Origin of the sequence: uncultured Veillonella sp. (assembly GCF_963551295.1) — a bacterium.
Classification (GTDB): Bacteria; Bacillota; Negativicutes; order Veillonellales; family Veillonellaceae; genus Veillonella.
Map to the genome: position 1 here is coordinate 57,672 of NZ_CAUVFT010000004.1, position 45,742 is coordinate 103,413.

Below are 45,742 nucleotides of genomic sequence, written 5' to 3' on the forward strand. Positions count from 1 at the left end.
TTTTGCTCGCTCTGGCGGCTGGCGCTTATGGTGGTCGTATTACTCCATCTATGATGTTAGGTAGCACTTTAGCCATCGTATTTGGCACTGTATGGTCTATTGCAGTAGCGCCGATATCTTTAGGTATGGCTGCTTTTGTAGGGGCCGTAGTATTCTTGGGCCTTGCACAAAAAATGCCTATGACATCTTGTGTATTTATGCTTGAATTATCTCGTTTCTCTGTAGAGCTGTTGTTTCCTATAGCTTTAACAATGGGGACTGCTCTTATGGTAGAGCAAATCATTCAATCAAAATTAAATAGCGCTAAGTAACGCTAAATAGTAGTTAATAAAAGTGAATATAATATATAGAAAAGAAGCGGATAGTTGAGTTAATCAACTATCCGCTTTTAATGTATATGTAATTATACAATTTTTGCGTTCTTATCGTATTCCTCGCCACCCGCATCAGGAAGCATGCCGTATTCTACAGTCCATAAGTGTTTATATTTTAGAGCTTGATTGTGAATACGTTCAATTTGCGTATCATCTGTACGAGCTATGCGAGCTGGAATTCCAACAACTAAAGAGTTAGGTGGAATCACAGTATTTTCTTTTAAGACTGCACCAGCGGCGATAATAGAGCCGGAACCGATGTGGCAGCCACTCAATACAATAGCACCCATTCCAACTAATACATTGTCTTCAATGGTACTAGCGTGTACGATTGCACCATGGCCGATTGTAACATAATCACCGAGGATGCAAGCCTTGTCATCATCAACGTGTAATACAGAGTTATCCTGTACATTAGAATAGCGACCTACTACGATTTTATTTACATCACCGCGAAGTGCACAGTTTTGCCAAATGGAAGCATATTCTTTTAGTTCAACATCACCTGCAAGTTCTGCACCAGGCATAACACAACTTTTAGGATCTAATTTGGGGTATTTTCCGTGAAATGGTAACATAAGGAACTCCTAATTTATTAATTATACGATTTCAATAAGACGTTGTGCTTTACGAATAGACATGATAGCTTCGTTCATTACTGTTTGTACTATAGTGTGAGCAGGTTCAATAGTAGTAAGTCGGTTCAAACCCTGTCCAACTTGTACGGCACCATTTACAACATCACCATCGATAGCAGCACGTTTGTTAGTGCCTTGGGACATTTTGGTGCGTTCTTCAGGAGTAGTAACACCATCTGTTTCGGCAGCTAAGTAACGCGTAGTGAATTCGTTTTTTAAGCTACGTACTCCACCGTGGCCGGAGAGCAGACCTGTTACAACAGAGTCTGTATCTGTGGCTTTGATAATTGCTTCTTTCATATTTATGTGGGCTTGACATTCTTCAGCTAACAAAAAACGGGAACCCATTTGTACACCTTCAGCTCCCATCAACAATGCTGCTGCAATACCACGACCATCTACGATAGCGCCTGCTACAACAACAGGAATAGAAATCTCAGGTAAAATATTTTCCATTAAGGACATGGTTGTTTGGCTACCGATATGTCCACCGGCTTCCATACCCTCAATAATAATTGCATCAGCACCAGCTTCTTCAATACGTTTAGCAAGTTTTAGAGATGGAACTACTGGGATAACTTTAATGCCTGCATCTTGCAATGGTTTAATATATGGTACAGGATTGCCTGCTCCAAGTGTTACAAATGCAGGCTTTTCTTCAATGATAATATCCACTAGTTCGTCTTTATTAGGAGCCATTAACATGAGGTTGACTCCGAAAGGCTTATCCGTTAAGTTTTTACAGGCACGAATTTCGTTGCGCGTCCATTCTGCATCACGACCACCAAGAGCAATTACACCTGTAGCACCTGCATTAGCTACGGCAGCAACTAGTTTGTGTTCAGATACCCAAGCCATAGCGCCTTGGATAATAGGATATTCGATTTGTAAAAGTTGTGTTAACGCTGTTCTCATAAAGCCTCCTATGATAACAATTAAATTTACTGAAACTTTATTAAACCTTTATACGAGAATTTTATATAAGAATAATTTTATTTTCTTATATAAGAAATAGAGCATTAATAAAGTCAAGAATATATCAGTATATACTTATATACTAAAGAGATTAAGCTTATTATTGTTTGGAGATTATATGTAATCATATAATCTCTTCTCTATATAATAGTATAATATAGTAATTATGTACACCTTAGATAAGGTTATTATAGCTATTTATTTAAACAATATGTTTTCAGAATTAATTTCTAATTATCAGATTAGAATAAACTGTTTAGCAGTAGTCTAAAGATAAAAAACTAAATGATAATATATTTCAAATGAGTTGAGTAGTAGAAAACCGCATAGTATCTATGATTATTAAATATTATAAAAAATGAGAAAATAAGAAAATGAGTATTGAAAAGTTTCGATGTCTTTGATATACTACATTACAGATAGAGTATCTGAATTAATTAAAGATAAACATTAAACAATAATTTTCAAGTGAAGGAGGAAATACACATGGAAAAATATGTATGCGTAGTATGTGGTTGGGTTTATGACGAAGCTGTTGAAGGCGTAAAATTCGAAGATCAACCAGCTGATTATGTTTGCCCTATTTGCGGTGTTGGTAAAGACCAATTCGAAAAAATGTAATTGACTTACCAAAAGGCTATCTTAAGTCCACTTGAGATAGTCTTTTTTATTTGACAAAGCACCATGTCATGTTTATAATATTATGAGTCGAGGTAAGATTATGAAACTGCAAGTAGAGCAAGCAAAAGAACATATAGGAAAGAAATTTCCTTATAGCTATACGATATCAGCCTCTGAGCTTGGTGACGTAACTGCTTTTCCTTGGAGCCGTCATGATATAACCATTAGTGGTGAGTTTTGGTTTGATGGTCAAAATTACATCGTTCAAGGTTCGATTCAGTCTAAAGGCAATTATGATTGTTCCCGTTGTTTAAATACAACAGAACATTATCGAAAAGATTTTTTTGAGGAAATCTTTAGTGATTGTCGGGATGCTGCGGATGATGTGAATTCTTTTGATGGAGAAGAAATTGACTTAACTGAACTAATTAGGGATACATTAATCATCAATGAGCCCTCTCAAGTGTTATGTCAGGATGATTGCAAAGGATTGTGCGTTCATTGCGGAGCAAATTTGAATGTTTCACCTTGTTCTTGTGAATCCTTTGTGGTGGATCCTCGATTTGCAGAGTTGCGTGCTTTGCTTGATGAGAAAGATGATAGATTATCCTAATGATTGTACTAAGGAGGTGCAGATAATGGCAGTACCTAAACGTAGATTGTCTAAATGCCGTCGCGATCGTCGTCGTGCTAATTGGAAATTAGAAGCTCCTGGTTATGTAGCATGCCCACAATGCCACGAACCTAAGATGCCTCATCGTGTTTGCCCTACATGTGGTCACTATAAAGGTGAACAAGTAGTAGCTAATGCTTAATATGTGAGTGGAGAAAGACGCCTACCTAGTAGGCGTCTTTTTTATATACTTTCAAATTATACACTCATAATTTTATATGTTTCGTTATCAATAGCAAGTGTGTCACTATTTTATAGTAAGATTATTCTATAAGATGGTGATACATTTTTATTTTTTATAAACAAAAATACTAAAATATAAAAAACAACTATATTTTGTATATGCTATGAAAATTTCTTACTATATGTATGAAAAGTCTTGCCAATAAGGGAATTATTGTATATACTTAGGATGTAATATTAATACTAGGTCATAAAAGGTGGTCCCATGAGTCGGTTAAAGAAGCAAGAGCGCCAGAAACAGTTACAAGAAAAACTGAATATTACGCCATTTCTTACTGATGAAGAATTGGCAACACACTTTGGTGTAAGTGTGCCAACAATTCGTCTCGATCGACTAGAATTGGGTATTCCTGAATTGCGTGAACGCATTCGTGTTATGGCTACAGGTCAATCACATGAAATGGTAGAACATGTATCATATGAAGTGGTTGGTGAATTGATTGATGTCACCGAGGGGCACCAAGCATTATCTATGTTACGTACTACGGCTGATATGGAAGATCAATTCGGATATGTAGAACCGCAGTATTTATATGCTCAAGCAAATTCCCTTGCAAAAGCGGTTATGGGGACGACTGTTTGCTCTGCGGAAGTTGGAAATATAAAATATAAGAACCCAGTAGGATCTGGTACTAATTTGGTAGCGAAAGCAGAAATTGTTCGTCGCCGAGGTAATAAGTTCTTTATTTGGGTTATAATAAGAGATAAAATAAAAGAAGTGTTTCGCGCAAAATTTATTATGGAATCCGTAGAGAATAGGGTGTAAATTATGAAAATTGCAATAGACGCCATGGGTGGCGACTTTGCTCCAATGGAGACTGTACTTGGATCCATTGAAGCCGTACGAGCAAATCAACACATTGAAGTGGTGCTCGTCGGCGATGAGCAGCAAATTTTTGATATATTAGAAGCTAATAATGAAGCTAAGAATCCACGTATTTCTGTACATCATGCTAGCCAGGTAATCGGTATGGATGAACATCCAGGTCAAGCATTGCGCAAGAAAAAAGATGCATCTGTTGTGGTCGCTACTTCGTTGGTTCGGGATAATCGTTGTGATGCTGTAATTGCTCCAGGTAGTACGGGAGCTGCTGTTGCAGCGGCTTTGTTTGGGCTTGGTCGCATTAAAGGTATTGATCGCCCTGTCATTGCAACTCCAATGCCAACGGTAAGTGGTATAACAGTTATGTTAGACTCTGGTGCAAATTCTAATTGTAAACCTAAACATCTTGTACAAGGAGCTTTAATGGGGTCCGAATACGCTAAGCTTTTATTAGGAAAAGAAAATCCTACTGTGGGATTGTTAAATATTGGTGAAGAGGCCACAAAGGGGAACGATGTCGTATTGGCGACGTATCCGATCTTGGAGGGTATGAAGACTATCAATTTTAAAGGTAATATTGAAGGTCGCGATATTCCTAAAGGTGCCGTTGATGTTGTCGTATGTGATGGATTCGTAGGCAATGTGGTACTTAAATTTGCGGAAGGTTTAGTAACAGGCCTTACGCAATTAGTAAAGGATAGCATCATGGCAGGAAGTATTTTCGCCAAGATAGGAGCTATGCTTGTAAAGCCGGCTTTGAAAAAGATGGCAAAACGTTTGGATCACACAGAAAATGGTGGTGCTCCGCTCTTAGGAGTTAATGGGGTATTTATGATTGCTCATGGCAGTTCTAAAGCAAAAGAAATAAAAACTGCTATTGAAATTGCTAGTGATTTAGTAGAGCGTAAAATTATTCAACACATAAGAGAAACGATGGATATTGAAGGAGCCTTAAAGTATGACTATGATGAATAAACCTGTAGGAATCATTGGTACTGGGAGCTTCCTTCCTGACAATGTAGTAACAAACTTTGATCTTGAAAAAATGGTTGATACCAATGATCAATGGATTAGAGAGCGTACGGGTATAGAAGAACGACGCATTGCACCGGAAGGTATGAATACATCCTATATGGCGACCGAGGCAGCAAAAAAAGCTATGCAAATGGCTAATGTCTCTGCAGAGGATATCGACATGATTATCTTTGCTACCTTAACACCAGATATGATTATTCCTTCGGCAGCTTGTGTATTGCAAGCAAACTTAGGAGCTAAAAACGCTGCAGCCTATGATTTACAAGCGGCATGCTCTGGGTTTGTATATGGATTGATTACTGCCGCTAGTTATATTAGCTCTGGTATTTATAAAAAAGTACTCGTTGTGGGGGCGGAAATTCTTTCTCGTCGAGTAAACTGGAATGATCGTGGTACATGTATCCTCTTTGGTGATGGTGCTGGGGCTGCAGTAGTATCTGAAGTACCTGAAGGCTATGGCATTAAAGGTATTGACATGGGCGCCGATGGCACTGGAGGATCAGCGCTTTGCATTCCTGCAGGTGGCACTGCTGTAGTAGCAAATGATCAACGCGTAGAAGAAGGCTTAACATTTATTCATATGGATGGCCCTGAAGTATATAAATTTGCCGTTAAAACGATGGGACGTACGGTTTTAAAATCCTTAGAACGTGCTGATATGGAGTTAAATGAATTAGATTACTTCATTCCTCATCAAGCGAATATTCGTATTATTGATTCGGCAGCCAAACGTTTACATCTGCCGATGGAAAAAGTTTTTGTTAATTTACATAAGTATGGTAATACATCTGCCGCGTCTGTAGCGATTGCACTTGATGAAGCTAATCGCGAGGGACGTTTCAAACGCGGTGATAATGTTGCGTTTGCAGGATTTGGTGCAGGCCTAACATGGGCAAGCCTGGTCTTGAAATGGTATTAAGGAGGACACATCAAGATGATTAAGACTGACATTTGTGATTTATTGCAGATTGAGTATCCAATCTTTCAAGGTGGCATGGCTTGGCTCGGTACTGCAGAATTAGCGGCAGCCGTTTCTGAAGCTGGTGGACTTGGGATTATTGGTGCTGGTCATATGCCTCCTGATATTTTCCGTAATGAAATCCATAAATTAAAAGAGCGCACTAGTAAGCCTTTTGGCTGTAATATCATGCTCATGTCTCCATTTGTAAAAGAGGTTATGGAAGTAGTCGTGGAAGAACGTGTTCCTGTTATCACTACAGGTGCAGGTAATCCTGGTGTTTATGTTCCCGCTTTGAAAGAAATTGGTACAAAAGTTATTCCTGTAGTTGCATCAGTATTACTAGCAAAGCGCTTATTACGTGGTGGTATTGATGCAATTATTGCTGAAGGTACAGAGTCTGGTGGTCACGTAGGTGATATTACAACTATGGCATTAATTCCTCAAGTAGTTGATGCTGTAGATGTACCAGTTATTGCTGCCGGAGGTATTGCAGATGGTCGTGGTATGGCTGCGGCATTTGCATTAGGTGCTAAAGCTGTACAAATGGGGACACGATTCGTATTATCCGAAGAATGTATTGCCCATGAAAATTATAAAAATGCTGTATTGAAAGCAAAAGATCGTGCTACAGTTATGACTGGTTTAACAACAGGTCATCCTGTACGTATTATAGATAATGCGTTAGCTCATAAATATAAATCCCTTGAATTCAGTGGTGGATCTAAAGAGGAATTGGAAGCATTAGGTGCTGGTACACTTCGTTTAGCTGCTATTGAGGGTAATGTAAAAGAAGGTTCTGTAATGATCGGTCAAATTTCTGGTATGTTAACAGATGTTAAACCATGTGAAACTATCATTAAAGATATTATGACTGAAGCTGAAACTGTGATTAAGAATCTTCAAGGTCTTAGTAAATAAGGAGGCCCCTAATGAAAACGGCATTTGTTTTTCCTGGTCAAGGTTCTCAAAAAGTAGGCATGTTACAAGATTTGTATAATGCGTACCCTATTGTGAAACAACGTTTTGAAGAAGCTGACGAGGCACTTGGTTATTCTATCAGTAAATTATGCTTCGAAGGTCCTGATACAGAGCTCGTTAAAACAGCAAATACACAACCAGCTATTTTGACTGCATCCGTAGCTTGTTATGAAATTCTAAAAGAACAAGGCTTTACGCCTGACATCGTAGGCGGACATAGTCTTGGTGAGTATAGTGCTCTGGTAGCAGCCGGTGTATTGAACTTTAAAGACGCAGTATATGTAGTTCATAAACGCGGTGAATATATGCAAGAAGCTGTGCCATTGGGTAAAGGCGCTATGGCAGCAATTTTGGCATTACCTCGTGAGCAAGTTGTAGAAATTTGTGAAGAAGTAAATGCTTCTGTAGGTTCTGTACAAGCAGTTAACTTCAATTGCCCTGGACAAATCGTTATTGCCGGTGAAACTGCAGCGGTGGAAACAGCAGCTGAAAAAATGAAAGAAGCAGGAGCAAAACGCGCAGTAATGCTTCCGGTAAGTGCTCCATTCCACAGCCGTTTGATGGAACCCGCAGCTCTTCGGTTAAAGGAAGAGTTGGATAAGATCCAAGTGTGTGATGCACAAATTCCTGTAGTTGCAAATGTTACTGGCAAGATTTTGACTAATGCAAATGACATTAAAGAGTCCTTAGTCACTCAAGCCGCTAACCCTGTCTTGTGGGAAGATTGTGTAGCTGAAATGGTAAACTTTGGCGTTACTCGCTTTGTTGAAGTGGGGCCTGGGAAAGTACTCACAGGTTTTACTAAAAAGATCAACAAAGATATGGAATTAGCTAATGTTGAAGACATTGCATCCTTAGAGAAAACGCTTGAATTTTTGAAGGGGGTTCGATAAAATGCATTTAGAGGGTAAAGTAGCCATTGTAACTGGCGCATCCCGTGGCATTGGTCGCGCTGTAGCTATCAATCTAGCACAATCTGGTGCTGATATTGTAGTAAACTATAGCGGTAGCGAAGGTGCAGCACAAGAAACTGTTGAAGCTGTACAAGCGTTAGGCCGAAAAGCCATTAAATTTAAAGCTAATGTAGCAAATGCTGATGAAGTTGCTTCTATGGTGGAAGAAGCTCATAAAGAATTTGGTCACATTGACATTCTCGTAAATAATGCGGGTATTACGCGTGACGGTTTGTTGATGAGAATGAAAGACGAAGATTTTGATGCTGTAATTGATATCAACCTTAAAGGTGTATACTTGGTAACTAAAGCAGTATCTAAAATCATGATGAAACAACGTTCTGGTCATATTATCAACATGACATCTGTTGTAGGTGTTATGGGGAATGCTGGTCAAACTAACTACGCTGCTTCTAAAGCGGGCGTAATTGGTTTTACTAAGTCCTGTGCTAAAGAATTGGCTAGCCGTGGTATTACAGTTAATGCTATTGCTCCAGGCTTTATCAACACAGATATGACCGATGTATTACCAGAAAAAGTTAAAGAAGCTATGGTTACTGAAATTCCATTGGGCCGTATGGCTGATGCTGAAGAAGTAGCAACAGTAGTAACATTCCTTGCTAGCGATTTTGCTAATTATATTACGGGTCAAGTCATCAATGTTGATGGTGGCATGGTAATGTAGTTGTAAAATTAGACTATATATAAATACACTTTGAAAGGAGGTGAACCACTAATGAACACTTTCGATAAAGTTAAAGCAATCGTTGTGGAACAATTAGGCGTTGATGAAGCTGAAGTTACCATTGATTCTACATTCATCGACGACTTAGGCGCTGACTCCTTAGATATCGTTGAATTGATCATGGCATTTGAAGAAGAATTCAATGTTGAAATCCCTGACGACGTTGCAGAAAAAATTAAAACCGTTAAGGATACAGTAGAATATATTGATTCTGCTAAATAAGCTGTAAAGCTAACAATTCAACCGAACGGGAGGCCGAGTGGCCTCCCAACCGGTTTTATTTACAGGAGGATTTGATAGTGAAGCTCCCTGAACTTCGCATTGGGAATCTAGTGGCCAAAGTACCTATTATTCAAGGTGGTATGGCGATTAGATTGTCTACAGCTCGCTTGGCAGCAGCCGTTGCAAATGAAGGTGGTATCGGCCTTATTGCGGCATCGGGCTTGCCTTTCGATGAATTACGATACGAAATACAATTAGCTAGAAAATTATCACCTACGGGTATTATTGGTATAAATGCGATGGTAGCAGCAACTCAATTTGCTGGTCTAGTAAAGACTGCCATCGAAGAAGGCATTGATCTTGTAGTAGCAGGTGCTGGTTTTTCAAGAGATATGTTCGCAATGGGCAAAGAGTCTGGTACTCCTATTGTACCAATTGTTTCGTCCGCAAAATTAGCTCGCATTTCTGAAGGTTTAGGTGCTGCAGCTGTAATCGTAGAAGGCTGTGAAGCTGGTGGACACCTGGGAACGGATCGTTCCGCTCGAGAAATCGTTCCCGAAGTTGTAGCAGCGGTAAAAAATATTCCAGTAATTGCTGCTGGTGGTGTTCTAGATGGCCGTGATATCGTTGAAATGTTAAAAATCGGCGCTAGTGGTGTTCAAATGGGTAGCCGTTTTGCTGCTTCTGATGAATGTAATGCATCTGATGAATTAAAAAAAATGTATGTACGAGCTACAAACCCTGAGGATATTGTATTGATTCAAAGTCCTGTTGGTTTGCCTGGTCAAGCAATAAAAAATAAATTTGCTGAATCTGTTTTAGACGGTACTGTAGCGCCTCCGACGGTGTGTGATAACTGTTTAAAACACTGTTCCCATAAATTCTGCATTATCCGTGCTCTTTCTCGTGCACAACAAGGTGATGTGGAAACGGGGTTGGTGTTCTCTGGCAATAATATGAGAAAAGTCGATAAGATTATGCCAGTTAAAGATATCTTTGCACAATTGAAACAGCAAGTAGCAGAGATTGATTAATTTAAAGGGCTGTATAGCTATAAGAGGTGGAATAATTGGAAAAACGTGTAGTAATTACTGGCTTAGGGGCAGTGACTCCTGTAGGTATCGGTAAAGAGAACTTCTACAATGCGTTATTGGCAGGTCAATCTGGTATTGGGCCGATTACACGCTTTGACGCATCTGACTATGCAACACGCATTGCGGGTGAAGTAAAAGATTTTGATATTACAAACTATGGGGTAGACAAAAAAGAAGCTCGTCGTATGGACCGTTCTGTAGAATTTGCTATCGGTGCAGCTGTTCTTGCTTGTGAAGATGCTGATCTTGATTTAGATAAAGCAGATTTAGATCGCTGTGGTACTGTAGTTGGTACAGGTATAGGCGGCATTGACTCTATCCATGAGGTGTATGAAACATTATTCGAGAAAGGTCCTGGCCGCGTAAGTCCATTTGCAGTACCTATGATGATTGCAAATATGACATCTGCACGCGTATCTATTCGCCTTGGTCTTAAAGGTCCAGTTATTACCGACGTAACTGCTTGTACTTCTGGTACAAATGCGATTGGTGATGCATTCCGTATCATCCAACGTGGTGATGCTGACGTGATGTTTGCTGGTGGTACTGAAGCTGCGGTATCTCCGGCTGCTGTAGCTGGTTTTGCGGCTATGAAAGCTATGTCTACACGCAATGACGAGCCAACAAAAGCGTCCCGTCCATTTGACCGTGACCGTGATGGTTTCGTAATGGGTGAAGGTTCTGGTATCGTAGTTCTTGAAGAATTAGAACACGCAAAAGCACGCGGTGCACATATCTATGCTGAAGTTGTGGGTTATGGTAGTAATGGTGATGCTTACCATATCACTGCACCAGCTCCAGGTGGTGTTCAAGCTCGTAAATGTATGGAATTAGCAATTAAAGATGCAGGTATCGACCCTAAAGACGTTAACTACATCAATGCTCATGGTACATCTACTGGCCTTAATGACCAAAATGAAACATTAGCTATTAAAGAATTGTTCGGCGATCATGCTAAAAATATCGCTGTTAACTCTACTAAATCCATGACAGGTCACTTATTGGGTGCTGCTGGTGCTATTGAAACTATCGTAATGGCAATGGCGATTGAAACTGGTAAAGTTCACCCTACAATTAACTGTGACAATCCTGATGAAGGTTTGGATCTGGACTATGTTCGTGAAGGCGCACGTGAACTCCAAGTAAAATGTGCACTTTCTAACTCTTTCGGTTTTGGTGGTCATAACGGTACACTTTGCATTCGCCGTTATGAAGCTTAATGGTTACTATCGAAACGCATAAGAGTAAGATAACACAAGCTCGTGAAGAATCTCTTCATGAGCTTGTTGCTCGTTTAGACATACCTGTGTCAGATATATCCATTATAGATTGTGCTTTTACACATACTTCTTATGCGAATGAACATAAATCAAAGCATATTCATCACAATCAGCGATTAGAGTTTTTAGGCGATGCTGTTTTGGATCTTATTATTGGGGAATACCTATTTAAGACATATCCAGATATGGCTGAAGGTAATTTAACGAAAATTAAGGCCGCTACAGTGTGTGAAGATTCTTTAGCATCTGTGAGCCGTTCTTTGAAACTAGGACAATATTTATTGCTCGGTCATGGAGAACGCGCTTCCGGTGGTAATGATCGAAACTCTATATTAGCGGATACCTTTGAGTCTCTCATCGGTGCTATTTATATTTCTACAGATTATCAAACGGCTATGGTCTTCGTTTTAAAACATTTAACTACTTATATCATGCAAGCCTTAGAAGGTAAGCGGGGCAAAGATTATAAGACATTATTACAAGAATATGTGCAAAGAGATGGGGATAAACATATTGTCTATCATTTGCTCAGTGAAAGTGGTCCCGACCATGCTAAAACCTTCCATATGGAGGTTGAAATCAATGGTGTTACTTACGAGGCCGGCTCTGGTAAAAGTAAAAAAATTGCAGAACAACATGCGGCTCAATTGACTTTAGAAAAGTTGATGGCTGATAAATAGAAAAGCGCCGAATGGCGCTTTTTTCTGTATAATAGTATGTGAGTAATAATCTATATAATAGTAGATGAGTAATAATCTATATAATAGTAGATGAGTAATAATTTTTACATAAGAAGAGGAGGTGTCTATGAAACCATTTGGTATGATTCCCTTTTTTATACCTCACGTAGGTTGTCCCTATGTGTGTACATTTTGTAATCAATCTCGTATTACGGGCCAATCTGGTATTAGTCACCTAACTCCAGATTATATACAACAAACAATTAAAGACTATGTAGGCACAAAACGGTGCGAGAAGTTTTGGGAGGTTGCCTTTTATGGGGGATCATTTACGGCTATTCCTAAAGATTTACAACATAAATTATTAATGCCTGCCTATGAAATACTTCAACGGGGAATCATTGATGGCATACGTTGCTCTACAAGACCTGATGCTGTAGGTGATGAAGCGATTACATTATTACAGTCTTATGGAGTAAAAACTGTAGAACTTGGCGTGCAGTCTATGAATGATGGTATTTTATTCAATGCTAAGAGGGGGCACACGGCACAAGAGGTAGTAGAGGCTGTTACACGATTAAAACAGCATGATATGATCGTTGGGGTTCAACTTTTACCAGGACTAAAAGGAGAGACTTGGCAAACCATAATAGAAACGGCCATTACGGTAGCTGCATTACAACCTGATTTTATACGTATCTACCCTGTACTAGTTATAGAGAATACAGAACTAGCCGACCAGTATAGAGCTGGAGAATATGAACCACTAAGTACTGAGCTAGCTATACAGTATTGTGCATTTTTAAAAGATTGGTTTGAACAGCATGGTATTGAAGTCATTCGCACGGGATTACAAAGTACAGAAGAATTAGATTCCGGTAATAGCTTAGTGGCAGGTCCATATGAGCCAGCTATGGGGGAGCTAGTTGTGAATGAACAATATAAGCAGCGAATTGAACGTTGTATTGATGAGCATGTATCTCAGTATAAGTATTCACTAAGTAACGATTGTTTTAATCTAACTGAATACGCTACTTATGAAAATCTAGGATTTAGTAGAGTTAATGCTGATAATACTGGATGTAAAGATAAGACTAATAATGATAAAACAAATTATATTGGGAATAATAGTATTGCAATAAAACATAATATTATTATTTCTTATCCTAGAAGCTTAACATCTAAGGTGAGAGGGCTTAAAAATAGAAATGTATTATATTTCGCTGAATTATATCCACAATATAGTATAAGTTGGTGTGAAGAAAGTAGGAGAAATACCGTTCGGTGCTGTATTGATGGCCTACAATATGTGTTATAATATAAAAGATATGATTATTTAGGGTGGTTAGTAGAAAGGAGGCAGTCATGCAATTACTTCGGTTGGAATTAAAGGGCTTTAAATCGTTTGCAGATAAGACGGTTGTAAAATTCTCACCAGGAATGACTGCCGTTATTGGACCTAACGGAAGCGGTAAAAGTAATATTACGGATGCCATGAAATGGGTTTTAGGGGAATCCAATGTTCGTAATTTACGTGGTCAAAAAGCAGAGGATATCATTTTCTCTGGTACGGAAAAGCGCAAACCTATGAGCGCTGCTGAGGTTACTCTTGTATTTGACAATAGTGATCAACAATTAGATTTAGATATGGCAGAGGTGGCTATAACACGCCGTATCTATCGTACTGGTGAAAGTGAGTTCCTCATCAATAAGCGCTCTTGTCGTTTAAAGGACATACATCTTTTACTGGCAGATACCGGTCTTGGTAGAGATTCCATGGCCATTATTGGACAGAACCGAATTGATGCTATTTTAAATTCTAAACCTGAAGAACGTCGTCTTATCTTTGAAGATGTAGCTGGGATTTCTCGCTTTAAAATTAATAAAGAAGATGCTTTACGTCGTATTGCTAGTACAGACCGTAATATGGAGCGCGTACGGGACGTAATGGCTACCATTGAAGAGCAACTAGGACCTTTGTCTGAAAAAGCGGAAAAGACTAAAAAGTATATGACCTTAAGCCGTGCAAAGCGCGATTATGATGGGGCATTAGGCTTTCACAATTATAAGACCTCTGATCGCCTTTTAACACGTTTTGAAAACGATAATATTGCCTTTAAAGATGAAGAAATTGAGCTTCAAACTGAATTGTCTAAATTAGAGGCTCGTCGTCACGAATTGCAATCGTCCTCGTCAAAAGAGCAGGAACAGCTTAAGTTGTGGGAGGCTCAATATACTGAAAAGCAACGTGATGAAGAACGCTTATCTGGTCACTTACGTCTCTTAGAAGAGCAACTAAAAACAGCGCGCCGTGAATTAGATGAAACGTCTATGCGCATTAGCGAGCTAGAGGCTACGCAAAAGGGCGAGGAGCAACAATTGCGCATCTTAAATCAATTGATTCAAGATGAAAGTGCTCAATTAGTAGAAAAAGAGTCTAATATAGAAGAATTAGAAGCGAGTTACAAAAAGGCTGTTGAAGATGTAGAGGCAGAACAAGCTAAGTTTCAATCCTTGCAATCGAATCGAGAGGCTTTTGAGCAACGTCAATTAGAAGTTGTGAGTGCTATTGAAACGGCTAAGGCTAGTATTCGAAGCTTAGAAGCTCGCAAGGTGGAAAGTAAAAATCAATGTGCTATTCTAGAATCTGAAATAGCACAGGTAGATAGTGAACTACAAGTCGCTCGTTCTGAATTTGAAACGTTAGGTCAAAAGTTTAATGTCTTAGCTGCTAAACGACAAGCCCTCGTTGATGATGCTAAGGATGCGGCTATGAAAGTGCGTGAAGAGCGTAAGGAATTACAAAAGCTGCGCACTCAAGAACAACGTGCAAAAGGTCGATTAGAACTTTTAGCACAGTGGGAGGAACAGCACGAAGGTTACTTAGAAGGCACAAAGAATATCCTCAATGGTAAAGGTTCTTGGCACGAACAAATCACGGGCGCTGTTGGCGATCTCTTTACGGTAGAGGACAAATATACTACGGCTATCGAAACGGCCTTAGGAGGAAGTGTTAACCATGTTGTGACTACTACAGCTCGCGCTGCTGCGGAGGGTGTCAATTATTTGAAATCTATCCAAGGTGGTCGTGTAACCTTCTTGCCGATGGATTCTGTTAAAGGTAAACCATATGATACATCGGCTTTACATGAAAGCTGTGTATTAGGCACTGCTGTTGATTGTATTTCCTTTGATAATAAGTATGCCCATATTTTCCAATACTTATTGGGGCGCACCTTGGTAGTATCTTCCATGGATGATGCCATTGGATTACAGAAAAAATACAATCAGCAATTGCGCATCGTAACTCTTACGGGGGAACAATTTCAACCTGGTGGCTCTTTAACCGGTGGTGCAACAAAGCGCAAGCGTGCTTCTGTATTGAGCCGTAAGGAAGAGGCTACTAGTCTTGAACAAGAACTTGTACAAATTGAAGAACAAATTCGCTCCTTAACAGCTAACTTAGAACGCCTTGAAAAACGGGTTGAAGAGGCAGAAAAGGAACAAGCTACCCTTGATGAAAGCTATCAACATACGAACTTACTCTATGTGGCTAGCGAAACAAAGGTACAAAATATACAAAATCAATTGGATCGTAAAAAACGTGTTCTCCATGAAGAAGAGCAACGTTTAGTACAAATCGATATTGATTTGGCTACTACAACAGCTAACTTGAAAGAGCAAGAAACAGCATTGGGTTCCTTGCAAGAGGATCATGGTGTGGATGGTAATCAAGGGGCGTTGATGGATCGATTAACTATGTTGCAAAAGGTGCAACAAGAGGCGTATGAAGCTTTCACGGAAGCTCGCCTTACTTGTGATACCTTGCGACATACCATTCAGGAACGGGAAACACAACGTGAACAGCGTAATCAGTCTATTTCTAGTATTATTGAGCGTTTAACACCACTTCATAATTTGTTAGTTAGTACTACACAACGCTATGAAAAGGAAATACCTAAGGCTCAGGAAGTGGCAGAACAAGAGTTGACCTCTGCTACGGCTGAGGTTGAACGATTACGTGCTCTTCGTGATGAAGCCTATGATAAAACATCTACAGGTCGCGAAGAAATGGAATCTATTCTAAGTGAGCAAGACCGATTGAATCAACGCTATAAAGTGGTGCAAGGTCGCCTTGTTGATATGGAAGGCAAAATTACACGTCATCGCATGGACTGTGAGCGCTTTGTAGAAGAATTACAAGAGCTAGGCTTTACTTTGGAAGATGCTCAAGCCCTTCGCATTGAAGGCTCCGTTAACGATTGGAAGGATGAGCAAGCTCGTTTGATGGCCGAAATTGCCGAATTGGGTCCAGTCAATCCAAATGCCGTTGAGGAATACGAAGAGACTAAAGAACGCTATGATTTCTTAAGCACACAATTAGCTGATTTAGATACGGCAAAGGCGCAATTACAGGCGGTTATTGCCGAAATGGATAAGGCGATGAGTACACAGCTATACGATGTATTGGATGTGGTAGGCCGTAGATTCCAAGAAGTATTCAGCCAATTGTTTGGTGGCGGTACTGCGCAAATTGTACTTACTGATCCAGATAATATTTTGACGGGTGGTATCGACTTCTACATTCAACCACCAGGGAAAAAGCGTCAACAATTGACACTCTTATCGGGTGGTGAGCGTGCTCTTACGGTTATCGCTTTATTGTTCTCATTCCTTGATTATCGTCCAGCTCCGTTCTGTGTGCTTGACGAAGTTGACGCGGCGCTTGATGAAGCTAATGTTGAACGATTTAGCTCTTACTTAAATCGAATAAATAAAGAAACACAATTTATCGTTGTATCTCACCGTAAAAAGACGATGGAAGCCGCCGAAGTACTTCAAGGGGTAACCATGGTGGAACGCGGTGTATCGCGATTATTAACAGTAGCATTTGAAGATGTGAAGGAGGATCTAGCATAATGGCATTTGGATTCTTTGATAGAATTAAAGACGGTTTAGAGAAAACTCGTAAGTCTTTTGTAAAAAATGTAGAAAGCATCGTTATTGGTTATGCGCAAATCGATGATGATTTCTTAGATGATTTAGAAGCAGTTATGCTTACTAGTGATCTAGGCCCTAAGACGACAGAATACTTGATGAAAGAAATTCGTCGTGGTGTAACAGAAGGTATCATCAATCATACAGGCGATGTAATGCCGTTTATGGAAGACCGCATCACGGAAATGCTCATCGATCAAGAAGATGAAATTACTTTGCACCATCCTGAGGTCATCCTTGTAGTTGGTGTAAATGGTGTTGGTAAAACAACGACAATCGCTAAATTGGCTAACTATTATACTAAAGAAGGTAAAAAGGTTATCATTGCTGCAGGTGATACATTCCGTGCCGCTGCAGCTGACCAATTATCCATTTGGGCTGATCGCGTTGGTGTACCAATTGTTAAACATAAAGAAGGTGCAGATCCTGCTGCCGTTGTATATGATGCAATGGAAGCTGCGAAAGCTCGTAATGCAGACCTTGTTATCGTAGATACAGCTGGTCGGCTACATACTAAGGTTAACCTTATGGAAGAGCTTAAAAAGATGGGGCGTGTTGCGAATAACCACGTAGAAGGTGCGCCGCATCAAACATTGCTCGTTTTAGATGGTACCACGGGTCAAAATGCAGTAAGCCAAGCTAAATTATTTGGTCAAGCTGTACCAGTAAATGGTATTGTAGTAACTAAGCTAGATGGTACGGCAAAAGGCGGCGTAGTTATCTCTATTAAAGAGGAACTAGGTGTACCCGTACGCTGGATTGGCGTTGGCGAAGGTATGGATGACTTGCGTCCATTTAATGCAAAAGAATTTGCTAATGCACTATTTAATAAAGGAATGATTCAAGGTGACAAATAAATATAACCGGGAATTCTTACTTGAATATGTAGAATCTGAAAATAAAAAAAATGAATGTAATGTTAGCCTAGAAAATATGAATAAGATAGTTAGCTTAATCGAGTACTTCGGAATTGAACTATATCGCCCCATTACGAGATTGCTACTTTCAAACTGGGAAGAGATTACAGATCGTATTAATAACTATACTGAATCAGATTGGATGATGGCTGATGAAATTCAGAAGACCACACCTACACTAGATCGTTTTTCTATTGCTATGCTCATCGAAGTCTTAGAAGGTGAGGATACGTTGAATCAAGCGGAAAATGGAGGTCGTCGTTTGACGGATGAAGAAATGAAAGCCATCCGTAAACATCAGGATGAACAGTAATGAAGCATAGTACATATAATTACGAGGGGGGCCAACTATTTAAAGTGGAGGCGCCCTTTGCGCCTACAGGTGACCAACCTACCGCGATTCAATCTTTAACAGAAGGTATTGAACGCGGTGAATGGGCTCAAGTTTTGCTCGGTGCCACTGGTACTGGTAAGACCTTTACAATGGCTAAGGTTATTGAAGCAGTTCAAAAGCCGACCTTGATCATTGCTCATAATAAAACCTTGGCGGCTCAATTATGTAGTGAATTTAAAAGTTTTTTCCCTAATAATGCGGTAGAATACTTTGTATCTTACTACGATTTTTATCAACCGGAAGCCTATATCCCTTCTAGTGATACATATATCGAGAAGGATGCATCTATTAATGATGAAATCGATAAACTGCGACATAGTGCTACGATGAGTCTGTTTGAGCGCCGCGATGTCATTATTGTTGCCTCTGTTAGCTGTATTTATGGCTTAGGTGACCCTGAGGACTATTCTGATCTCGTATTGTCCTTGCGCTTGGGTCAAACGAAATCGCGCGATGAAATCTTATCTAAACTCGTAGATATTCAATATACGAGAAATGATATGAACTTTATCCGCGGCACATTCCGTGTGCAAGGGGATACGATTGATATTTTCCCTGCCGCTTATAGTGAAAGAGCCATTCGTGTGGAGCTCTTTGGTGATGAAATCGACCGCCTCGTAGAGGTAGATTCCTTGACCGGTGAAGTTATTGCGGAACGTAAACACGTAGCTGTCTATCCAGCATCTCACTACGTAACGACGAAAGAGAAGATGAATATTGCCGTAGAGCGTATTGAAGCCGAATTGGATGAGCAGTTGGCAAAGTTAAAAGCTGCTGACCGCCTATTGGAGGCTCAGCGCTTAGAACAGCGTACACGTTATGATATAGAAATGATGCAGGAGATGGGCTATTGCTCGGGCATCGAAAATTATTCCCGTCATATGTCTGAACGCAAGGCTGGGGAAGCACCGTTTACATTGATTGATTATTTCCCAGATGATTTCCTCATCATGGTGGACGAGTCTCATGTGACGATGCCTCAAATTCGCGCTATGTATAATGGTGACCGTGCCCGTAAAGAATCTCTTATCGAATACGGCTTCCGTCTTCCTTCTGCATTAGATAATAGACCGCTTCAATTCGATGAATTTGTAGAGCGTATCAATCAAATTGTATACGTATCGGCTACACCTGGCCCATACGAAATGGAAGTAGAAACGAATATTGCAGAGCAAATCATTCGTCCTACGGGCCTATTAGATCCATCTATAGAAATTCGTCCTATTAAGGGGCAAATGGATGACTTGCTTGGAGAAATTCACAAACGATCTGCCAAGAATGAACGGGTTCTTGTTACGACATTGACGAAGAAGATGGCTGAGGACTTAACGGAATTTTTGAAGGAAATGGGCGTACGAGTTCGTTACCTTCATTCCGATATTGTTACTATTGAGCGGGCTGAAATCATTCGTGATTTGCGGGCTGGCGTATTCGATGTATTAGTTGGTATTAACTTGCTTCGTGAAGGTCTCGATATGCCAGAGGTTTCCTTGGTTGCTATCTTAGATGCGGATAAGGAAGGTTTTTTGCGCTCCGATACGGCTATGATTCAAACTATAGGTCGTGCGGCCCGTAATGTGAATGGTCATGTTATCATGTACGCAGATCGTGTAACAGGTTCTATGCAACGGGCTATCGATGAAACCGATCGTCGTCGTGCCGTGCAAGAGGCTTATAATATTGAACATAATATCACGCCTAAGTCTGTGTCTAAAGATGTAAAAGAGCTTATCGAATTAACGAAAATCGAAGAAGATATGGTTACCGATGGAAAGGGACTTTCACCAAAAAAAGGAAAGCAAAAAAAATCCTCAGAGGGCATGGACCATGGACACGAACCATATGTTCAAGATACATCAGCACCTAAGGTGGCAGATATAACACCGGAAGAATTGTACAATAAGATTGAAGAGCTAGATCGTCAAATGAAGGCCGCCGCCAAGCAGCTTGAATTTGAAACCGCAGCTAAGTTACGTGATCAATTGGGCGTATTACGTCAACAATGGTCCGATATGCATAGTGCAGGAGATAGCAAGTTGAAGAAGCCAGTTTCTACCAAATCTAGAAAGCGGATAAGTCCAAAAAGTAAATCTTAGGAGCAATTTTAAAAGATTGTAAGAAAACACATAGATTATATAGACTATATGTGCGATAATATACATATGTTATTTCATGTTAGTAATCAGAGAGATGATGCCGTTTGGTATCATCTCTTTAAATAGGAAAGATAATGAAAGATCAATTGATTGTAAAAGGTGCGCGTCAGCATAACCTAAAAAATATTGATATATCCTTACCACGGGATCAGTTTATCGTCTTAACTGGCCTCAGTGGTTCGGGTAAATCATCCCTAGCATTTGATACGATTTACGCAGAAGGGCAACGACGTTATGTTGAGTCCCTGTCTGCGTATGCACGTCAATTTTTGGGACAAATGGATAAACCCGATGTCGATTATATTGAAGGTTTATCTCCAGCCATTTCTATCGACCAAAAGACGACGAGTCGCAACCCTCGTTCTACGGTTGGTACTGTAACGGAGATTTACGACTATTTACGTCTCTTATTTGCACGCGTAGGTCATGCACATTGCCCAGAGTGTGGTAAGCCTATTACCCAGCAAACAATACAACAAATGACCGATGATGTAATGAGCTTTCCAGAAGGTACTAAGGTTTTAGTGCTAGCCCCTATGATTCAAGGTAAAAAGGGGGAACATAAATCGGTATTTGAACAACTTCGCAAAGAAGGCTTTGTTCGTGCTCGAGTAGACGGTGTAGTGCGCACCTTGGACGAAGAAATTGTATTAGAGAAAAATAAGAAGCATTCCATCGATATCGTTGTGGACCGTCTCGTTGTAAAAGAAGGCATTGAATCTCGGTTGGCTGACTCTATGGAGACCGCTTCAAAATGGGCAGAAGGCATCGTTGTGATTCAAGAGGTAGACGGACCTGAACACATGTATAGCCAACATTTTGCGTGCCCAGATTGTCATATTTCATTACCTAAAATTGAACCGCGTATGTTCTCTTTTAATAGTCCGTTTGGTGCGTGCCCATCTTGTTTAGGGATTGGTTCTACTATGGAGGTTGATGAGGAGCGCGTTATTCCAGATGGATCTATTAGCTTTGCCGATGGTTGCGTGCAAGCCTTGAGCTCCAATCCTAATGCTTGGTTTATGCGTCAAGTAGAAGGTCTATTAAAAGCTAATGGATATTCCTTAGACTCCACCTATGATGAATTGCCGAAAGCATTACAGAAAAAGGTGATGTACGGTACGACGGATAAGGTAAGCTTCACCTATGAAAATATGAGAGGTGAGATAAAGGAATTCTTTACTGAGTACGAAGGTATTTTACCGATGGTTAAGCGCCGTCATAGTGAAGCCTCTACAGACTCTATGCGTGAAGAATTTGAAAAGTTTATGTCTATTAAGCCTTGTACTACATGTCATGGGGCTCGTCTTAAACCTGAAGTATTAGCCATTACTGTAGGGGATAAGAATATTAATGAGGTGACACAATTAACTATAAAAGAAGCATTAGATTTCTTTGGTCATCTGCAATTAACTGAGCGTGAACAAGTGATTGGTGCTCAAATTTTGAAGGAAATCAATGCTCGTCTTGGGTTCCTTAATAATGTAGGTTTAGATTACCTCACTATGAACCGTAGTGCAGGTACTTTATCTGGTGGTGAGGCGCAACGTATTAGATTAGCAACTCAGATTGGTTCCGGCCTCGTAGGCGTATTATACATCTTAGACGAACCATCTATTGGTCTACATCAACGAGATAATGATCGCCTTATTGATACATTAAAAGGGTTACGTGACTTAGGCAATACCTTGCTCGTTGTAGAGCATGATGAAGATACGATGCGTGCTGCCGATTATTTAGTAGATATTGGTCCAGGTGCTGGTGAGCATGGGGGTCAAATCATTGCGTCTGGTACGGTAGAGGAAGTGATGAACGTAGAAGATTCTATCACTGGACAATACTTGAGTGGTCGTAAGTTTATTGCGCTACCAGAAGAGCGACGTAAACCAGGTAAGAATTGTATTGAGATTCGCGGTGCGAAGGAAAATAATTTACAAAATATTAATGTAAAATTTCCGATAGGAATATTTACTGTCGTTACGGGGGTCAGTGGTTCTGGTAAGTCTACCTTGATTAATGAAATTCTCTACAAAGGTTTAGCTAATCAATTATATCGCTCTAACCACAAAGTAGGAGCTCATAAAGAAATCCGTGGTCTTGAACATATCGATAAAATCATCAATATTGATCAAAGTCCGATTGGCCGTACACCTCGTTCCAATCCAGCTACTTATACAGGTGTATTCGATGCCATACGCGAGCTCTATAGTCAAACACCGGAAGCAAAGATGCGCGGCTATAAACAAGGTCGTTTTAGCTTTAACGTAAAAGGCGGTCGATGTGAGGCTTGTCGTGGTGATGGTATTATCAAGATTGAAATGCATTTTCTTCCAGATGTATATGTGCCTTGTGAAGTCTGCAAAGGAGCGCGATATAATCGTGAAACCTTGGAGGTTAAATATAAAGGTAAATCCATTGCTGACGTATTAGATATGACAGTTGATGATGCGGTAGAATTCTTTAGTGCCATCCCTAAAATTAACCGTAAGATGGTTACCCTCCAAGAGGTTGGCCTTGGGTATATCCGTTTAGGTCAGGCGGCTACTACATTATCTGGTGGTGAGGCTCAACGGGTTAAATTAGCTACAGAACTAGCGCGTCGTAGCACCGGTAAAACGCTATACATCCTCGATGAGCCTACTACAGGTCTTCATGCTGAAGATATTCGTAAGTTGTTACATGTATTGCAACAACTTGTAGAGGGCGGAGATACTGTTGTTGTTATCGAACATAACTTAGATGTTATTAAGATGGCTGACCATATCATCGACCTCGGTCCTGAAGGTGGTAATCGCGGAGGCACTATCGTGGCAACTGGTACGCCTGAGGAAATTGTTAAGGTGAAAGAAAGCTATACCGGCAAGTTCTTAGGGCCTGTATTGGAACAGACTAAGAAATTTATGAAAGCAGCGAAGCATAAGAAATAAAATAGTACATATAATTAAGTTTCTATAAAAGAAAAATCATAAAGAGAATAGACTACATTCTTCAACTCATAAAGGGCATTATTTAAAGAAGTGTGTAAGCTATTCTCTTGTAATCTACAAGGAAAGGAGGAAACATGCCGTCTGAAGAATTACTGGAAAAGGTCAGTCATCTGCCAACGACGCCAGGTGTCTATTTATGGCGCGATCAATATAACCGCATCATCTATGTAGGTAAAGCTATTAATCTGCGCAACCGTGTGCGTTCCTATGTACGTAACGATGCGAACCGCGCACCAAAGGTTACGGCCATGATGAAACGAGCCGTCGATGTGGAAGTCATTCAAACAAAAACGGAGATGGAAGCGCTCATCTTGGAGAATACACTTATCAAGGAGCATGAACCGAAATATAATATTAGGCTTCGTGATGATAAGACGTATCCCTATGTTAAAATATCAGTGCAAGAGGACTATCCTCGAGTATATATGACGCGTCGCCTAGAGCGTGATGGAGCTAAGTACTTTGGCCCTTTTACAGATGTCACATCTGTTCATGTGGTACTGAAATTAATACGACAGTACTATCCATTGCGGACCTGTAAATCTATGAAGGTAGAACGCCCATGCTTACAGTATCATATGCATTACTGCGAGGCACCGTGTTTTAATAAAATATCGGTACCCGATTATCGGAAGTATATTGACGAAATCATAGAACTTTTTGAAGGTAAACCTATACCATTGCTAAAGGAAATTAAATCAAAGATGGAGGCTGCTGCAGAAGATTTGCGCTTTGAAGATGCTGCACGTTATCGTGATCAATTGTCTAGCATTGAAAAGATACAAGAAAAACAACGCATGGTTACCCAACGTGGCGACTTAGACGTCTTAGGATTGGCTGTAGATACATCGATGGCCTGTGTACAGTTGCTATTCATCCGCGGTGGTCGTCTGTTAGGCCGTGAGAATTACTTTGTGCAACATGATGGCGATAGTTCAGAAACCATTATGACGGACTTTATCAAGCAATACTATGGAGATACAAACTTTATTCCTAAAGAGTTACTACTACCTATGGAGAGTACAGATAGGGACTTATTAACGGAATGGTTTACACAGTTAAAAGGTCAACACGTAGATGTATCTGTGCCACAACGTGGCTATAAGATGGATATGATCAAGATGGCTCATGAAAATGCAGAAACTTTCCTTGAAGAACGTCGTCGTCAGTGGCAGCACCAAATCGATAAGACTGGCGGGGCGGTTAAGAAGCTAGCCGAGATTCTCGACTTACCACGTTTACCCGAACGTATGGAGTGTTTTGATATATCTCATACACAAGGAACTGAAACGGTGGCTTCTATGGTTGTTTTTGAAGGTGGCAAGCCTGCGAAGAAAGAATATCGCCGCTTTAAACTGAAAACCACACAAGGTAAACCTGATGATTTTAAATCGATGGCTGAAATCATGGAACGTCGTTACGGGAATGAAACAGACTGGCCTATGCCAGATCTTATTATCATCGATGGTGGTAAAGGTCAGCTCAATGCGGCTTTGCCGTTAATCCGTGCCGTTGGTGTTACAGATGTGCCAGTTATCTCCTTGGCTAAGCGTATTGAAGAGGTCTTTGTAGAGGGACAATCTGAAAGTATCATTTTGAGTCATCACACGCCGGAGCTTCAATTACTTCAACAAATTCGTGATGAAGCGCATCGCTTTGCCATTACCTATCACCGTAAGTTGCGGGGTAAGCGAAATCTTGAATCTATTCTTGACCATATTGAAGGTATTGGGCCTAAACGCCGTAAGGCCTTATGGGCTCACTTTAATAGTTTAGAGGCCATGAAAGAGGCATCTATTGATGAACTTGCAAATATAGAATCTATGAATTATAAAACGGCAGAAGCGCTATATAATTTTTTCCGTATGTCCAAAGTAGAGAAACAAGAGGCTCTAAAATAAAAAAATCACCTATTGATTACTTACACTTGAGCGTAATCAATAGGTGATTTTATTATTTTACAATAGTTCTAGGTTTGTAATGTTGTATGTAGTATGTGCGAAGTGTAAATAATATACCCGCAACTACTACGCTAGCCAACAAACCAATCCATACGCCAAATGGTCCATAATTAGGATTTTTAGCAAGGGTATAAGCTGTTGGGAAACATACGCCCCAATAGGATATGAGCGAGATGTAAAGCACTACTTTTACATCCTTATAGGCTCTTAGAATACCTTGTAATGGAGTACCTATGGCATCGATGGCAGCAAAGAATACGCCATATCCGAGGAAGTTATAAATAAGCTCATATACTTCATCATCATTGGTGAATAGATCAGCAATATTATCCATATGGGTGAACGTAAAGGCGCATATAAGAACAGCTATAATGATAGCTAATACACGAGAAATATAAGAGTATTGGATAGCTTCTATTTTTCGTCCTGCACCGAGTTCATAGGCAACGGCAATGGTAGAGGACATGGCGATACTTAATGGTAAGCAGTAGAATACATTAGTAAAAGAAATGACAGATTGATGAGCTGCTACTACAGCAGATCCAAAGTGAACCATTAAGAGCCCAGCAATGCTAAAGATACTAGCTTCAAAAAAGATAGAAAAACCTATGGGAATACCAACTTGTAATTGTTCACGGATATAGTGAAAATTCGGGCTATGGAAATCTTTATAGATGCGATAGCCTTTTAACTTAGGATGCAATAGAATGACTAAGCTAAATAGAACTAAGTTAGTCCAACAGGCACCAGCAATACCGTAGCCAGCACCAACACCACCAATTTCAGGAAAACCGTAATGACCAAAGATGAGTGCATAATTTAAGAATACGTTAATCACAAAGCTTGTAAAGACGATGGCCATGGAGTAATGCGTTAATCCGTGAGAATCGACAGTGTTACGCAAGGTATTTACCCAGAGTAATGGGAATAAACCAAGTGCAAAGGCTTTCAGATAACTAATACATACCTCGGTGGCAGCCGGCTCAAGATTTAAATATGTCAATAAAGGGCGTAAGCCGAATATACCGATTAGTAAAATTAAAAATGCTAGTCCTGTACCGATGAAAAGGCCTTGATGAAAGATTATTGGAATATCATCTGTTTTATTAGCTCCTAATAGTTGAGAAATAATTGGTGTGATACCCATTAATGTACCTTGTGCAAAGATATAGAAGAGGAGCCATAAATTATATCCCGTAGCAACACCAGCTAAATCAGTCGTACTATATTGCCCCGTTAAAAAGATGGCGATAAAGGTCGCCCCAATCAGGGAAAATTGAGTGATGCACATTGGAGTAAATAGTTTTATGAACAACCATAATTTTTGCGGTATAGAATATGTTTGATACATACTAACCTCCCTAGTAACGATATACTATACCATACCATAAAGTAGCTTAATTTAATAGCCAAAACCTAAGGGGAAAAGGAATTAAATTTATAAAAAATAGAGCCCATATTGTGATTATGTAAGGGGAGAAATGACCTTATATAAACTATCTTATTTAATAAGAAAGAATTATGATAAAAACGTATATATATGTTGATAATTGAATTTTACACTACTTTACTATATCGATTATAATATATATACTATTGTTTTATTCTAAGGAGGATACATTGGACATCTTAACTGTACAAGGCTTATTAGCGATGCTTCAAATCATCGTTATTGATATTTTATTAGCTGGTGATAATGCCATCGTTATTGGTATGGCGGCTCGCAACCTACCCGCACATTTACAGAAGAAGGCGATTTTCTGGGGCACAGCTGGTGCTATTATTTTACGTCTTGTTATGGCATTCCTATTTGTAGAGGCATTGAACAATATTCCTGCTCTTCGTTTAGTTGGTGGTATCCTTCTTTTATGGATCGGTTACAAGCTTGTTGTTGATGATGATAGCGAGCACAATATCGAGGCTAAAGATAACTTGCGCGCTGCTATCATGACCATTGTTATTGCAGATGGAATTATGGGTATTGATAATGTTATTGGTGTAGTTGGTGCCGCTAGTGGTAATATGACATTAGTTGCTGTCGGTATGCTTATTACAGTACCTATTATCATTTATGGTAGTACTTTATTTGTAAAAGTTATCGAACGCTTTCCAATCATCCTTTACGTTGGTGGCGGTATACTTGCCTGGGTGGGTGCAGCGATGAGTGTGGAAGATAAATTAATTTCACATACCGTAGAACCGTATGCATTACTCATTAAAATTGGTGCTGTTATCCTCGTAGTAGGGGCATCTTTGTTAGTAAAGAAACTTAAAAAATAATGTAATATATCTCTTCTTCTAGTCATAGGAGGAGAGATATTTTTTTGTAAAAGTATAGTCTTATAAAGAACCTTATAGGCTAATCTTAAGAATAACAGTGGTAGTCTAAGAGTTTTCTTTTAGATGAGAAAATAGAGAATTTGTGGTATAGTTAAGGGATAGTTATAGAATTAGCAGAGTGAATTGAGGTAAGTATAGAATGGAATTTTTAGAAGTTGCAACGTGGATAACGATTAGCAAAATTATTTTGATCGATATATTATTGGCCGGGGATAATGCCGTTGTTATTGGGATGGCAGCGGGTAAATTGGCACCAGAATTACAAAAGAAAGCTGTTATCTGGGGTACAGTGGGGGCTATTGGAATGCGCCTTGTATTTGCCACTCTTTTAGTAGAAGCACTTACTTTAATTCCTCTTATTCACTTAGGTGGTGGACTTGTACTTGTATGGATTGCCATTCAACTCTTAAAAGGTGGAGATGAAGATGCACATATCGAAGCTAAGAATTCCTTAATGGGAGCCATTTGGACAATCATTGTGGCTGATGCGATGATGAGTATCGATAATGTAATTGGCGTAGTTGGTGCCGCTAAAGGACATTTAGAGCTCGTTATTGTTGGTATGTTAATCACTGTTCCAATCATTGTGTTCTGCTCTACACTATTTGCTCGTATCATTAATAAGTTTCCTGTCATCCTTTGGGCTGGTGGTGCTTTATTAGGTTGGGTTGCTGGTGAAATGATTGTAGAAGATCCACTCCTTGTTCCCTATATTCAAGGGGAAGAGTTATTGGTGAAATTTGGAACTGTATTCTTTGTACTCATTGTAACTGGTATGATTAAAATTTGGAAGAAAAGAGACTCGTAATGAATGGTACAAGTCGTACATCTCGTAAGAATAAATCGAAATTTAAACAACAGAATAAAAATCGATCTAATGGGAAACAGAATTCCAATCATTATAATGGACAACAAAATACCAATACTTCTGTATCTAAAAAACAACAAGCTCTTTTGAATGCCCCTGTTAAACTTGGGGACGAAGTATTAGTTACCATTCACGGTATTGGCAGTAGTGGCGAAGGGGTAGGTCGCGTAGAGGACTTTACAGTGTTTGTTCCCTTTGCCTTACCTGGGGAAACAGTGAAAGTATCTATTACTATGGTGAAAAAAACGTATGCTACAGGTAGACTCTTGAAAATCGTTACTATGGCACCGAATCGGATCGATGCTAGTTGTGATCTTTACGGATTCTGTGGTGGTTGCCAATTACAACATATTACCTATGAAGGGCAGCTTTCACTAAAAACACAAAAGGTGAAGGATGTTATAGAACGCATTGGTCATCAAAACCCAGATTTAGTTAAACCTGCATTGGGACCTAAAGAGCCTTGGGCTTATCGTAATAAGATGCAAATGCCTGTAGGTGGTACTAAAGGTAATATTCTAATGGGATTCTATGCCATGGGCTCTCACGATATCGTGCAAGGCACGAATTGTCCCATACAAGATGAAGGCAACAATATCATTGCGCAAGCATGTTATCAAATTGCTAAAGAGCTTGATGTTGAACCATATGATGAACATACAGGAAAAGGGGTGTTGCGTCATATCATTGGACGTATTGGGCAATCTGGATGGATGGTTATTCTTGTAACCGCAACAGATAACTTATCGCATCAAGAAAAGTGGGTTAAAAACCTGACTGAACGTGTGCCTCAAGTGGAAACAATCATTCATAACGTGAATGGTAAACGTACAAATGTTATTCTTGGGCCTAAAAATCGTATCCTTTATGGAGATGGGACTATTACAGACCATATTAAAGACTTGCGGTTTACCTTATCACCTCACTCTTTTTTCCAAGTGAATCCAGAACAAACTACAGTGCTTTACGATCAAGCACTAAAATATGCGGATCTAAAAGGCAATGAAACAGTTATCGATGCGTATTGTGGAACAGGTACCATTTCACTGTTCCTGGCCCATAAGGCAAAACATGTTATCGGTATAGAAATCGTAGAACCAGCCATTATCAATGCTCGAGAAAACGCGCACCGCAATGGCTATGATAATACAGAATTTATCGTCGCTGATGCGGTCGTAGAAATGCCAAAACTCTATAAAGCTGGCGTACGACCAGACGTGATTGTATTCGATCCAATCCGGGCAGGCTGTAAAGAAGAAGTACTAACCTCTGCAGCAGGTATGGAACCAAAACGTATTGTGTACGTATCCTGTAATCCGGCCACCATGGCGCGAGACATTGAAATTCTCACACATTACGGCTATGAACTACAAGAAGTTCAACCTGTGGACATGTTCCCAATGACTGCTCACGTTGAGGCAGTGGCTTTGCTCACTAGGATCGAAGTGACGCAGTAAGTATTAGTACTGGTTATGTAAGAGCGGGAGAGAAATTCAATTATAGTAAATTTTATAGGAAATATAATAATGGGATTAGTAAGTTGGTTAATTATAAATGGAGATGATTCTTTGGCTAACCATGCATATAGAGATAAAGAAAGACGAGATATAATACTAGCAAGTGAGGCTCTTGAAGAAAATAGGGATAAGTCTTTTTATTGTCCAAATCCGCTATGTAATAGTAAATTATTTGTATGTGCTGGTGATGGCTCTCGGAAAGCATATTTTAGAGCAACTAAATCTGCGTATAAACATATTGCTAATTGTCCTTATGCAAATAGTTCAGTCGTTTTTGATGACAATGAATTTAATGAGTTAAATTTTTCTTTTGAAAGTGTAATGCAAAATCTTTTAGTTAAGAAAAATTCGAAACCTTCACCGAAGGATTCTAAACGGCCTTCATATGGAGATCATGATAATCATACACTTAGAACAATAAAGCAGATATATTCTATGTGTAAACAATTTCCTCCTAATTACTCATATGGAGATGAGAAGATTGGAAGAATGATTTTAGATGATAGAACTGCATACTGGTATCCTAAAGGTGTTTTCGGCTTTAAAATAATTGAGTCTTGTGTAAAAGGTCGCTTTTACGATAATGATAAAAATGAGATTTATTTAGTAGCTCCTATAGCAAATCCTAATTATCATTTTATATTATCTATTCCTGATATAAACCTTTATAGAAAAATAAGAAATATGGTATTTGAAAATAAAGATAAATTTATTATAGTTGCTGGAGACTGGAATGCGTCAAATATAGGCTATGATTACTTTGAAACAAAAATATATAGTGATAGACAAATATCTATTTTAAATTGATATTTTATAAACTATTATGGGATTATATCTTTTTGTGGATAAATAATATAAGTTGTATCTTTTATAGGAGTAATAAAATGGAGCTTCGATCACTAACTAGGATATCTTTACCTAAGGACGACTATGTTTACTTGTTGGGGATGGCTATTTCAGTATTTATCTCTAATAATGGTTTTATTATAGAGAACATTATTAATACAGATAGTGATTATTCTTGGTACGACTTGATTGATAGAGAATCCGGCCAACTTAAAGCGCCTATTGCTCAAACAATTACGAAAAATGCTGGTGCAGAAATAGCCGAGTTATTTTCAGATATTGTTTATAAGAGAAATCGCATCATTCCTAGTTTCAGATGTACGTCATCTAAAGAAGAGCAAATTTTAGCTACAAAAGATAGAATTACCAATCAACAATTTTATATAGATGAGCATTATTTGATAAATTTTATAGAGTTGAATAATAAACTATCTCACTTATTGCATGAATATCGTGGATATTAAAATAATCAATAATGATATTTTGTTGTCTAGACTAAAAGCCCTTCACTTATCTGAAGGCTTTTACTATACATTCATACTTATAAATGTAATATAATTAGAATAAATAGATGTATTGTATTCGATGAGGTATGTGTTATGGAATCAATCTTAGATATTCATGAGATAATGCACCTATTGAGTATGTGGCGACCAATATTTCATTCTGAAGCAGACTTTCAGTTTAGCTTAGCTTGGCTCATAAAAAAGAAATACCCTGATTGTGAAATTCGATTAGAATTTGTGCCTGAATTTAATCCTAGCTTACATCTTGATATTCTTGTTATATTAGATGGCAAATGGATTCCTATTGAGCTTAAATATACGACAAAAAGATGCATTAAAACTATAAATGGGGAAGTGTATGTGTTGAAGGAGCAAGGCGCTAAGGATCAAGGTTGTTATAACTATTTAAAAGATATAATGCGTATAGAGGAGTTCAAGGATAAGACTAGTAAATTTATTGAAGGTTATACTATTAAGATAACTAGTGAGATGTCTTATCTAAAGCCTCCGACAAAAGTAAATTGTACATATGCTGAATTCTCTATTGAGGAGGGTTCTATTAAAACTGGATGCATGAATTGGTCCGCTAATACAGGAAAAGGAACAATGCGTGGAATGGAAGCACCTATAGTATTAAGTGGTATGTATCCCATAAATTGGAAAGAATATTCTAAAGTTGATGATACTAATAGTGGTACTTTTATGTATCTTGTAAACACGATTAATAAATAAAATTAGGAGATATATTATGTTTAAACCAGTTCGTAAGAAGATAAATGAAATAGACCATAGTGCTGTAGAAGCTTTATTACAATCTAATCGTCGAGGCATTTTAGCCATGAATGGAGATAATGGCTACCCTTATGCTATTCCTATTAATTACTTTTATGATTGTGCTGGTAAGAAGATTTACTTTCATGGAGCTAAAGCTGGTCATAAAGTAGATGCATTGAAAGCTTCAGATAAGGTATGTTTTACCGTATATGGTAATGAGCATATTGATGAATCTGAATCCTGGGCACCATATGTACAAAGTGTAGTTGTATTTGGAAAATGTCGATTGTTAGAGGCAGGTCCAGAATCTATAGATCGATTAAAAGAATTTGCTATGAAGTATTATCCTGATGAAACGTTAGCTGATGAACAAATTACTCGTAATGGGCGAGCAACACAAATGTTTGAAATTACCATTGAACATATGAGTGGTAAACAAGTACAAGAGAAATAATAGATTAGCCCTTCGCATAAGCGAAGGGCTTTTACTATACAATCATACTAGTAGATGTAATATAATTAAAATAAACAAATTATAAGATATTTAAGGAGTATTAGTATGACATTGAAGCCTAGAGAAGTATGTGAAAAAGCGTGGCAGGATATAGCGAGTCATTTTCCAGATTTTAAGGTGACCGGCAAAGGTCAGAAGTTAAAGAAAATCTCTAAAAATAAAGATCTTACATTTGAAATCCGTTTTCAGGCTGATAGAAATAATTATGCGTGTAGTATAGAATTTGTTCCACATATTTTTATTTATTCAAAAGATATGAAGAAGGCTAATTATCATAATGGATTTGTTTATGGCGGAGAACTTGGAAGTTTATTAAATAGAAAAGCTTGGCAGTGGTGGCAATTAGCAGGAGCAAGCTATCAGTATACTGTAGATGAAGTTAGCAAATTACTTGAGGAACATATCATACCAATATTTGATGATTTTGAAGATACAGAAAGTAATATTGAAAAGTTTATAGATGGAGATATAATTAATCATAATTTACTGTATTATATTTATCACTTTGGTGGAAAAGCTAAGGCTCAGCAGTATTTTAATAAGATAATAGAAAAAGATAAGTTAAGAAGTAAATATATTGGCTTTTATAATCATTTGAAAGACTTGCCGAAGGAAAGTATCTTATTAGATGAAGGAGGGTTTTATGGAGCTGATATGATTAAGTTTGCTTTTATCAATGGACTCGAAATAGACAAATAATAGAGAAGCCCTTCGCATAGTGATATGTACCCCCTTTACTGGTTGTCCAGTAAAGGGGGTACATATCATATATGAAGGGCTTTTACTATAATTTGACCAATGATTACTAGAATTTAAACTTCATACTTGCGGAGTATGTACGACCGGCTGTTGCTTCATCATTAAAGAATATGCGGTTAAATACATTTTGAATACCAAACTGCAATGTCGCCTCTTTAGAGAACTTATAATTCATAGCTATATTAGAAATAAAGTAACTATCCTCAGAACCATATTGACCAGTAATGTCATCTACAGATTGACGACGACTTACATATTGAGTATCCCAAAGTGCATTCCATTTGCCACTAGTATATTCAAGCCCTGCATGGAATATATGTTTAGGAATATCATAATTTACTTCCGTATATTCGTTAGTATTTGTATTAGGAAGTTCTTTGTGTTTAATACGGCCCATTTGCCAAGTATAATTTCCAAATACAGACCATTTTGATGATAATTTATGTCGAACTTCTAGTTCTACACCACGGCGAGTTTCTAGGTCCACATTATTATACATTTTATAATCTACATCACCATTACGATCATAATAGGTTACATATTTTATTTTGTCTTTTGTTTTTACATAGAATCCAGATACATTTAATGTTGTTTTTGTATTCCATTCTTTTTTTAGACCAATTTCAAATGAGTCAGACCGTTCTGGATCTAAGTTAGGATTGGCTTTTACAATATCACTATATCGATACACTTGGCTCAATGGAGGTGGGTTAAAGGAGTGTCCGTAAGAAGCATACACGTTCAAAGAGTCATTCAAATAATGTTCAATAGCCAATCTAGGACTCAATTCTGTATATGTGCCTTCTCCATGATTTACGGTGTCATATTTTTTATTAACCTTATCATATGTAACGTGTTGTCCATGGTACTTTTTAAATCGGTCTATACGAAGCCCTGTATAAATTGCCCAATCATTATTAGGTCGATAAGTATCTTGTATGAATAATGCTAGATTGTTAGTAGCGCCTTTGTTAATTTCATACAATCCACCTGGATATGTTGTAGAATCAAAAGAGGAATGATTTCTCCAATTTGTTAGTTCTCTTCGTTTTTGATCAAAGTTTTCTTTTTTCCAGTTTAATCCAGCAACAAGAGTATGTTTACCCATACGGTCCCAGATTTTTTGTACATCTAAGTTAATTGTTTTTCCAGGGTAGAAGGAGTCATCGCCAGGTCCATTATAGTTTGGTGTGTTTGGACTATTAGGACTAGAGAATCCGTCTTTCTTGCGATCCAATACATTAAAAATAACTTGTAATTTGCTCTTGTCATTTTTATATTGTAAATTATGAGCGTGATATTCTTTCAATCCATCATAGCCTAAATATCTACTTGTTCTAAGAGCCACATATTTTTGATCATTTATTTTGATGTTTCCTGAGAAAACTGGTTTACCATTTACTGTAATCGTACTCATAGGATTTTCATAGGCATATCTATTTTTTGTGTATAGATATGAATATGTTAAAGCTTCCTTGTCACGTAGATTCATCGTTATATAGGTTGAAAGACTTTTATTATTATATGACTTATTACCTCGACTACCTAATAGATAGGCACCATCTTTGGTTTGTGGTACAGGATTATCAGGTGTCACTGTTTTTGTATTAGGTTTAATTTTTGCTGCTTTGCCAGTAATGAAGAAACCTGGATATCCATCGGTACGTCTTTGTTCAAAAGACATACCAACAGCAACACGATCTGATACACGAGCGTCAAAGCCTAACTCGTCATTCAGTGTTCCATGAGAGCCATATCCAACTTGACCATGCCAATGAATGTCTTTTACGGATTGTTTTGGTTCTGCTTGTTTCGTTTGTATGCTGATAACACCTGCCACACCTCTACCACCATATAAAGAAGAGCTAGGGCCACGTACTAGCTCAATTCGTTCAATTGAATGTACCGGTATAGCTTCCCAATCAACACTATTATTAAATGTATTATTCATTGGTACACCATTAAGTAGTACTAATGTATTTGTAGAGTCAAATCCACGGATTTGTAAGCCGCCATTGGCTTTTTGGCTTTTATAAACACCAGGCAACATTTGTAGAGCATCTGCTACCGTATCAGCTCTTCGCGCTTCAATATCTTCCGTTGTTACAACAGAAACAGAACTAGGTGTTTTTACAATGTCTTCCATTGTTCTTGTAGCTGTCACAGTCACATTATAAGTTGGTAATGTTACAGGTTCATCTGTTACATTCTTGTCAATCGCATTTACAATTTGACCACTCATAGCCGTTAAAATCATGGAAAATAATAGAGCTTTCGATGTAATGGTCTGATTGCAACCACTTGCTTTTTTCTTACATTTACTTTTTCTCATACACACAACCCTTTAATAAATAAAAATACACTATTTTAAGTATATCATTGGAATATGTTTCTGAATATTATCATGTTATGAATACTACTTATATTAATATGAATATTATTGATGGGTTTGTAGAGAAATGTAAGTAGATTAAAGAGTTTAATCCATCTTTTATTGATTATGTGTATTTTTAATATATTTGAGGTGATTACTATGGCAGTTTCTAATTTAAAAGCTACATTAATATGTCCAATAGAAATAGTATGGGATACAGTGACAAATCTGAATGATTATTCATGGAGAAGTGATTTAAAAGATGTAAGAATTATAGATGAGCATAGCTTTATAGAGATTACAAAGGATGGTATTGAAACTTATTTTAAAATTACAGAATGTATTAAATACCAGTCATGGATATTTGAGATAGAAAATAAAAATATTAAGGGTACTTGGATTGGAAAATTTTATGTGGAGGGAGATAAAACGATTCTAGATTTTACAGAAAATATTGTCTCTAAAAAATCAATACTTAAGCCATTTATAAGCTTATATTTGAAACGACAACAAAAAATATATTTTAGAGATTTAAAAGCAAAACTGAATTGTGAAGAGTTTGACGCTGTTAGATAATATTTATAAGATTAGTTTTATCAAAATAGAAGGTGGTGCGTTTTGTGGCTGAGGTTAGATTTGAAAATCTTCGAAAGTTATTAAAGAGTATGAAGGAAAATGAATGGATAATCGATACTTTTTGGTTTAAGTATAAGAGTGAAAATTATGTAGTTATTCTTAAAGTGTATAACGAAAAGGAGAGAAAACCAAGTGATTATGCAAAAGTAAAATTAGAATTTATTAGAGGCAATAATGTTAAAGATTCTATTCATGCTTATGCAGATTTTTGGGAAATATATTTTAATAGTAGAGATGAGTTCGCTAAATTTTTTAATATCAATAGAAGCGATGCTAATCGTGACTTATTTATTGATTTTTCGAAAATTTTTGCAAAGTTTATACCTGTTAAGAAAATAGAGGAAAAGAGCGATTTGCTTAGGAGATTAGAAGGTTCAAGATGTGAAGGTAATAATCCTGATGCAATATTTTGTTATGATGTTAAACGTAATGGGAGTACAAATGGTCATAAGAATACTAGAACTATAGAAAATAGTAATAAGGCTCGTACTTTAAGATCTTTTTTATATTATAAATATAGAGAAGATCAGAATCTTAGTTTTTATTTTTCTCCTAATCCAAGTGATGAAAAGAGTGATGAAGAGATTATCTGTCAAGTTGCCAAGCGTCATGGTAAATAGACTATCTGTGGAATGCAATTTTTAAATGTGCATGGATTAAAATTTATTAATGTTCTTGTTATTTCGTTATGAAAAGATAAATTGAGATTTTAGAATTGTATTTGGTATATGATAGCCTTTCGCTTATACGAGGGGCTTTTACTATACAATCATACTTATAAATGTAATATAATGTAATTAGTGATAATCATTTTAAAAATATAGTTCATGGGAGAGAGACATGATAGAGTTAAAAGATTTAGGTACATTTGAATCTGTGCCTCACATTGTAACGGATATTGTAACAGGAAATGTTAGCGTGTTAGAAAATGAATTAGCCAATGGTTGGAATATTAATAAACCTATAGAAATTGGTGAATATAGTGAGCATACACCTTTAGAATTAGCTCTTGTCATGTGTTGCTTGCCAAGTATTCAATGGTTAGTCGAGCATGGCGTAGATCTAAATGATGAAGAAAATCCAAGTTTCTTGTTAGCTGTACGGTATGGTAATAAAGAGATTATAGACTATGTTGTAGATCATGGTGCCAATGTTCATGCTTTGAACCGTGTGAAAGTAGATGCCTTTCAAGCTGCTTTATATGGCAAGAAATATGAGAACCTACAAATTATTCATGACTTAGGCCATAGTGTACAGAAATATGGCGGTAAAGCTTTCAGAAATGCCATTACAAATAGTAATTATAAGGTTCTAGATTTCTTTATTCATAATGGTGTAGACATTAACTACAACAAGCCTGATTCTGTATATCCCTTTAAGCCGACTCCTTTGTGCGTTGCGGCTCGGTATGTAGACTTAAAGATGTGTAAATACTTGGTAGAACATGGTGCTGATGTAACCATTACGGAAAAGGATGGTATGCGTCCCTATAGCATTGCCATTGAAAAGGGCGATATGGAAATGGCAGAGTATTTTAAATCTTTAGAGCCTGCTGAGTTCCATGATATACAAAATAAAATGGATCAGTTAAAACCATTTAAACTACCAAAAATATTAGTGAATTTTTTAGAGGGCGATACTCTTTACTTTGAATTACCAGACACCGATTTTATATCCATAGAGTTCTTCCCACTTATTGATACGATTCCCTTTAAATTAGGACGTCGTAATCTATTACGTTTATCTAAAGAACTAGGCGAGTATAATGATCTCCAAATTGTGTGGGATCCTAAAACTAAGAAGATAAGTTGCTATGATATAGAACATCAAGAGTTACGAGAGCTTTGTAAATTTGATGAATTTATGGCGGATATGTCAGGTCAATTAGAACGTTTATTTTAATATGTGTCATAAAGGAGAGTATGTACATATGGTAGCTGACTTCGATAAAACATATACTGATTGGTCAATTGATGTAGGTACCTATAAACATGAAGGTATTACACTGAATGAAGTTGAGCAAAATCTCTATGCTATTGCGGATCAAGAGCAAGATTTTGTGATTGTATCCCCATCAAATAAAATCCTCATAGATAATAAACAGTATAACTTTATACAAGTTTGTAGTGATGAAGATACTGATTTATTACATATAGAAATTAGTGTAACTAATAATGGCGACCGAGGCGCTATTATATATGGTAAAAATGAGCAAGGTCCCCAAGAGGTATTACAGATAATAGCAGATTTTATCGCACATCATAAGGTACCAGCATTAGATAGTTGGGTAATTGTGTTAGATTTAAGACCTAAGGTGGAAAGCTTGTAAAGGATACTGTGGAGCTTATTATGCTATATACACCGAATAACCTTTTGTATAAGTATATTCGCTATCGATTTAGACGGATTCAGATTCAATGCAATATGGTATATGATGTAACACCAGAGGAAGAAGATGCGATTTGCCGTGATCTATTAAAAAAGAGAGCGAAGATATTGATTCCTATTGGTATATTATATTGTTTGATCTTTGCTGTAAGTTTCGTTTGGCTATCAGGAACTAGTGAAGAATTAAACCCCTTAATGCAATGGGAAGTAAGCGTAATAGATTATGTGAAGCCAATTTTAAGTACCATTGATTTTGAATGGTATGCATATTCCCTTGACCTATTGCGAGTAGTAGTTATGTTAGCCCCTATAGCGATTATAAATGTATCTCCTTATATTATTTTTTCCTATATTGTTGATACCATTTTGATACGACGCAAGGCAAAAGCTTTAATTAAAGAATATTCCACTGATGATAAACCATTTGGTTAAAATAATCTATTTAACTAGGAGAGAGTATTATGAGTAATCTAAAAGACTTTGATTGGACCGGTTTTTGGAATGATTGTGACTATGCATTTGAATCCTATATAGGTAAACCTATTACCGATAAGGATATTAAGGATGCTGAATCTGAGTTGGGCTATACATTACCTACAGCATATGTTGAATTACTTAACAATCATAATGGCGGTGTATTGAATAAGAACTGCTTTATTAATAATGATGGTGAATGTGTATATGTGACAGGTATATATGGCATTGATAGAGATAAAAAGAACTCTATCTTTGGAGAATTTGGCAACGAATTTTGGATTTCTAAATGGGAATATCCTCCTATTGGTGTCGTGGTGGCGGATACGATTTCTGGCGGTCACGATATGATTTTTCTCGATTATCGTGAGTGTGGTCCTACAGGTGAGCCTAAGGTAGTCCGAGTAGACCAAGAAGGGGATTACTCCATCACTCTATTAGCAGATAGTTTTGGGGATTTTATTAAGCAATTATATATAAGTATAGAAGACATTACGGATGAAGAGTTTCAAGCGTTAAGTGATGAGGATAAGGTAAAACTTATTAATGAACAAGAGGACCTAGATATTGATCGTGCTATGGAGCTTTTAACTAATATGGGCATCGATAATTTATCTCCTATATTGTTAAGTACCTTAGGACGTATCTACAATAATAATGACCGTGCAGCAGAAGCTGTTGAGTTATTTGAACGTATTGATGAGTCTTACCGTGATTGGTCTTGGTATTATCGTAAGGGTTATGCGCATGCCTCTTTAGCACATGGTGAAAGCTATCATTCTGAACATGTTCAGCAAGCTTTACAGTTAATTGAAACTGCTATGAAAAAGACAAAAGAAGCACACTTAGAAAAACAATTGAGCTGGTGCTGTGAAGTGGTAGAATATATTTTATCTTTTATAAAGCCAAGTGAGTATGAAAAGGATTATCCTATGATTTTTGAAACGATCAAAACGTTCATTAATAAGAGCCATAATACTGAAATTAATAAACTTGACGCAGAGCGACTTGAAATATCAGAGGATAACTATCCTTCTTACAGTGCAGTGCATTGGGTATTCAATAAAAAATCATATAGTAAAGAGAATTTTTCTAAAGAGTTTAATCAAATATTAGAGGAGTATGCTGAGTATGGTGCTAAGGAAAGTGCATTAGCGCTATTAGAAGAGCCTGAAATTTTAGTGACTTATGAAGCATGGATCGAAAGTGAAAATCAGCTCCATAATAATGAACGTTTAAACGATGAAGAGTTACTAGAAGAAGAAAAAGAAGATAACATGTGGCAAGTAGAAATCATGGCCTATATTATTGCCGATAATGGTAAATATTTTACGGGAGAAGAACTTACCTTTAAGTTACAAAATTTAATGGCTAATAAAGAATTAGGCGATCATGTATTCTATGAAGGCATAGAATACGAGGGACATGAGTGCGAGGGACATGGCCTCATCGATAATGAAGATGGTATCCCTGTCTTTTATGTATGTTGTGGCAGCTAAGTAAATAACCCATCATATAAATCAATCATTATTAATCAATGTTTCTTATATTGTATTGGTTAATATTACTACTTAAGAATGATTTCATAAACATATCAATTGGGATGAAGGGATGCGTATTGTATGTCTTTAAGTGTTGAACGTTTTTTATCTTTTTCTGAAGAGGCGCAATTACAAACTATTAAAGATCTTAATGATATAGGACAAGAGGAGCTGATTATTGAGGCATTAACTGGTGTGGGCATCGAGAATCTATCTGTACCTTTATTAGGTGAGCTTGGTAGAGCGTATAACAATAATGATAAACCGGAAGAAGCCATCAAGGTATTAAACTCTATAGATGAAGAGTATAGAGATGCTGTGTGGCATTATCGTTGTGCTTACTCTTACGGCTTTATTGCTTCGAATAATAATGAAGCATATACATCAAATAATATGCAACATATACTAGCACTTGTAGATAATGGTATACGCTTAGCTGTTAGTGAGAATCGAAATAATATAAAAGGATATTTCTTTGAGCTTATTGATATGTGTTATATGCAGATGGATTTTGAAAGGTGTGAGTCTGATTACCCAGAATTGTGTTCTGCTTATAGTAAATACGTAGCCGAAAAACAGAAGAATAGGAAAGGTGTACCTCAAGATCGGACTATAACTGTTGAAGAAATTAAAGAAACTGATGATATGTGGAGCATAAATGAACCAGCGTATTGGAGTATCAATATTTATGGTTCATATGATGACTATTTAGAATCTGCAAAAGGCTTCACTATTGAGCAACGATATCTTAATGCAATATGTTGGTATTTTGCTGAGGTCAATAATGGCGGACATCATCAGTTCTTCTATAATTCAACAGGCATCGTATGGGAAGATGCTTTAGCGGGGTTGCGTCTATTCAATATGAAAGAATTGGCAGAAAACTTCCAATCAGTACTAGATTTCTTTGGCGGTACAGTACCATTTGATAGAGCGGAGCGGTGGCACTTATTACAACAATATGAGGATAATCCAGAGTTCTTTGATTTCCTAGATGAAAAAGATGATGCAGTATATACATATGATGGTATCTTGGAAGATGTATTTGTACATGAGAATCCTCAGTTATTTGTATTTGATGGAACCTATACGATTCCAGAATAAGTTTGGGATATATTTAACAAGATATAATCGGTATTTTCACTATGTTAATCGCTTTTATCATGTTATCTACTTTCACCAAGCAGAAATGATGTATTAGAGGTATTACATGTTAGATAAACAAGGTGTATATGATTGTTTGCGTGACCATCATATCGATTTTGAAATTACAGATCACGCACCATTATTTAGTATGGACGATAAGCCAAATGTGCAGTTGCCGTATCCTGAGTGGGATGCGAAGAATCTATTTATTCGAGACCATAAGCGGGAGCATTACTATTTAATTACCGTTCGTGGATCAAAGCGTGTAGATTTAAAACAATTTCGTAAAGATCACAAACTTAAAAAAATTTCCTTTGGTTCCGAAGAAGAACTATGGGATATATTGAAGATTAAACCAGGTCATGTATCTCCATTTTGCTTGCTCCATGATGAGGACCGTAAGGTACATTATTATATTGATGCGGACTACGAAAATAATTTAATCGGCATTCATCCGAACCAAAATGATGCGACTGTGTGGCTTCAAGGTAAAGACTTAGTTAAACTTATTGAAGAACATGGTACAACTATTGAATATATAACAATATAAGCGTAACATCCTATTTGTTGGAACTAATATTACTCAATATAGTTTTCATAGATAGGATGTTTTTATATGCAAAAGGTCTCATAATCTTTTATAATAATGTAGAGCATTTGTTATATAAGAGGTTTTATATGAAAGTTAAATTGATTCAACCACGTATGTTGAAGCGTCCAATGGATACAGATTTAAAAATACGTATGTCACCACATTTAGGATTATTAACTGTGGCTAATATTATTCGGCATGAGTGTGAGGTCACAATTGAAAATGAAAATATTAGAGAAATAGATTTTAATGATGTACCTGATTTAGTAGGCATCGCGGTGACTGTTGATGTATTGCCTAGAGCAATGGAAATTGCAGCTATATATAGAAAGAAAGGGGCTAAGGTGATTGCTGGTGGTATACATATTACGACAGCATTCGATACCGTACCTAAGGAGGCATTTGATAGCCTTTGTATAGGTTTCGCAGAAAATACATGGCCTCAAATTATAGAAGATACTAAACATGGTCGGTTGCAATCTCAATATGTTTCTGCGCCTTTAGAATCTGGAGATGATATTGCATCACCTGCATATGACTTGATAGATAAGACCGATTACTTATGGTATAACGTTGTTTCTACTAGTCGAAGTTGTCCTCATAAGTGCGATTTTTGTTATAATAGTTCTGGAACACACCAATATATTAATCGCAATATAGAGGATGTGTTGGGAGATATCAAAAGATTAGGTACAAAACATATCATGTTTATTGATGATAATTTTATTGGTAATATTTCTTGGACTAAACAGTTTTTAGAACGTATTAAACCTTTGAAGTTAAACTGGAATGCAGCGGTTACTATGAAAATAGGACAATACCCTGAATTGATGGATTTAATGAAAGAGACTGGTTGCCAGAGTTTATTTATTGGTTTTGAAAGTATCAGCCCTCAATCTTTATCTAGCGTTCATAAAATACAAAATAATCGTGAAGAGTTTGAACGACTTATTAACGAATTACATAAGCGTGGTATTATGGTTAATGCTAGCTTTGTGTTTGGCTTAGATGGAGATACACCAGAGACTTTTAAAAATACGTTAGATTGGATTATTAGCCAGAAAATTGATACGATTACATCACATATTGTCACACCGTACCCAGGTACTGAATTCTACAAGAGAATGGAAGCTCAAAATAGAATTTTTGATTATGATTTATCAAAATACAATACGTCTCACGTAGTTGTATCACCATTAGGTATGTCTAAAGAAGAATTAGAAAAAGGGTATCTTTGGATTTATAAAGAGCTATATTCCATAAAAAATATATTTCGTCGCATGCCTAAAACTATCGGTACAATACCAGCATATCTAACTTTTAATTTCTTTTACCGTAGATTTGGACAATTTACATCAAGAGTATGTGAGTTGTTAACTTATAAGCGTATCGGTTTGTTTGCCGAGAAGCTATCAAGATATATGTAAAGGAGTATGTATGAATAAAAATTTACTAAAACGTATTGTACTAACATCTGCTATAGCCGTATTAGGTGTAAGCACATCTTTTGCAGCTCTTGTTATGGAGCGAGATCAATCTGTAGATACAGCACCTAGTGTAGGTATGTATCGTTTCGAAGTACCTGTAGAGCTACAAGGAACTTATAATAGTGCAGGTGTAGCCAATCTGACAGCATCTATGGAAAAAGAGCCTAATACATTGTCCATGAATGTGGCTCATGTAAAGGGGAATCCTTCGGAGTCTTATGTAGTTGAAATCTATAAAGATTTAGCTGCTATTGAAGCACATCGCAAATCTGACTATTATCAAGCATTTGTTAATGAAGTCGGTTCTAAATTAACAAATCGTAAGATGTACGATGTACAGTCTGTACTTTTATTTGAAAAGAAAGATGCATTATCTATCGTAAATGATGGTAAGGCAGTAGTTACCTTAACTGAGTTTACTGTTGATAGCAATGAAATCGATACGGTACAACGACAATATCAACTCGATATGGAACGTGCCGTTCGGGATGATGCGGGTTATAAGGCTGGTTATGTGCTTCGTGAAAGAAACGCAAAAAATCACTGGTACGTTATTCAGATCTATAGCAATCAGGAAGCCCTTACTAAACACTTGAATAGCCCAGGCTATCGCTTTATGATGAGCCAAATCCAAGGTAGTCTACAAGGGGTTACTACTAAAGTATTAGATGGGGATATCCTCGTTAATCATGGTGGTCAAGCTTTTGTTAGACCTTAGTTTTTGATATAATACTAATCAGTAAAGTTACTGCTAGCATATTATGTGCTAGCAGTTTTTTGCTATATAATAGGTTATACTTTAGTTAATTCTATTTAGGAGTTATATATGACACAGCAAGAACGATTACGTTATTTACTTGAAGGCTTAGTAGCAGAATACAAAGAGAAGCATAACGAATATATAGATATCCCTGTGAGCGAAGAAGAGCAGTTTACACTCTTTAGATCTTTATGTAATATTCGTCCTGCTGGTGCTATGCCTGTTGAATGGATGAAGATAGAGGATGAATATTTAATTACATTAGCCCGTGAAAAGGGAATCGTAACCATTAATGATATGGAAGAGCGAGAGCCTCAGATTTATCTGTGGCAAGGAGATATTACTCGATTATCTGTAGACGCTATTGTAAATGCAGCCAATAATAAATTGCTCGGATGTTTTGCTCCAAATCATAAGTGTATTGATAACGCTATTCATACCTTTTCTGGTATTGAGCTTCGTATGGAATGTGCTAGAATGACTGAGTATATGGAAATGCCTGAAAAAACGGG

At 37.5% G+C, this 45,742-nt stretch carries 43 protein-coding genes and 1 pseudogene (1 of these 44 running past the window's edge); 40 read left to right on the plus strand and 4 right to left on the minus strand.

What is annotated here, in order from left to right:
• A protein-coding gene (locus RYO55_RS01775; RefSeq protein WP_314983916.1) for a chloride channel protein crosses the window boundary here: on the plus strand, positions 1-311 show its end. 928 nt of this gene lie to the left of the window's left edge; 311 of the gene's 1,239 nt are visible here — the last part of the coding sequence; the start codon falls outside the window, past its left edge; it ends in the stop codon at positions 309-311.
• A gap of 92 nt (positions 312-403) precedes the next feature.
• On the opposite strand, the gene RYO55_RS01780 is transcribed toward RYO55_RS01775, so the two are convergent.
• Entirely contained in the window at positions 404-952 is a 549-nt protein-coding gene (locus RYO55_RS01780; RefSeq protein WP_314983918.1) for a gamma carbonic anhydrase family protein, read from the minus strand.
• A gap of 21 nt (positions 953-973) precedes the next feature.
• Positions 974-1,927 (minus strand): nitronate monooxygenase, encoded by a 954-nt coding sequence (locus RYO55_RS01785; protein ID WP_008713701.1) that lies wholly within the window; start codon positions 1,925-1,927, stop codon positions 974-976.
• A 546-nt stretch (positions 1,928-2,473) separates the two neighbouring features.
• On the opposite strand from RYO55_RS01785, the gene RYO55_RS01790 reads away from it, so the two are divergent.
• The 20 genes from RYO55_RS01790 (at position 2,474) to uvrC (ending at position 25,648) form a co-directional block, all read left to right on the plus strand.
• Complete coding sequence (locus tag RYO55_RS01790) at positions 2,474-2,608, plus strand: rubredoxin (protein WP_004693422.1); 135 nt, start codon at positions 2,474-2,476, stop codon at positions 2,606-2,608.
• Positions 2,609-2,708: 100 nt separating this feature from the next.
• Positions 2,709-3,221 (plus strand): DUF177 domain-containing protein, encoded by a 513-nt coding sequence (locus RYO55_RS01795; protein WP_038125328.1) that lies wholly within the window; start codon positions 2,709-2,711, stop codon positions 3,219-3,221.
• 25 nt (positions 3,222-3,246) lie between these two features.
• Complete coding sequence (gene rpmF / locus RYO55_RS01800) at positions 3,247-3,423, plus strand: 50S ribosomal protein L32 (protein WP_004693428.1); 177 nt, start codon at positions 3,247-3,249, stop codon at positions 3,421-3,423.
• 306 nt (positions 3,424-3,729) lie between these two features.
• Positions 3,730-4,290: a transcription factor FapR gene (gene fapR, locus RYO55_RS01805; RefSeq protein ID WP_295817144.1), complete on the plus strand. Its 561-nt coding sequence runs from the start codon at positions 3,730-3,732 to the stop codon at positions 4,288-4,290.
• A gap of 3 nt (positions 4,291-4,293) precedes the next feature.
• Complete coding sequence (plsX, locus tag RYO55_RS01810; RefSeq protein WP_120054647.1) at positions 4,294-5,322, plus strand: phosphate acyltransferase PlsX; 1,029 nt, start codon at positions 4,294-4,296, stop codon at positions 5,320-5,322.
• Entirely contained in the window at positions 5,306-6,301 is a 996-nt protein-coding gene (locus RYO55_RS01815; RefSeq protein ID WP_008713708.1) for a beta-ketoacyl-ACP synthase III, read from the plus strand. Before plsX ends, RYO55_RS01815 begins: the two co-directional genes overlap by 17 nt.
• Positions 6,302-6,316: 15 nt before the next feature.
• Positions 6,317-7,261, plus strand: coding sequence for an enoyl-[acyl-carrier-protein] reductase FabK (gene fabK / locus RYO55_RS01820; protein ID WP_008600662.1), 945 nt, complete (start codon positions 6,317-6,319; stop codon positions 7,259-7,261).
• 11 nt (positions 7,262-7,272) lie between these two features.
• On the plus strand, positions 7,273-8,214 hold the full coding sequence (fabD, locus tag RYO55_RS01825; RefSeq protein ID WP_120054648.1) for an ACP S-malonyltransferase: 942 nt from the start codon (positions 7,273-7,275) through the stop codon (positions 8,212-8,214).
• A gap of 1 nt (position 8,215) precedes the next feature.
• The gene (fabG, locus tag RYO55_RS01830; RefSeq protein WP_021148004.1) at positions 8,216-8,959 is read left to right on the plus strand and encodes a 3-oxoacyl-[acyl-carrier-protein] reductase; all 744 of its coding nucleotides are present in this window, start codon (positions 8,216-8,218) and stop codon (positions 8,957-8,959) included.
• A 51-nt stretch (positions 8,960-9,010) separates the two neighbouring features.
• Complete coding sequence (locus RYO55_RS01835; protein WP_004693441.1) at positions 9,011-9,241, plus strand: acyl carrier protein; 231 nt, start codon at positions 9,011-9,013, stop codon at positions 9,239-9,241.
• Between the two features lie 77 nt (positions 9,242-9,318).
• A complete protein-coding gene (locus RYO55_RS01840; protein WP_004697026.1) occupies positions 9,319-10,275 on the plus strand; it encodes a nitronate monooxygenase family protein in 957 nt (318 codons plus the stop codon).
• Between the two features lie 35 nt (positions 10,276-10,310).
• Positions 10,311-11,555, plus strand: coding sequence for a beta-ketoacyl-ACP synthase II (fabF, locus tag RYO55_RS01845; protein ID WP_004697295.1), 1,245 nt, complete (start codon positions 10,311-10,313; stop codon positions 11,553-11,555).
• Positions 11,555-12,295, plus strand: a complete 741-nt coding sequence (rnc, locus tag RYO55_RS01850) for a ribonuclease III (RefSeq protein ID WP_295817126.1) — start codon at positions 11,555-11,557, stop codon at positions 12,293-12,295. The genes fabF and rnc overlap by 1 nt, the downstream gene beginning before the upstream one ends.
• Positions 12,296-12,422: 127 nt before the next feature.
• Positions 12,423-13,613, plus strand: a complete 1,191-nt coding sequence (locus RYO55_RS01855; RefSeq protein WP_314983924.1) for a radical SAM protein — start codon at positions 12,423-12,425, stop codon at positions 13,611-13,613.
• Positions 13,614-13,660: 47 nt separating this feature from the next.
• Complete coding sequence (gene smc, locus RYO55_RS01860; RefSeq protein ID WP_314983925.1) at positions 13,661-17,215, plus strand: chromosome segregation protein SMC; 3,555 nt, start codon at positions 13,661-13,663, stop codon at positions 17,213-17,215.
• The gene (gene ftsY, locus RYO55_RS01865; RefSeq protein ID WP_004693455.1) at positions 17,215-18,150 is read left to right on the plus strand and encodes a signal recognition particle-docking protein FtsY; all 936 of its coding nucleotides are present in this window, start codon (positions 17,215-17,217) and stop codon (positions 18,148-18,150) included. Before smc ends, ftsY begins: the two co-directional genes overlap by 1 nt.
• 76 nt (positions 18,151-18,226) lie before the next feature.
• The gene (locus tag RYO55_RS01870) at positions 18,227-18,523 is read left to right on the plus strand and encodes a hypothetical protein (RefSeq protein WP_314983927.1); all 297 of its coding nucleotides are present in this window, start codon (positions 18,227-18,229) and stop codon (positions 18,521-18,523) included.
• Positions 18,523-20,700, plus strand: coding sequence for an excinuclease ABC subunit UvrB (gene uvrB, locus RYO55_RS01875; RefSeq protein WP_314983928.1), 2,178 nt, complete (start codon positions 18,523-18,525; stop codon positions 20,698-20,700). The genes RYO55_RS01870 and uvrB overlap by 1 nt, the downstream gene beginning before the upstream one ends.
• 134 nt (positions 20,701-20,834) lie before the next feature.
• Positions 20,835-23,687 carry an excinuclease ABC subunit UvrA gene (gene uvrA / locus RYO55_RS01880; protein WP_314983930.1) on the plus strand — a complete coding sequence of 951 codons (2,853 nt, stop codon included), beginning with the start codon at positions 20,835-20,837 and terminating at the stop codon, positions 23,685-23,687.
• Between the two features lie 134 nt (positions 23,688-23,821).
• Positions 23,822-25,648, plus strand: a complete 1,827-nt coding sequence (gene uvrC / locus RYO55_RS01885) for an excinuclease ABC subunit UvrC (RefSeq protein WP_314983932.1) — start codon at positions 23,822-23,824, stop codon at positions 25,646-25,648.
• Between the two features lie 52 nt (positions 25,649-25,700).
• Here uvrC and RYO55_RS01890 read toward each other — a convergent pair whose 3' ends face one another.
• On the minus strand, positions 25,701-27,059 hold the full coding sequence (locus RYO55_RS01890; RefSeq protein ID WP_314983933.1) for an MATE family efflux transporter: 1,359 nt from the start codon (positions 27,057-27,059) through the stop codon (positions 25,701-25,703).
• Between the two features lie 269 nt (positions 27,060-27,328).
• Here RYO55_RS01890 and RYO55_RS01895 point away from each other — a divergent pair, with 269 nt between their 5' ends.
• The 8 genes from RYO55_RS01895 (at position 27,329) to RYO55_RS01930 (ending at position 33,772) form a co-directional block, all read left to right on the plus strand.
• The gene (locus RYO55_RS01895; protein WP_039964892.1) at positions 27,329-27,988 is read left to right on the plus strand and encodes a TerC family protein; all 660 of its coding nucleotides are present in this window, start codon (positions 27,329-27,331) and stop codon (positions 27,986-27,988) included.
• 199 nt (positions 27,989-28,187) lie between these two features.
• A complete protein-coding gene (locus RYO55_RS01900) occupies positions 28,188-28,856 on the plus strand; it encodes a TerC family protein (protein WP_156697474.1) in 669 nt (222 codons plus the stop codon).
• Positions 28,856-30,373, plus strand: coding sequence for a 23S rRNA (uracil(1939)-C(5))-methyltransferase RlmD (gene rlmD / locus RYO55_RS01905; protein WP_314983935.1), 1,518 nt, complete (start codon positions 28,856-28,858; stop codon positions 30,371-30,373). The genes RYO55_RS01900 and rlmD overlap by 1 nt, the downstream gene beginning before the upstream one ends.
• A gap of 69 nt (positions 30,374-30,442) precedes the next feature.
• Positions 30,443-31,240, plus strand: a complete 798-nt coding sequence (locus RYO55_RS01910) for a hypothetical protein (protein WP_287508550.1) — start codon at positions 30,443-30,445, stop codon at positions 31,238-31,240.
• A 77-nt stretch (positions 31,241-31,317) separates the two neighbouring features.
• Positions 31,318-31,743, plus strand: a complete 426-nt coding sequence (locus RYO55_RS01915; protein WP_314983938.1) for a hypothetical protein — start codon at positions 31,318-31,320, stop codon at positions 31,741-31,743.
• Between the two features lie 135 nt (positions 31,744-31,878).
• Complete coding sequence (locus RYO55_RS01920; protein WP_287508547.1) at positions 31,879-32,517, plus strand: hypothetical protein; 639 nt, start codon at positions 31,879-31,881, stop codon at positions 32,515-32,517.
• A 16-nt stretch (positions 32,518-32,533) separates the two neighbouring features.
• Positions 32,534-33,013 carry a pyridoxamine 5'-phosphate oxidase family protein gene (locus tag RYO55_RS01925; RefSeq protein WP_287508545.1) on the plus strand — a complete coding sequence of 160 codons (480 nt, stop codon included), beginning with the start codon at positions 32,534-32,536 and terminating at the stop codon, positions 33,011-33,013.
• 105 nt (positions 33,014-33,118) lie between these two features.
• Positions 33,119-33,772 (plus strand): DUF4304 domain-containing protein, encoded by a 654-nt coding sequence (locus RYO55_RS01930; RefSeq protein ID WP_314983941.1) that lies wholly within the window; start codon positions 33,119-33,121, stop codon positions 33,770-33,772.
• 106 nt (positions 33,773-33,878) lie between these two features.
• Here RYO55_RS01930 and RYO55_RS01935 read toward each other — a convergent pair whose 3' ends face one another.
• Positions 33,879-36,164, minus strand: a complete 2,286-nt coding sequence (locus RYO55_RS01935; protein ID WP_314983942.1) for a TonB-dependent receptor — start codon at positions 36,162-36,164, stop codon at positions 33,879-33,881.
• Between the two features lie 201 nt (positions 36,165-36,365).
• Here RYO55_RS01935 and RYO55_RS01940 point away from each other — a divergent pair, with 201 nt between their 5' ends.
• The 11 genes and pseudogenes from RYO55_RS01940 to RYO55_RS01990 form a co-directional block, all read left to right on the plus strand.
• Positions 36,366-36,782, plus strand: coding sequence for a polyketide cyclase (locus RYO55_RS01940; RefSeq protein WP_314983943.1), 417 nt, complete (start codon positions 36,366-36,368; stop codon positions 36,780-36,782).
• Between the two features lie 44 nt (positions 36,783-36,826).
• The gene (locus tag RYO55_RS01945; RefSeq protein ID WP_038125337.1) at positions 36,827-37,462 is read left to right on the plus strand and encodes a DUF6037 family protein; all 636 of its coding nucleotides are present in this window, start codon (positions 36,827-36,829) and stop codon (positions 37,460-37,462) included.
• 220 nt (positions 37,463-37,682) lie between these two features.
• The gene (locus RYO55_RS01950) at positions 37,683-38,744 is read left to right on the plus strand and encodes an ankyrin repeat domain-containing protein (RefSeq protein ID WP_314983945.1); all 1,062 of its coding nucleotides are present in this window, start codon (positions 37,683-37,685) and stop codon (positions 38,742-38,744) included.
• Between the two features lie 28 nt (positions 38,745-38,772).
• The gene (locus RYO55_RS01955) at positions 38,773-39,171 is read left to right on the plus strand and encodes a bacteriocin (RefSeq protein WP_314983946.1); all 399 of its coding nucleotides are present in this window, start codon (positions 38,773-38,775) and stop codon (positions 39,169-39,171) included.
• A 20-nt stretch (positions 39,172-39,191) separates the two neighbouring features.
• Positions 39,192-39,662: a glycosyl transferase family 4 gene (locus tag RYO55_RS01960; RefSeq protein ID WP_314983947.1), complete on the plus strand. Its 471-nt coding sequence runs from the start codon at positions 39,192-39,194 to the stop codon at positions 39,660-39,662.
• A gap of 29 nt (positions 39,663-39,691) precedes the next feature.
• The gene (locus RYO55_RS01965) at positions 39,692-41,203 is read left to right on the plus strand and encodes an SMI1/KNR4 family protein (RefSeq protein ID WP_314983948.1); all 1,512 of its coding nucleotides are present in this window, start codon (positions 39,692-39,694) and stop codon (positions 41,201-41,203) included.
• A 123-nt stretch (positions 41,204-41,326) separates the two neighbouring features.
• Positions 41,327-42,349: a DMP19 family protein gene (locus tag RYO55_RS01970; protein WP_314983949.1), complete on the plus strand. Its 1,023-nt coding sequence runs from the start codon at positions 41,327-41,329 to the stop codon at positions 42,347-42,349.
• Positions 42,350-42,455: 106 nt separating this feature from the next.
• Entirely contained in the window at positions 42,456-42,941 is a 486-nt protein-coding gene (locus RYO55_RS01975; RefSeq protein WP_287507975.1) for a prolyl-tRNA synthetase associated domain-containing protein, read from the plus strand.
• Positions 42,942-43,069: 128 nt separating this feature from the next.
• Positions 43,070-44,410: a radical SAM protein gene (locus RYO55_RS01980; protein WP_287507972.1), complete on the plus strand. Its 1,341-nt coding sequence runs from the start codon at positions 43,070-43,072 to the stop codon at positions 44,408-44,410.
• A gap of 10 nt (positions 44,411-44,420) precedes the next feature.
• Entirely contained in the window at positions 44,421-45,188 is a 768-nt protein-coding gene (locus RYO55_RS01985) for an antibiotic biosynthesis monooxygenase (protein WP_314983951.1), read from the plus strand.
• A gap of 108 nt (positions 45,189-45,296) precedes the next feature.
• Positions 45,297-45,742 (plus strand): annotated as a pseudogene (locus RYO55_RS01990) (protein-ADP-ribose hydrolase); the annotation flags it as partial.

Excerpts from the sequence above, each read along its gene's own strand:
- RYO55_RS01780 (WP_314983918.1), bottom strand. The coding sequence starts at position 952 with ATGTTACCATTTCACGGAAAATACCCCAAATTAGATCCTAAAAGTTGT.
- RYO55_RS01785 (WP_008713701.1), bottom strand. The coding sequence starts at position 1,927 with ATGAGAACAGCGTTAACACAACTTTTACAAATCGAATATCCTATTATC.
- RYO55_RS01790 (WP_004693422.1), top strand. The coding sequence starts at position 2,474 with ATGGAAAAATATGTATGCGTAGTATGTGGTTGGGTTTATGACGAAGCT.
- RYO55_RS01795 (WP_038125328.1), top strand. The coding sequence starts at position 2,709 with ATGAAACTGCAAGTAGAGCAAGCAAAAGAACATATAGGAAAGAAATTT.
- rpmF (WP_004693428.1), top strand. The coding sequence starts at position 3,247 with ATGGCAGTACCTAAACGTAGATTGTCTAAATGCCGTCGCGATCGTCGT.
- fapR (WP_295817144.1), top strand. The coding sequence starts at position 3,730 with ATGAGTCGGTTAAAGAAGCAAGAGCGCCAGAAACAGTTACAAGAAAAA.
- plsX (WP_120054647.1), top strand. The coding sequence starts at position 4,294 with ATGAAAATTGCAATAGACGCCATGGGTGGCGACTTTGCTCCAATGGAG.
- RYO55_RS01815 (WP_008713708.1), top strand. The coding sequence starts at position 5,306 with ATGACTATGATGAATAAACCTGTAGGAATCATTGGTACTGGGAGCTTC.
- fabK (WP_008600662.1), top strand. The coding sequence starts at position 6,317 with ATGATTAAGACTGACATTTGTGATTTATTGCAGATTGAGTATCCAATC.
- fabD (WP_120054648.1), top strand. The coding sequence starts at position 7,273 with ATGAAAACGGCATTTGTTTTTCCTGGTCAAGGTTCTCAAAAAGTAGGC.
- fabG (WP_021148004.1), top strand. The coding sequence starts at position 8,216 with ATGCATTTAGAGGGTAAAGTAGCCATTGTAACTGGCGCATCCCGTGGC.
- RYO55_RS01835 (WP_004693441.1), top strand. The coding sequence starts at position 9,011 with ATGAACACTTTCGATAAAGTTAAAGCAATCGTTGTGGAACAATTAGGC.
- rnc (WP_295817126.1), top strand. The coding sequence starts at position 11,555 with ATGGTTACTATCGAAACGCATAAGAGTAAGATAACACAAGCTCGTGAA.
- RYO55_RS01855 (WP_314983924.1), top strand. The coding sequence starts at position 12,423 with ATGAAACCATTTGGTATGATTCCCTTTTTTATACCTCACGTAGGTTGT.
- smc (WP_314983925.1), top strand. The coding sequence starts at position 13,661 with ATGCAATTACTTCGGTTGGAATTAAAGGGCTTTAAATCGTTTGCAGAT.
- ftsY (WP_004693455.1), top strand. The coding sequence starts at position 17,215 with ATGGCATTTGGATTCTTTGATAGAATTAAAGACGGTTTAGAGAAAACT.
- RYO55_RS01870 (WP_314983927.1), top strand. The coding sequence starts at position 18,227 with ATGAATAAGATAGTTAGCTTAATCGAGTACTTCGGAATTGAACTATAT.
- uvrB (WP_314983928.1), top strand. The coding sequence starts at position 18,523 with ATGAAGCATAGTACATATAATTACGAGGGGGGCCAACTATTTAAAGTG.
- uvrA (WP_314983930.1), top strand. The coding sequence starts at position 20,835 with ATGAAAGATCAATTGATTGTAAAAGGTGCGCGTCAGCATAACCTAAAA.
- uvrC (WP_314983932.1), top strand. The coding sequence starts at position 23,822 with ATGCCGTCTGAAGAATTACTGGAAAAGGTCAGTCATCTGCCAACGACG.
- RYO55_RS01890 (WP_314983933.1), bottom strand. The coding sequence starts at position 27,059 with ATGTATCAAACATATTCTATACCGCAAAAATTATGGTTGTTCATAAAA.
- RYO55_RS01900 (WP_156697474.1), top strand. The coding sequence starts at position 28,188 with ATGGAATTTTTAGAAGTTGCAACGTGGATAACGATTAGCAAAATTATT.
- rlmD (WP_314983935.1), top strand. The coding sequence starts at position 28,856 with ATGAATGGTACAAGTCGTACATCTCGTAAGAATAAATCGAAATTTAAA.
- RYO55_RS01910 (WP_287508550.1), top strand. The coding sequence starts at position 30,443 with ATGGGATTAGTAAGTTGGTTAATTATAAATGGAGATGATTCTTTGGCT.
- RYO55_RS01915 (WP_314983938.1), top strand. The coding sequence starts at position 31,318 with ATGGAGCTTCGATCACTAACTAGGATATCTTTACCTAAGGACGACTAT.
- RYO55_RS01920 (WP_287508547.1), top strand. The coding sequence starts at position 31,879 with ATGGAATCAATCTTAGATATTCATGAGATAATGCACCTATTGAGTATG.
- RYO55_RS01925 (WP_287508545.1), top strand. The coding sequence starts at position 32,534 with ATGTTTAAACCAGTTCGTAAGAAGATAAATGAAATAGACCATAGTGCT.
- RYO55_RS01930 (WP_314983941.1), top strand. The coding sequence starts at position 33,119 with ATGACATTGAAGCCTAGAGAAGTATGTGAAAAAGCGTGGCAGGATATA.
- RYO55_RS01935 (WP_314983942.1), bottom strand. The coding sequence starts at position 36,164 with ATGAGAAAAAGTAAATGTAAGAAAAAAGCAAGTGGTTGCAATCAGACC.
- RYO55_RS01940 (WP_314983943.1), top strand. The coding sequence starts at position 36,366 with ATGGCAGTTTCTAATTTAAAAGCTACATTAATATGTCCAATAGAAATA.
- RYO55_RS01950 (WP_314983945.1), top strand. The coding sequence starts at position 37,683 with ATGATAGAGTTAAAAGATTTAGGTACATTTGAATCTGTGCCTCACATT.
- RYO55_RS01955 (WP_314983946.1), top strand. The coding sequence starts at position 38,773 with ATGGTAGCTGACTTCGATAAAACATATACTGATTGGTCAATTGATGTA.
- RYO55_RS01960 (WP_314983947.1), top strand. The coding sequence starts at position 39,192 with ATGCTATATACACCGAATAACCTTTTGTATAAGTATATTCGCTATCGA.
- RYO55_RS01965 (WP_314983948.1), top strand. The coding sequence starts at position 39,692 with ATGAGTAATCTAAAAGACTTTGATTGGACCGGTTTTTGGAATGATTGT.
- RYO55_RS01970 (WP_314983949.1), top strand. The coding sequence starts at position 41,327 with ATGTCTTTAAGTGTTGAACGTTTTTTATCTTTTTCTGAAGAGGCGCAA.
- RYO55_RS01975 (WP_287507975.1), top strand. The coding sequence starts at position 42,456 with ATGTTAGATAAACAAGGTGTATATGATTGTTTGCGTGACCATCATATC.
- RYO55_RS01980 (WP_287507972.1), top strand. The coding sequence starts at position 43,070 with ATGAAAGTTAAATTGATTCAACCACGTATGTTGAAGCGTCCAATGGAT.
- RYO55_RS01985 (WP_314983951.1), top strand. The coding sequence starts at position 44,421 with ATGAATAAAAATTTACTAAAACGTATTGTACTAACATCTGCTATAGCC.